Below are 56039 nucleotides of genomic sequence, written 5' to 3'. Positions count from 1 at the left end.
CACATCGTCCCGGCGGTCACCGCCGCGGCGGAGGCCGCGGGGCGCCCCGCGCCCCGGATCGTCGCCCTGGTGTACGGAGTCGTCACCGACGACGCCGACGCCGTACGGGAGAAGGCCACCGAACAGCTCGCCTTCTACGAACAGTTCCCGTCCTACGCGCGGGTCGTCGAACTCTCCGGCGGACGGCGGGCCGGAGACGTGGCGGTGATCGGCGACGAGCGGACGGTCGCCGCCGAGGTGCGCCGCTACCGCGACGCCGGGGCGACCGAGGTGGTGTTCTCGGGCACGGGCATCGCCGGGGCCGCCGCACGCCGGCGCACCTGGGCACTCCTCGGAGAACTCGCCGGGTGAGCGCCGCCGCGCCCCGGGTCACCAGCCGGTCAGCAGCAGGTGGTTGAGCAGCAGGGCCAGGGCGGCCTGGGCGGCCAGCCAGGCACGCGGACGGGTGAGGAACGCGCAGGAGGGGAGGAGCCACAGAGCGAAGGGGAGCCAGATGCGTTCCGTCTCGGCCTTGCTCATGCCGGACAGGTCGGCGACGAGCAGGGCGAGCAGGGCGGCGGCCACGAGGACGGCGAGACGGGCGTCCGCGCCGGAGCGGTGCGGGCCGTCGAGCCGCGCGAGGCTCTCGCCGCGGTGGCGGCGGAGCGTCGCGCCGGTCCGCCGCAGGCCGGCCGCCGTCGCCAGGCCCGTGATCAGGACCGTGCAGGCGAGGTTGGCCCACACCCAGTAGCCGTAGGGGCGGACACCGCCCGCGCCCTGCCGGTAGCGCGTGACCAGCAGCCGGTACGCCTCCCACCAGTCGAATCCGGCGAACGTGAACGCCGTCGGCACGACGGCCGCCCCGGCGAGCAGAAGGACGAGCAGCTCCGGACGCTCCCGCACGCGCCCCCGGCCGAGCAGCAGCACCGCCGCGCCGATGACCGCGAACAGCGTGAGGCCGTAGGAGAGGTAGCAGCTCAGGCCGAGGAGCAGGCCCGAGCCCAGTGCCCCGCTCCTGACCCGCCGTCCCGTGACCGCCAGGGCCAGCAGCGCCACGGACCACGCGGCGACCGCGGCGAAGTACGCGTCCGCCGACGTCCCCATCCACACCGCGGCCGGAGCCAGCGCCAGGAAGGGCGCCGCCCGCCGCGCGAGCCCCTCGTCTGCCAGCGCCCGCACCGCCACCAGGACGGCCACACAGGCCGTCGCGCCGACGACGACGCACCAGGTTCCGGCCCAGCCCCCGCCCCGCAGCCCGACCCGGTCGAGCAGGACGAACGTCAGCGTGGCCGCCGGGGGATGACCGGCGACATGCGCGGGCCAGTTGTCGGGGGACTCCAGCAGGATGTGGTGGGTGAAGTCGCGCAGTGCCGCCGGGACGTCGTGGAAACGGCCGACGACCTGGAGGTACTCGTGGCGGGAGGTGAGCCGGCCGGCGACGCCCCGCTGCCAGCCGTCGATCAGGGCGAGGGAGAAGATCCAGGCCGTGGCCGTGCCCCAGGCCGCCGCGAGCAGGCCGCGCCAGGGCAGGCGGGCGGCCAGGGCGGGACCGTACCCCACGGCGGCGACCGCCACCACGACGGCCAGCGGCGTGCCCGGTCCCAGATGGGGCCCCCAACTTCCCAGCAATGGAGGCCAGTTGACGCGCAGGGTGTGATGGGTGTGCTGGATGTGGTGGCCGATCAGCACGGCCGCCGTCACGAGCAGGACGGCGGAGCCCACCGCGTACAGGTCGCGGCGGACGTCACGGGTGATGCCGCCGGAGCGTCGGACGCGTGGCTCGGCGGAGCGCAGGGTGCTGTTCACACCGGCACGCTAGGCCGGGCGGCGGGTCGCGGGCCGCAGTCCGGGCCGGACGTCAGCGTTTCGTCATGGGTCGCGCACCCGTTTCCGGGGGTGCCGCGGCCTACGGTCGGATCATGCGAGACGACTCACGGCTCCCCACCTCCCCCGGCTTCTGGCGCAGCCCGCTGCGCGGCCCCTGGTTCACCTCGGTTCTCGGCCTGGTGCTGCTCATCGGCATCACGGTGCTGTTCGTGACGGGCCTGGTCTCGTACGCCGCCTACAACCCGGACCTCTCCCCGGTGAACGACAAGACCCCGGACAAGGGGATCCTCGGCTTCTACCTCTTCTCCTGGCCGACCGACCCGCACTGGCTGTACCGGGTCGACCAGGGCGTGCACGTCACTCTCGGCATCACCCTGATCCCCGTCCTGCTGGCCAAGCTGTGGTCGGTCGTGCCGAAGCTGTTCACGCTGCCGCCGGCCCGCTCGCTCGCCCACGCGCTCGAACGGATCTCCCTGCTGCTGCTGGTCGGCGGCGCGCTGTTCGAGTTCACGACCGGCGTGCTCAACGTGCAGCTCGACTACGTCTTCCCCGGCTCCTTCTACCCCCTGCACTTCTACGGCGCATGGGTCTTCTTCGCCGCGTTCGTCGCCCACGCCGTGCTGAAGGTCCCGGCGGCCGTACGCAATCTGCGCCGCTTGCGGGCCGAGGAGCCGGTCTCGTCACAGGAGCCCGCGCCCGAGCAGGAGCTCGTCTCCCCGCGCCCGGACCCCGCGACCGTCTCCCGGCGCGGAGCACTGTGGTTCGTCGGAGGCGGTTCGCTGCTGCTGTTCGCCACGACGGCCGGCCAGAGCTTCGACGGACCGCTGCGGCGCACCGCCCTGCTCGCTCCGCACGGTGGACCCGATCCGGGCAGCGGCCCGAACGGCTTCCAGATCAACAAGACGGCCGCGTACGCCGGGATCACCGCGCCGGAGACGGACGAGGACGCCTGGCGCCTCGTCGTCACGGGGCGCACCGGCACTCTCCGCCTCAGCCGCGCCCAGCTCCGTGAACTCCCTTTGCACAGTGCCGCGTTGCCCATCGCCTGCGTCGAGGGCTGGTCGACCTCGGACCAGTGGTGGCGGGGCGTACGGCTACGGGACCTGGCCGCGCTCGTCGGCCACGACGACCCGCCGGACGTGTTCGTCGAGTCCCTCCAGCGGCACGGCGCCTTCCGCCACGCCGCCCTGCGCGCCAACCAGGTCGCCGACCCGCGCTCCCTGCTCGCCCTGTACGTCAACGGCGAGTCCCTGACCCCCGACCACGGCTACCCGGCGCGCGTCATCGTGCCCGCCGCGCCCGGTGTGCTCAACACCAAGTGGGTGGCCCGGATGACCTTCGGAGAGACGCGATGACGACCGCGCGACGCCGGACGCTGATCGGCAGCCCCTTCCAGATCCTCCTGCTCGGCTGCTCGTTCGCGCTCGCCGCCTACGCGGGCGTACGTCTCCTCGCCGACGACTGGTTCGGCGTGGCGCTGTGGTGGGTGGGGGCGGCACTGCTGCACGACCTCGTGCTGCTGCCCCTGTACGCCGTGGCCGACCGGGCCGTCGTACAGGGGCTCGACGCGACCGGTCACCGGCGCCGGACGATGTACGTCCGGGTGCCGGCCGCGCTCTCCGCGCTGCTGCTGCTCGTGTGGTTCCCGCTGATCAGCGGGAGGGTGGAGCTCCGTTACCGGTCGGCCACCGGCCGCTCGACGGACGGGTTCCTCGCCCACTGGCTGCTGATCACCGCGCTGCTCTTCGGCGGCTCGGCGCTGCTCCTCGCGCTGCGACTGCGCAGGGCGAGGAAGCAGCGGCCGCCGGCCGTCCACTGACCGGCCGTCCGCCAGTCCTCGCGGCCCGCGTACCGCAGCAGGGCCGGTGCGCCGAGCCGCGCCCAGGGGAACGCCCGGCCGGTGCCGCGCGCCTCGGGCAGGCCGACGACCTCGACCTCGGCCCGCTCGTCCACGTCCACCGGCGCGGTCTCGACGATCAGCAGGCCACCCGGGGCGAGCAGAGCGGCTGCCCGCCGCAGCAGGGCGAGAGGGTCGCCGCCGATGCCGACATTGCCGTCGATGAGCAGCACGGTCGCCCAGCGTCCCTCACCCGGCAGCGGGTCGAAGACCGACCGCCGCAGCGCCCGGCCGCCCCGCTCCAGCGTGTGGGCGACGGCGGCCTCGCTGACGTCGATGCCCAGTACGGGCCGTCCCCGGGCGGCGAGTTCGGCCACCAGCCGGCCGGGCCCGCAGCCCACGTCCAGTACGGCTCCCTCGCACCGGTCCAGGATCGCCAGATCGGCCGGGTCGGCGCTGGCGCACCACCGTTCCACCTCCAGCGGCAGCAGCCAGCCGTCGGCGCGGCGCAGGAACAACGGGCCCCGGCCGGTGCGCAGGGCGGCGCTGTACGGGTCGGCCGCGGCCCAGTCGGTGGCGACCCCCGCGGCCTCGGCCACCCCGCCGCCGTCGGCGGCGGGGCCGGCCCCGGTCAGGTCGTACGCGGTGCTCATCGGCTCACCGCCGCCATGCACCCGGCGAGAGTGGCGGCGAAGCGGCTGTGCGGGGCCAGCGCGGCGACGGCCGTCGCGTCCGCGGCGGTGTCCACGTCCCGCAGACACGGCAGGTCGCGCACCCGCAGCCCCGCGCCGACGAGCCGCGCCCGCTGCGTGGCCCCCGTCGAAGGCGTCGACATGGGCACGCCCCGCAGCAGAGCGGGATCGGGCTCGGCGAGCCCCAGCGCCCAGAAGCCGCCGTCCCGCGCCGGGCCGAAGTAGGCGTCACAGCCGTCGAAGTCGGCGGTCAGCAGCTCGGGCGTCACCTGCGGAGTGTCCATCCCGATGAGAAGGGCCGGGCCGTCGCACCGGGCGAAGGCGTCCGCGAGCCGTTCGTCGAGCCCGCCCGCGCACTGCGGTACGACGTCGAAGCCGGACGGCAGCCAGGGCCCGGGGGCGCCGTCCAGCACCAGGACGCGGCGGGAAGCGGGCGTGGCCGCCACCACCCGCAGGGTGTCGGACAGCGCCGCCTCCGCCAGCGCGGCCGCCTCGCGTGGGGTGAACGGCGGGGTGAGCCGGGTCTTCACCCGGCCCGGCAGCGGCTCCTTGGCGATGACGAGCAGTGTGGTCACCGTGCGACTCCTTCGCGCGCCGCAACGCCGCCCAGGAAGCGGCTCATGTCCCGGACCGCCTGCCAGGTGCCACGCCAGGTGCCCGTCACCTTCGAAACGCCCGTACGGGGCAGGTAGGGGACGTCGTGCTCGGTGATCCGCCAGCCCGCGTCGGCCGCGCGCACCACCATCTCCAGCGGATAGCCGCTGCGCCGGTCGGTGAGCCCAAGGGCGAGCAGCGGCTCACGGCGGGCGGCCCGCAGCGGACCGAGGTCGTGCAGGCGCAGCCCGGTGCGGCGGCGCAGCAGCCCGGCGAGCGCGAGGTTGCCCGCCCGGGCGTGCGCGGGCCACGCGCCCCGGCCCACCGGCCGTCGGCGGCCGAGCACCAGATCGGCCGTGCCGGCGTGGACCTCGTGGACGAACGGCGCGAGCAGCGCCGGGTCGAGGGAGGCATCGCAGTCACAGAAGCAGACGACGTCGGCGGTGGCCGCGGTCAGTCCGGCGTGGCAGGCGGCGCCGAAGCCCCGGCGCGGCTCGTGGACGACTCTCGCGCCGAGTGCGCGGGCGATCTCCGGCGAGCCGTCGGTGGAGCCGTTGTCGACGACTACGGCGCGCCAGCCCTCGGGAATGCGGGCGAGTACCCAGGGGAGGGCCTCGGCCTCGTTCAGACAGGGGAGTACGACATCTACTTCTGCGTCCGTTACTTCTACGTCCGTGGTCACGGTCTCACCCTACGAACGCGAATCGGGCAAACCGGACCTCGGCTCCTTACGAAACGCGGACGTCATGCCGCCTGGGTGTCCCTGGGCGCCGCGCGGAGCCGGGCGCGGTGCGAGGCTGGGCGCATGCAGCTGCCGCACGAGTCCCCGCCCCCTCCACCGGGATCGGCCCGGGTCCTGGTCGTCGACGACGACCCCACGGTCTCGGAGGTCGTCGCCGGGTACCTGGACCGGGCCGGCTACGTCGTCGACCGGGCCGACGACGGGCCCACCGCGCTGACCCGCGCCGCCGCGCACTGGCCCGACCTGGTGGTGCTGGACCTGATGCTGCCCGGCATGGACGGTCTAGAGGTGTGCCGCCGGATGCGCGGGCACGGGCCCGTGCCGGTCATCATGCTGACCGCGCGCGGCGACGAGGACGACCGCATCCTGGGCCTGGAGGTCGGCGCCGACGACTACGTCACCAAGCCCTTCAGCCCCCGCGAACTCGTGCTGCGGGTGGAGTCGGTGCTGCGCCGCAGCCGGCCCGCCACCGGCGCCCGGGTGCTGAGCGCGGCCGGCCTGACCCTCGATCCCGGCGCCCGCCGCGCCACCAAGGACGGCGTCGAACTCGCCCTCACCCTGCGTGAGTTCGACCTGCTCGCGTTCTTCCTGCGGCACCCCGGGCGGGCGTTCGGCCGGGAGGACCTGATGCACGAGGTGTGGGGCTGGGAGTTCGGTGACCTGTCCACCGTGACCGTCCATGTGCGCCGGCTGCGTGGCAAGGTCGAGGACGACCCGGCGCGGCCGCATCTGATCCGGACGGTGTGGGGCGTGGGCTACCGCTTCGAACCCGAACCCGAACCCGAATCCGACCGCCCCGACCGAGAGGGGGAGTGACCGTGCGCGACACCCTGCTCATCGCCCTGTTCGCCTTCCTCGGCGCCCTGCTCGCCGGGCTGCTCGGCGCGGGCGCGCTGTGGCTGCTGCGCCGCCGTTCGCTCACCGCGTCGCTCACCGTGGTGGCCGCCGTCGCCGTGACCGCGATGCTGGCGGGCACACTGGCCGTGGCACAGGCGATGTTCCTGTCCGGGCACGACCTGAGCGTCGTGACGACGGTCGTGGCGATGGCCGCGGTCGTCTCCCTGGCCACCGCCCATCTCCTCGGCCGCTGGATGGTCGCCCGCAGCCGTGAACTCACCCGCGCCGCCCGCTCGTTCGGCGACGGCGGAGCCTTCACCGCCCCCGAGGGCCCGACCACCGCCGAACTGGACGCGCTGAGCCGTGAGCTGGCGGCGACCAGCGGGAAGCTCGCCGAGTCCCGGGACCGCGAACGCGCGCTGGAGGCGTCCAGACGCGAACTCGTCGCCTGGATATCGCACGACCTGCGCACTCCGCTGGCCGGACTGCGCGCGATGTCGGAGGCGCTGGAGGACGGTGTCGCGGCCGACCCCGACCGCTATCTGCGCCAGATCCGCACCGAGGTGGAGCGGCTCAACGACATGGTGGGCGACCTGTTCGAGCTCTCCCGCATACACGCCGGCGCGCTCGCGCTCTCCACCTCCCGCATGTCCGTGTACGACCTGGTCGGCGACGCCCTCGCCGGCGCCGACCCGCTCGCCCGCGAACACGGCGTACGGCTCGTCGGCGGCCGGGTCGAGCCCCTGCCGGTCGAGGTGGACGGCAAGGAGATGAGCCGGGTGCTGGGCAACCTGCTCGTCAACGCCATCCGGCGCACGCCCGCCGACGGCACGGTCGCCGTCGCCGCCGAACGCTCGCCCGCCGGGGTCGTCGTCTCCGTTACCGACGGCTGCGGCGGCATTCCGGAGGAGGATCTGCCGCGTGTCTTCGACACCGGGTGGCGCGGCACGCACGCCCGGACGCCGCCGGCCGGCGCGGGGCTCGGCCTGGCCATCGTGCGGGGGATCGTGGAGGCCCACCAGGGGTGGGCCACGGTACGCAACATCCCGGGCGGCTGCCGCTTCGAGGTGACCCTGCCGACGGCACTTTGACGGACGCGCGGCCGGGGCGGCTTCCGCCCCGGCCGCGGTCGTTCACTCCCCGCGCAGTCCGGCCCGGGCGAACTCCCGCATTCCCTCCTGGAACCCGACCTGGGGCTTCCAGCCCAGCTCGGCCCGCAGTCGGGCGGAGTCCGCCGTGATGTGGCGGACGTCGCCCAGCCGGTACTCGCCGGTGACGACCGGTTGGGGCCCGCCGTACGCGGCGGCCAGGGTCCGGGCCATCTCGCCCACCGTGTGCGGTTCCCCGCTGCCGGTGTTGTACGCCGTCAGTGCGCCGTTCGGCGTGTCGGCGTCCAGGGCGGCCAGGTTGGCAGCGGCCACGTCCCGTACGTGGACGAAGTCCCGTCGCTGCAGCCCGTCCTCGAAGACGCGCGGGGCCTCGCCCCGGGCCAGCGCGGAGCGGAAGAAGGAGGCGACTCCGGCGTACGGGGTGTCACGGGGCATCCGGGGCCCGTACACGTTGTGGTAGCGCAGCGACACCGCCGTCCCGCCCGTCGACCTGGCCCAGGCGGCGGCCAGATGCTCCTGGGCGAGCTTGGTCGTGGCGTACACGTTGCGCGGGTCGGCGGGAGCGTCCTCGGCGACGAGCCCGGAGGCGAGAGCCCTGCCGCACGCCGGGCACGGCGGCTCGAACCGTCCCGCGTCCAGATCGGCGACGACCCGTGGCCGCGGTCGCACCACGCCGTGCTCCGGGCACTCGTAGCGCCCCTCCCCGTAGACGACCATCGACCCGGCGAGCACGAGCCGCCCGACGCCGGCCGCGGCCATGGCGGCCAGCAGGACGGCCGTCCCCAGGTCGTTGCGTGAGACGTACTCCGCCGCGTCGGTGACCCCGTCGCCGAGCCCCACCATCGCGGCCTGGTGACAGACGGCGTCGACGCCGTCGAGGGCGCGGGCGACGGCGACGGGGTCGCGCACGTCGGCGGCGGGATCCTGCCGGACGTCGTACACGAGCGCCTCGTGCCCGCGCGCACGCAGGGCGTCGACGACATGGGACCCGATGAATCCGGCACCGCCGGTGACCAGTACACGCATACGGCCACGCTAGGGCCGCGGCCGGGCCGGGCCCCGCATCCCGCCCGGCACGTCATCACTCCGTAAGACGCGGCACGCGCGTCGGACCGGGACGGAACGCACTCTCCGCGAGACGCTTCCCAGGCCTTCAGCAAGGGAGACCGTCATGGCAGCCTCGCCCTCCTCCGGCGACACGTACCGCTTCACCGACCTCAGCGCCCTGTTCGTCAACTGCACCCTCAAACCGTCTCCGCAGCTCAGCCACACCCAGGGCCTGGTCGACAAGAGCCGGTCCGTCATGGAAGCGCACGGGGTGACCACCGACGAGATCCGGGCCGTCGACCACGACATCGCCCCCGGCGTCTACCCGGACATGACCGCCCACGGCTTCGCCACCGACGCCTGGCCGGCCCTGTACGAGCGGGTGATGGCGGCCGACATCCTGGTGCTGGCCGGACCGATCTGGCTCGGCGACAACAGCTCCGTGACGAAGAAGGTCGTCGAGCGCCTCTACAGCTGCTCCAGCCTGCTCAACCCGCAGGGCCAGTACGCCTTCTACGGCCGGGTCGGCGGCTGTCTGATCACCGGTAACGAGGACGGCGTGAAGCACTGCGCGATGAACCTCCTGTACAGCCTCCAGCACCTCGGCTACACGATCCCGCCGCAGGCGGACGCCGGCTGGATCGGTCCGGCGGGTCCCGGACCCTCGTACCTGGATCCCGGCTCGGGCGGTCCGGAGAACGACTTCACCAACCGCAACACGACCTTCATGACGTGGAACCTGATGCACCTCGCGGCCCTGCTCAAGCGCAACGGCGGCGTCCCCGCGCAGGGCAACCAGCGTTCGGAGTGGGACGCGGGCTGCCGCTTCGACGCACCCAACCCCGAGCACCGCTGACGTCCGGCGGGAGTGGCGCACCGGCATCGAGACCCCGCGCAGAACTGCCGGAACCCGGCAGGGCGCGGGCCCGGGCCTGTCGCGCACCATGGAACGTCCCCGCCCGCCTCCAGCGGGTCCCGTCCCTGATCCCGGTCGCGGTCGAGGAGTTCCCGCGTCACGTTCGGCAAGGGCAGCCCGCACCTGGGCCTGGGCGATCTGCCGGTCCGGACCGAGATCCGCATCATGTTCGAGGAGCTGATCCCGCGCCTCGCGGACATCCGGCCGGCCGGCGAGGTCCCGCGCGTGCGGTCCGGCTTCGTCAACGGCATCAAGAAGCTGCCGGTCGAGGTGACCCTGGCCTGACCACGCCGAGCGCGCCAGTGCATCCGTGCCTGCGTATCCACGCCCGGTACGACGGCGCTCGCGCCGCCGGCCGGGGGCGGACCCCCGGTCGGCGGGCGCTGAATGCCACGGTCAGAGCTGGCCGGACTCCGCGATGGTGATCTTCGCCTTGGTCTTGCCGTTGCCCGAGCCGAGGGACTCGATCTTCCTGACGAGGGCCATGCTCTCCTCGTCGGCGACCTCGCCGAACACCACGTGCTTGCCGTCGAGCCAGCCGGTGACGACGGTGGTGACGAAGAACTGCGAGCCGTTGGTGTTGCGGCCGGCGTTGGCCATGGAGAGCAGGCCCGGACGGTCGTGCTTGAGCGTGAAGTTCTCGTCGGCGAACTTCTCGCCGTAGATGCTCTTGCCGCCCGTACCGTCGCCGCGGGTGAAGTCACCGCCCTGGAGCATGAAGTCCGGGATGACCCGGTGGAAGGAAGAGCCGGCGTAACCGAAGCCCTTCTCGCCGGTGGCCAGCGCGCGGAAGTTCTCCGCCGTCTTCGGGACGACGTCGTCGAACAGGTTGAAGTTGATCCGCCCGGCGGGCTTGTCGTCGATGGTGATGTCGAAGTAGATCTTGATGGTCATGGTTACATCCTGCACGGTTCGGGGAGCGCTGCCGAATCGAGGGGTCGTGTCGACCCTCACAGTCCCCGACCGGGGCGGTCGGCGAGGGCCGTCGCTCAGTCGACAGGCCAGGTGTGAGCAGGGGCGTTGAGGTGCATGTAGTCGATGTAGAGCTGTGTCATCCGCCGCAGCGCCTCGTGGCGGCCGGCCTGGGCGGAGGCGGTGATGCGATGGAACATCTCCTTCTGCCAGACGGCGCCGTTACGGCCGGTGACGCACCGCTGTTCGATGATTCCGAGCAGTGGCTCCCGCCAGGCCGCGTCCATCCCGGAGAGCTCCAGCCCCCGGTGGGCCAGCGGCAGCAGGCGCCGCAGAACGAGCTCGGCCACCGGCGCCTCGCCCATGCCGGGCCAGTACAGCCGGGCGTCGATGCCGTCCCGCGCCGCCGTGTGCAGATTGTCCTCGGCGGCCCGGAAGGACATCCGCGACCACACCGGTCGCTCGTCCTCCACCAGGGCCCGGGTGAGGCCGTAGTAGAAGGCGCCGTTGGCCAGGGTGTCGGCGACGGTCGGACCGGCCGGCAGACAGCGGTTCTCCACCCGCACATGCGGCTGGTCGTTGGCGACGGCGTAGACCGGACGGTTCCAGCGGTAGATGGTGCCGTTGTGCAGGGTCAGCTCGCCCAGCTCCGGCACGTCCCCTCCGGACAGCGTCTCGCGCGGATCCTGCTCGTCGCACAGGGGCAGCAGCGCGGGAAAGTAGCGCAGGTTCTCCTCGAAGAGGTCGAAGACGCTGGTGATCCACCGCTCCCCGAACCACACCCGGGGCCGTACCCCCTGCACCTTGATCTCCTGCGGGCGGGTGTCGGTGGCCTGCTCGAACAGCGGGATACGGGTCTCGTGCCACAACTCCTTCCCGAACAGGAACGGTGAATTGGCCGCCAGCGCCACCTGGACGCCGGCGACCGCCTGCGCCGCGTTCCAGTAGGCGGCGAACTCGTCGGGGGAGACCTGGAGATGGAACTGCGTACTGGTGCACGCGGCCTCCGGGGTGATCGTGTCCGCGTAGGTCCGCAGCCGGTCGACACCGTCCATCTCGATGTGCAGATCCTCGCCCCGCGCGGCGAACACCTGGTCGTTGAGCAGCCGGTAGCGGGCGTTCTCCGACAGCGCCGACTCGCCGACGTCCTCCTGCCGCAGCGTCGGGAGGATACCGATCATGATCAGATGCGTGCCGACCGTCCGGGCACGCTGCTCGGCGTGGTTGAGCGCGGCACGGATCTCCGCCTCCCAGGCGTCGGGACCGCCCTGCGTCAGACGGCGCGGCGGCACGTTGATCTCGAGGTTGAAGCGGCCCAGCTCGGTGGACCAGGCGGGATCCGCGATCGCGTCGAGCACGTCGCTGTTGCGCATCGTCGGCTCGGCCTCGTCGTCGACCAGGTTCAGCTCGATCTCGAGACCCACCTGGGGCCGCTCGGACTCGAACCGTGACTCGCGCAGCATCTGCGCGAACACATCGAGACACTCCTGCATCTTGATCCGGTACCGGCGGCGATCCTCGCGGGTGAAGACCAGCGCCGGGACATCACGTCCCATCGGCCCTCCCGGCTTGCCCTGTGTCGGACGCCCTTGCTCCAGCGTCGCACCACCGGACGCCCTTCACCAGGCGGGAAGCGCGAGGTCCGGCCACCGGCCGACAGCGCCGCCGAAGGGACCTGGCCCAGATCCTCGGAGAGCGGTGACGGGCCAGGAGAGCGGTGACGGGCCGCCGATCCTGAGGGGTGTGGCACCCGCCGGTCCCACCACCGGACCGAGTCCGGCGCGCCCGGTCCGGCGCCCGGACCCCAGGAGGCCTACGTGATCGGTTCGGCCAGCCGGGCCACCTCCTGCGCGGCGTCCCGGGCTGCCCGCTCGGCCCGTTCCACCGCCTGAGCGGCGGTCCGCAGCCGTTCCTCGGCCTCCTTCTGCTCCAGCTCGGCCTGCCGGAGGTCCTGGCGCGCCTGACGCAGCCGCTCCTCCGCCGCGGCCTCGTGCTCACGGGCCCGGTCGTGCCGGTCGCGGGCCTGCTGGAGCGACGCGTCGGCATCGGCCCGTCCGGCGCTCAGCGCCCGCAGCCGGCGATCGGCGGCTTCCGCCGACCGGCGGGCCCGGCCGAGCTGCCCCTGCCGGAGGCGGCGCCGCTCGGCGAGTTCGTCCTTCGCCCGGGACCGTGTCTCCGGTGCCGCGGGCGCAGGTCGGGCCGGCCTGGGCGAAGGGCTCGCGGCCGCCGCGCCACGCGACGGGAAGTCGGCCGGCGGGGTGAGGGCGCTCTCCAGGCGCCCGGTGGCCCACCGCCGCGCCGCGTCCTCGTCGGCGAGCACCGCGCGCAGGGTGGACTCGATGTCCTGGCGAGCCGCGGCCGACAACTGGTGCCCGGCCTCACGAGCCAGCTCGGCGGCCTGCCGGGACAGCGCGGAGACGATGCTCCGGCGTTGCTCCGACAGTTCCCTGATCCCGTCGGAGTCCAGGGACCGGTACGCCTCGCGCAGCGCCCGCCCCAGCTCCAGGAACCGTTCGCTCTCCCGCGGCTGCGAGCGCAGCAGGAGGTTCGCCGCCCAGGCCGCGAGCGTGGGGCGCCGGGAGGCATGGATCCGACGGGCGTCGTCCCCGCGCCCGTCGCGCTTGGCTTCGGCGGCCAGCTGCTCCCGTCGGGAGACGAAGTCGGACGGCGGTGTGGCGTAGAGCTCGTCGAGCATCCGCTCCACGTCCTGCCCCGCGGCGGGTCGAGCGGGTCGTACACCCTTTCGCGCCATGATCAGCAGCGTCTACCCGACCGGGCCCCCGCGCATCCCGACGGCGGGGAAGCCGGGGCAGGGCTGGGTTCCGGCCGGCCAGATCGACCCTGAGCACGGGAGCGGACATGAGCCGCGGCGCCCTGCTCGTGGCCCGACGTCGGGCTGCCACGACCGGTCGGGTACGAACGGTCAGGTGTCGATGGCGGGCGCGCCTGCCCCATGCGCTGTCGCCTTCCCGACGGAGATGCGCACCGGATGCGTCGTCAGCTGGGCGGGTTCAGACTGAGGGCGTGACTGGCATGTACACCAAACAGCGGGCGGGGAGTGCGCAGGAGGGCCCGCGCGGGCCTTCGCAGTCGGTGGCGCTCGCGGCCATGATGTTCGCGGTGTCGATGACGTTCATCGACCAGACCATCGTGTCGATCGCCACGCCTGACATCGTCAAGGAACTCGGCCTGTCCGCCTCCGGCATGCAGTGGGTCGTCAACGCCTATCTGCTGGCGTTGGCCGCGTTCTTCGCCCTCGGCGGACGTCTGGCGGACCTGCTCGGCCCCCGGCGCGTGGTCGTGGCGGGCACCCTGGTGTTCGTGGTCTCGTCGGTCCTGTGCGGCTGCGTACCCAGCGGCGACTTCGCGCTGACGTGGCTCGTCGTCTTCCGGGCGACTCAGGGGCTGGGCGCGGCCCTGCTCTTCCCCGCGGCCCTGGCGGTGGTCGTGGCGGTCTTCCCGGTGGAGCGGCGCGGCCGCGCCCTGGCCCTGTTCTTCGGGGTCACCGGTGCCCTGACCGCCATCGGACCGCTCCTCGGCGGCTGGCTCACCAACTGGACCTGGCGGGCGATCTTCTGGGTCAACGTGCCCGTGGCCCTCGTCGCGTTGATCCTGACCGCGCTCGCGCATGTGTCCGATCGCCGCCGTGACGAGCCCCTGGACGTGCGGGGCGCCGCGCTGATCGCGGTCGGAATGGGCGCGAGCGTGCTCGGCTTCCAGCAGGCGTCGGCGTGGGGCTGGGACAGCGTCCTCACCTGGGTCTGCATCGTGGGTGGACTGGCCGTGCTGTGGCTGTTCTGCCGCTACGAACTGCGTACGGCCCACCCGTTGGTGCAGCTCGCGGTCTTCCGGGACCGCGCCTTCGTGGTCGACGGACTCGTGCTGTTCTTCTCCATGCTCGCCTTCGTGCCGCTGTTCTTCTTCGCCTCCGTCTACGCGCAGGTCTCCCTGAGCGCCTCGCCCAACCAGGCGGCCCTGTACCTGCTGTACGTCTTCGCGGGCTTCGCGCTCGCCTCGCAGTGGGGTGGGCGGATCCTGGACAAGCGCGGCGCGCGGCCGACCATGAAGATCGGCTGTGTGGTCGGAGCGGTGGGCTTCGCGCTCTGGGCGGGGAAGCTGACCGATCTGTCGATGCACGATCAGTGGCCCTACGCGGCCCTCGCGGGGGCCGGTATCGGCTTCATCCTCGCGCCCGCCTCCACCGACGCCGTGAACCGGGCGATCGACGCCTCCTACGGTGAGGTCACCGGCATCACCCAGACGATCCGCAACTACGCCGCGAGCGTCGGCCTGGCACTCTTCGGCACCCTGCTGACCCATCGCATGACCGAGAACGTCGACGACACGCTCCGGTCGGGTGGAATGCCGTCCGGGACCGCGGAGAGCGCGGCGAGGAACGTCGCCGAGGCGATCACCGGCAGCGCCGACGGCGGACAGCTCAGCGGTGGCGGCTCGGCGGTCGCGCGGACGGTACAGAAGTCGATGCCGGAGATCCGGATGGACTTCGCCGAGGCCAATCAGTGGGTGTTCTACGGGATGGCGATCGCGCTGGGCGTCGGATACCTGTGCGCGCTTCGGCACCCCGGCGGCACGAGCGGCACGGAACGGGCCGACGTGCCGCCGGACGACCACTCGCACACCCGTGACCGGGCTTCCTGACGACGGGCGACGCGCGACCGACAACGGGCGACGGGCGACGTGGACAGGGGCGTGGCAGGGGCGGGACGACGGGCGACTACGCGCCGGCAGCCGGGAAAGCCGTGCGGCTTCCCCGGCCACCGGGTCTCAGGTCTCAGCGGCTGCGAACCGCGCTGGTGGTGAAGAATCCCATGGCCGCGGCGCTGAGCAGGGCGCAGACGGCGAGGAAGGCGGTACGTCGCATCGAGGGGCCTTTCCGGTGATTGACGGATGGGTTCTGCACAACGCCGGTCGCCCCCGTGTCGCTTCGCCCCGGGACCGACCCCACCCGTACGGATGCGGCCAAGCGTGTATGCGTGCCGCCCCGGCCCTCGACGCCGGTGCCGTAACCCGTGCGCGATACGCCGCGTCCGGGGACTCAGGCCTTCACGTCCTCCACCCGTACCGGCCGCCGGAGCAGATAGGCCCCCGCCGTCGAGACGAGGACGGCCATGCACCCGATGAACACCAGCCCGGCACCCTCCAGGCCGAGGGGACCCACCAGCACGCCGACGCCGATCACCGGCACCGAGATGCCCGCGTAGGCCACCACGAAGAGCGTCGAGATCACCGCCGCGCGCCGGTCCTCGGGAGACGCCCCGGCCACCGCGGACAGCGCCCCACGGAACGCCAGCCCCTGCCCGACCCCGCCGACGATCGCGCTCAGCACCACCAGCGCCAGCACCTCCCAGCGCAACGCGCCCGCGAGCAGCGCCAGCCCGGCCAGCAGCGCGGCGCAGCCCAGCGGCAGTGACCGCCCGACCCCGACCCGGCCGACGACCAGCTGCCCGGCGGTCGAGGCGAAGAAGGCCAGCGCGACGATGAGACCGCTCACGGCGTGGTTGCGCACGTCGAGGGAGTCGGCGAGGAACGCCGGACTGACCGAGGTGAACACGCCGAACAGCGCGAACCCCACGAACGAGGCGATCGCCGCCGGCCCGAACACCGCCCGCACCTCGGGGGGCAGGCCCGGCCGCTGCGGCCGTACGGTGCTCAGCGCCCTGCGGTGCCGCACGGTCTCCGGGAGCCACGCCACGACGCCGACCGAACAGGCCACCAGGGCGAGATGCACGGCGAACGGCAGGTACAGCGGCCAGTCGGCGTACTGCGCGAGCACTCCGGCGAGCAGCGGCCCGCAGCCCAGCCCGCCCATGTTGGCGGCCGTCGCGACGAACGTGGCCCGGGAGGCGCCGCCGGGCGGTGCCAGGTCCATCACATACGCCGTGGCGGCCCCGGTGAACAGCCCGGCGGACAGCCCCGACAGCAGCCGTCCCGCGTACAGCCAGCCCAGGCCGGTGGCGGCCAGGAAACAGACGGCGCTCGCCGCCGCGCAGCCCAGGCCCGCCATCAGCACCGGGCGTCTGCCCACGGTGTCCGAGGCGTTGCCGGCCAGCAGCAGCACACCGATGACCCCGAAGGCGTACACCGCGTACACGACGGTCACCGTCAGCTCGGAGAAGCCGAACTTCTCCTGGTAGAGGCCGTAGAGGGGGGTCGGCAGCGTGGTGCCGGCCATGCACACGGCGAAGACGGCTCCGCCGAGCAGACAGGGGAGCCATCCTCGGTGATCACGGTCCATGGCGGCGACAGTAACCCCGTGCGGGGCGCTGCCGAGGCCCGACGTGCCCGACGTGCCCGACTCCCGCGAGTCGCCGCGCCGTCCCGGCGTCCCTGCCGAAGCCCGTCCCGGGGCGCCGGATCGCCCGGGATCCGACGGCGACGGGGGCCGCCGACGGCGGAACGAATCGTCAGTCCACCGCTATATGAGATGGCCTTGCACGCCAAGGAGCGTGGGCACCGGCTCCTCGCCATCACCTCCCTCGCCCACACCGCGGCCGTGCCGGCCGTCCACCCCAGCGGCAGGAAGCTCGCCGACCTCGCCCTCGACAACGCGGCCCCGCCCGGCGACGCCCTTCTCCCGCTGCCCGGCGGCGGCGCGGTCTGCGCCTTGTCCACGCTCACCGGCGCCCTGTTGGTGCAGATGACGGACGCCGAGGCCGCCGCCCAGCTCCTCGCCTCCGGCGACCGCCCCCCGGTCTACGTCTCCGCCGATGTGCCCGGCGGCTTCGAGGGCAACCTGGAGCCGGAGCGGCAGTACGCCGGACGGATCCGGCCCACCGCCAGTTGGTGCCGGAGCGGCACGGGTCGGGTCGGGCGTGCGCCTACGCCTCGGTTGGTGCGGCCGGCCAGGGGAGACCGACGGGCCGGGGGCGGGCGTGAGGGAAACGGATGTGATGCCGCGTCAGGCGTTCGGGAGCCGCGCCCGGCCGAACCACTCCCTGGTCGCCGTACCGCTGGAGAGCGCCACCAGCAGCGCACCCGCGCCGGCGCCGGCGCTCCAGGCGACGTGCTGCGTCAGGGCGGCGGCCAGACTGCCCAGGGCGATCAGCCAGCCGACGGCGACCGCGCCCCCGCGCACCGCGCCACCACCGTCGGCGAACCTCGCCGAGATGACCAGCGACGCCACGGCGAGCGCCGCGCACCCCGCCGCCGCGAGCAGCAGCATCCCGACGACCAGTCCGCCCAGCGCGCCGGACTCGAAGACGGCCGCAGCCGCGGCCAGCCGTACCGAGCCGGCGATGCCCGACAGGCCCAGTACGACGAGCAGCGTGCGGGCATATCTGGCCGTAACAGGCATTCGAGTCATAGGGGTTCCTTGTGCCGGGCGGATTTCGGTCGCCGGGGGCGTGGGACACGGCGGGCCGGCCGGGCCACCGTAGTCGGCGCGGCCACCAGGCCGACACCCCTGTGACGAGGGCGTCGACGAGCCTTCGGGCACCCCCGAGAAGGCGCCACCGCGGCCGGCGCCCCGCGCCCGGTGTGACGGATCTCCTTGCACTCATGGCCCCCAACCGGTGAACCTCTCCTGGCACGAATTTCCGAGGAACTGTTATCCGTCGCTTCCGCAGAGATCCCCCATACGACGGACAGCATCGTTCGGCGTCGAGGACAGGGAAGTCGCAATGAGTACACGGCACACGGTGGAGGCGGTGGGACTGGTCACCGCCGCCCGAGCGGGCGATCAGGCGGCCCAGGACGCGCTCGTCGGCGCGTACCTGCCGCTCGTCTACAACATCGTGGGCCGCGCGTTGAACGGTTCGGTGGACGTCGACGACGTCGTGCAGGACACCATGTTGCGCGCCCTCGACTCGCTGGACTCGCTGCGGGATCCCGCGAGCTTCCGCTCCTGGCTGGTGGCCATCGCGATGAACCAGGTCCGTGCGCACTGGAACCGGCAGCAGCCCGTCCAGGGCGCCATGGAGGAGGCCGACGACGTCGCCGACCCGGGGGCCGACTTCGTCGACCTGACCATCATGCAACTCCAGATGTCCGGCCAGCGGCAGGAGACCGCGCGGGCGACGCGCTGGCTGGAGCCCGACGACCGGGGACTGCTGTCCCTGTGGTGGCTGGAGTGCGCCGGTGAACTGACCCGGGCCGAGATCGCCGCGGCCCTGGACCTGACGCCGGAGCACACAGCGGTCCGCGTACAGCGGATGAAGGCGCAGCTGGAGGCGGCCCGGGTCGTCGTGCGGGCGCTGGACTCGCGGCCGCAGTGCCCCGAACTGCGCGGCGCGCTCGCGGGCTGGGACGGCCGGCCCTCGGCGTTGTGGCGCAAGCGCACCGCCCGGCACGCACGCGGCTGCGCACACTGCTCGGGCCTGTGGAACGGGCTGATGCCCGCCGAGGGCCTGCTGGCCGGGCTGGCGCTGGTCGCGGCGTCGTCCGCGTTGCTGGCGAGGACGAACGCCGCCACCGACACCCTTGCCATGGTCGGCTCGGCGTCCCCGCTCGCCGGTGGCGAGGAACCGGGCAGATCGCTCCCGACGGTGGACCGCCGTGCCACGAAGGACCGGACCACCTCCCGCACCGACGCCCGTCGCAGGCGGCGTACCCGCCGACGGGCGGTCGGCGGCGCGGTCGTGGCCGCCTGCGTGGCGGGCGGCGGCCTCTACTACTTCGGCACCCAGCCGGACGGAGGCACGGGGGAGAGCACCGCCGTACAGCCCGTTGACGACGCACTCGCCTCGGACCGCCCCACGCCGGACAGCGCCGGCAGCGGCTCGCCGTCCCCGTCCCCGTCCCCGACGGCCTCCGCGTCGAAGTCGCCGAGTGCGAGCGCCTCGCCGTCTCCCCGCCCCAGCAGGACCGTGGTCGCGGCGGCCCCGGCGAAGTCGCCCGAGCCGAAGCGGATCGCCTCCGAGAAGCCGACCGCGCAGGCGGGTTCGTCCGATCTCGCGACCCAGGTGATCACCCTGGTCAACAAGGAGCGGGCGACAGCCGGCTGCGGCCCCCTCACCGACGACAGCCTGCTGCGTGCCGCCGCCCAGGGCCACTCCGACGACATGGCGGCCCGCGACTTCTTCGACCACACCAACCCCGACGGCGCCGACCCCGGTCAGCGCATCACGGCCGCAGGGTACCGCTGGTCCACCTACGGCGAGAACATAGCCAAGGGCCAGCAGACGGCCTCGTCGGTGATGACGTCCTGGATGAACAGCGAAGGCCACCGGGCCAACATCCTGAACTGCTCCTTCAAGAACATCGGCGTGGGAATCCACGACGGCGCCGGCGGCCCGTGGTGGACACAGAACTTCGGCGCCAAACTCTGACCCGACCACCGGCCGTCGAGGGACCGGCTGCCCTCGGCGCCGGAGCCCGCGCGGGGAGCGGCCGCCGCCGGGACGCGGATGCCGACGCACCGGGCCGCGCTCGCGGAAGGCGGCAGGCCCGTCGTCCCCGCCGGCGGCGACACCCCGGCCCGGCAGGACGGCACCGCCGCGGCCGAGGCGTCAGGCCAGGTGGCCCCCCGGATCCCGCAGACGCCCGGCGTTCGCCGCGTCGGCCAGCATCCGCCGCACCGCGGGCGCGGGCATCCGGATGACCAGCGGTTCCGGCAGCGTGACCTCCTGTACGGCCGTCCCACGGCGACCCGAACGCACCCGGTCGCTCACCTCCGCCACCGCCCGCACGTCCAGCGTGAACTGCACCAGCACCGACTCGGCCTTGGGCTTGTGCAGCGGTATCGACCCGGCGGCGTTGGCGGCGGTCGCGGTGCCACTGCCGGAGCCGTCCACGGTGCCGAGGAGCTGGTTCAGCCGGAACTCGTCCGCGTTCAGCACCCCCGCGCCCAGCAGGCCGCGCGCCGACCGGCCGTGCTCGTTTGCCTGCTGGCCGTCCGTACCCGCCGGACGCGGCGCGTCCAGACCGCTCTGCGCGACCGTCTCGAACGTCATCTTGTCGCCCACGCCCAGCACCCGGCCGCCGCGCAGCCGGGCGTGCAGCGAGGCGCGCAGGTCCTGGCCCGACGCGCCGGTCGCGTGTACCGGCGGAAGGTCGACGCCCGCTGCGGTCAGCAGCGGCAGCGCCGCGATCAGCCACTCCGTGGAGACGGCCTCGCGCAGCAGGTGAGAGGCCGCCTCGCCGCCGGTGCGGAACCGCGCGCCGCCCCCCGCCCGCCGGACCGCGTCGTCGACCGCCTGCTGCACCCTGGGCGTTCCCCGGAACCCGTTGACCTGCGCCTCCATCGGCAGCCGTACCCCCGAGTCACGCCAGGGGCCGAGCCGGTCGGCACCCGCGTCCTCGGCGTCCACCGCGTGCACACCGACCTGCTGGGGCGGCACCGGGGCCAGTTGCGACAGCGCCCGCAGATCCGCGGCCAGTACCCGGTGGGTCAGGCTCAGGTTCTTCAACGGCGCGAGGGCCACCCGGCGGTTGCCGGAGAACACCTCCAGAGTCGCCTCGATCGGCACGTTCATCCGGGCCGACGGAGCGGACGCCGCCTCGGCGACGGTCTTCACGCCCAGCTGGGCACGCCCGACACCCACGGAGCGGCGCGAGTCGCTGGTGCCGACACCGAGTCCCGCGGCGGCGCCGACGCTCTTCAACTGGCCCGCGCCCCCGTCGGGCTTCCCCGAACCGGCCAGGACCGCCTCGACGCCCCGGCTGTCGCTCTCGTCGTGCGCACCGGCCCGCTGAGCGGCGGCGGAGGTGATGTACTCCATGTCCCGGCCGTCGGACGCGGTCTCCACATAACTGCCGCGCCCGGTCCTGCGGATACGGAACAGCGCCTGGTAGGGCCGTTTGCGCCCGTCGAGCAGCTCGACGCCCACCCCGCCGTCCATCGCGCTCGACAACAGGCCCGCCGAGCCGTCCCGGTCGAGCACCCGCAGCAGCCGCTGCACATTGTCGTTGCGGTCCGTCAGACGGGTACGCGGCAGGAGTTCGTCCGCGAGGGAGGCGCCGAGGCGGCCCCGGGTCCCCTCCAGCAGCGGCACGAAGTCGGGCAGGTCCTCGATCATGCCGAAGCCGAGCGGCAGCGACTCGGCCAGGGCGGGAACCGGGGCCGGGGGAACCAGGGGCGCGCTCTTCGGTGCACCGCCGGGGGCCGACGTCGTCGCCTCCGAGGTCTCCGCCTCCTGGCCGGTCCGTACCGTCCCGGCGGGCCGCGCGGACCGGCCCGATTCCCCCGTCGTCCCGGACCGGCCGGACGTCCCGGCCGACGTCGTGCCCGAACCTGAGGCCGCGTCCTCACGCCCCTGTTCGCCCGGTACCTTCAGCCCCGCCGCCCGCAGCTGACGTTCGGTCAGCCACACCGATACCGCCCCCGGCACCGTACGGCCACCGCGCGCCACATACGGGCCGCCGCCCGTCACCGCGACCTCGGCGACCATACGCACCACCAGATCGCACTGCACGAGATAGAGCGGGCTCTTGCGGGAGGTGTGCGCGTTGCGTTCGACGGTGCCGACCAGCGTGGACGCCGTCGTGTCGCCGCTGCCCAGGGTCCGGCCGGCCGCCACGCCCTCGGCGAGTCGCCACTCGGCGCCGTTCTCCGCGCCCGTCAGGCCGCCCTGCACCGAGACGTGGTGACTCGTGCCCTCCTGTCCGGTGACCTGATGCCCGCCCAGGACGAAGGTCTCGGTGCCCGCCCCCGTGCCCTGGTGGACGACCCGCCCACCGGTCAGCGCGAACCGGGTGCCGACCGCGCCGTTCAGCCCGGCCAGGCGCCGCGCGTGCCGCAGGTTCTGCACCACCCAGCCCGCCGAGACGGCCTGCCGCAGCGCCGCCGTCACCGCCTGCGGGCTGAACCGGTCCTCGATCGCGAGCCGCGGCGCGAGCCCCTCCGTCTCCAGCGCCCGGTCCTCCCGTGCCTCCTTGTTGCGGGCGGCGGCCCGCGCCAGCAGCTCGAAGGCCAGGTCCCGCACCGGCTGCCCGTCGCCCACGGTCTCCACCAGCGTCCAGTCCCGCACGCCCCGCCTGCCGCCCAGCTGGCGCGAGGCCAGACCGGCCAGGTCACCGATGCCCGCCGCCGCGAACTCCGTCCGCGTATCACGATGGCCCGCCCGGCGGGCGGCGGTCGACTCGTCCAAGTGCCGCTTGGCATCGCCGTCCAGGGTGAACGCGGTCGGGGTGAGCAGCCGCACGTCCTGCGCGTCGAGGGGCAGCGTCCCGACCCGCTCGGCGGCCGGCGCGTCCCGGCCCGGCGCGCCGGGGGTGAGCGCACGGGCCGCCTTGCGCTGCCGGGACGTCATGGTGACGTCGACGTTCAGGCTCAACGCCCCGCCGAACACGCTCGCGTCCTCGGAACCGTTGGTGAGGACGTCGGTGCGCAGGGTCGGTCCGGCCAGGCCGCGCCGGGTCGTCGTACGGCCCTTCTCGGCACGCGCCGACAGGGTCAGGGCGCCGGGGATCAGCCGGAACTGGCCGAGCGCCATCCCGCCGACCGTGCGCGAACTCGCCCGCCCGCTCTGGAGGTTGCTCGTCACGCCCGCGTGGCTGCGGACGAGCCAGTCCTTGGTCTCGCCGAGGTGACCGGTCTCCCGCAGCGAACCGGTGACCTTCAGCTGCACGTCGTGCGCCTGGAAGCGGGACTTGCGCCGCAGCCGCACCCGGACGCCCGTGGACAGCAACTGGTCCTTGTTGACCCGCAGGTTGGTCTCCGACAGCACGGTCACCAGCTCGCGGTAGTTGCGCCGCTGGACCTCGGCCTCCTCAGGGCTGAGATCACGCGGCTGCTCCTCCTCGCCGAAGGCGGGCAGATACCCGGCGAGCCGCGCGTCGGTGGCGAACAGCCGCGTCACGGCCCGCATCATCGGCGCGGTGTCCAGCCGGCTGATCGCCACGCTGGAGCCCATCGCGCCGAACGGCAGGTGCCGTGTGTCGTGCTCGGCGGCCCCGTCCTCGGCCGCCCGCTCGTCGCCTTCCGCCAGGTCCTGGTCGGTCGCGGTGGCCTTCGCCTTGCCCTTGCCCTTGACGTCCGTCCCGGCACGTTCCGGACGCTTGACGAACTCGCCCGCCGTCACCCCCTCGGGCAGCGGCAGCCCAAGCTCCTGGGCCTCGTCGGCCCGCAGCGAGACCCACACCCGCATCGTGTGGTGCGCGGTACGGCCGCCGCCCCGCGCCCTGGTCAGGGGCGAGGTCGGACCGGTGCCCTCGACGGTGAACAGCACGGTGCCCAGATAGAGCACCTTCTCGCCGCGGACCTCCGCGCCCTGCCGGCTGGACACGGTCTGCTCGGCCACGCTGAACCGCGCCTTGCGCGCCCCGGCGACGGGCATGACGGTGCCGCGGACGGCGGCCGCGTTGCCGAGGACACCGAACCCCGCCGCCGGACCGGCGCCGAACGCGCCGCCCCGGCCCTTGCCCGCGGTGTCCGTCACCACGTGCTGCGCCTGCTGATGGGTGCGCAACTGCGTCTTTCCGGTGCTCCACCCGGGGGCCAGCTCGGTGAACGCGGCCCGCATCCGGTACGTGCCCGTGGTGCTGCCGTCCCTGCTGGTCAGATCCTCGCCGACGACCCCGTCCCGCAGCAGCCGGGGCAGGTCCTCCAGCACGGTCGCGGTGGCGGTGGCCTCGTACAGCCGAGCCCGGCCGGGAGCACCGGGCCAGGTCAGGGACGGATGCAGCGCGGAGGCGACGGCGTCGAAGAGTCCCCCGCCGCCCTGGTGCGGCCCGGCCCGGTCCGAGACGGCGACCGGGGCCATGGAATCGGCCAGCGACACGGCCCGGGCGGTCTCGGGCGCCACCGGACGCGGCCGGGGCACCGGCCCGGCGGTGGTCGGGACCAGATGCTCCACCGGCACCCGCATGGTCAGGGCGCCGGACCCGGCGGCGTTGCGGGCCGAGCGTTCGCCGTCCTTCATGATCCGCACGTGGTAGCGGACCCGGCGCGGCACCTCGACCGACCCCTTGTCGCTGCGCAGCACCCGAGGCTCCGCCATGTTCCGCTGGGTGCGGGAGTCCCGGGACGACTGGAAGGGCTGGGCGTTGACGGTGGCCGCCCCGCCGGCCCAGACGCCGGGAGCGACCGGGGCCAGTCCGAACCCGGTGAACGCCACGCCCTTCGACGCGGACCCGCTCGTACTCTGGGCCACCGTGGCGGCCGTGTTGTGCTGCACGTCGACCTTGGTGGCCGCGCCCTCGCTGTCCGGACCCGCGGCGGAGAAGACGCCGGGGCGGTCGTCGTCGGCGGGCGAGACGCGCACCGTGACGTCGTAACGGTCCGTACCCCGCACCCCGGTGACGGCGAAGGCCCGGCCGCGCCCGAAGAAGGACTCGGGTCGCCCGGCGAGCTCCGCGGCGATCTCGGCGACCACCCCGTCGCGCCGCCCGACGGTGTCGGCCAGCGTGGTGGTGACGAACTCGTGGCCGCTGAGCCCGTACGCCGTGGACAGCCCCGCCGCCTCCATGTCCCGCAGATACGACGGCAGTTCGAGGGCGTCGCTCTCGATCTCCTCGATGGCGGGCGGCACCTGCGGGGGCCTGCGACGGGCGGTGGAGGGGCCGGCCGCGTTCATCGCGGCGACGGTCGCCGCGTTGCCCGCGGTCTGCTGAAGCCCCAGGAGAGGGTTCGGGCCGCTGCTCCGACCGGCCGCGTGGGGCGCCCGCGGGGACCGGGGCGCCCGCGCGGACCGTTCGAGGGCACTGCCTTGACGGTCGTCGCCCGCCTGTCGCTGTTGTCGCACGCGCGTCAGCGTAAGGACGCTCCGACGGCTGGTCAGGCAACACGTCAAGTGTTCAACTGCCGTACGCCAGAAGGTCGTCGGACCCCCCCCCGCACAGGACGGGGACGACCGCCCCCGTGGCAGAGCGTCCCCGCGAGGTCCGGGCGACCCGGGAGGGGCTCCGCACGCCGGACGCACACCGGGCGTACGCGGCAGTACGGAGCCCCCGGGCCTTCCTTCGCGGTCAGTAGGTGTGGAGGGTGAGCCCGTAGCGGCTCAGGATCTCGTTCACCGGCTGGAACCACGTCTCGCCGCCACCCGAGCAGTTGCCCCAGCCGCCGGAGGTGACGCCCTGTGCCTGGTCGCCGCTGATGAACGAGCCTCCGGAGTCGCCGCCTTCGGCGCAGACGCTCGTCTTCGTCATCTGGTGCACCGCGCCCTGGCTGTAGTTGACGGTCTCGTTCTTCGCCAGCACCGTGCCGCAGTGCCAGTGCGTGGTCGATCCGGACCGGCAGACGGAGGCGCCCACCGGCGCCACGGCCGAGCCGCGCACCAACTGGTCGGAGACCGTGCCCCAGCCGAGCACGACCGGCACCGTCCACCAGCCGCTGCCCACGTTGACCCAGGCGTAGTCGTTGTCGGGGAACGAGGAGCCCTGGAAGTTGCCGATGTACGAGCCGTCCCAACCCCGGACACCCGCACCGGCCTGGCCGCAGTGACCGGCGGTGACGAACCCGCCGTGGACCGAGAAGCCGATCGAGCAGCGGACGTTGCCCGTGTAGTAGGGGTCGCCGCCGACGGTGCCCGCCGCGAAGGTGCGCGGGGCCGAGGCGACCGTCTCGACGGTCACGGGACCGGCGTCACGGGCCTGCGCCAGGAAACGCTGGACATCGTTGTCGGAGATCTTGCCGCGGACCACCGTGACCACCACGGTGTTCGCCGCCGGGTCGACGTGCCAACCACCCACCGCCGGAGGGGCGGAGAGCCGGTCGACGCGTGACTTCGCCGCGTCCAGCGTCCGTGCGCTGTGCTCGACGACCCGGACGCCGGCTCCCTGGGCGCGGATCGCCGCGCGCGTGGCCTGCGAACTCTGCGAGGTGACGGCCACCGTGAGGCGGCCGTCGGCGGCGTCGAACCAGGACCCGGCGTACGCCGCCCCCGCCGTGCGGCGCGCCCTCGGCTCGAGCGCGGTGGCGTCGCGCTCGGCCTCGAGCCGGGCCACCGCCTGCTCCTGCGTGAGCCCGAACTCCTGGCGCATGCCGGCGAGCAGTGCGGCGGAGGCGGGGGCGGCGTCGGTGGCCGACGGGGAGGAGGAGGCCGTGGCACCGCCCCCGCTCGCCGCCGCGGGCAGCGTGCCCGCGCCACCGAGCCCGGCCAGCGTGAGGAGCGCGGCCAGGCAGACGTGCTTGAACCTTGTGCGTCTCATGGGAGTTGCCCTTCGTCGTTCCAGGAAGTGGGGTGGAACAGCGGTTGGGTGAGAGCGCTCTCAGATGTGGCGCGGCAGAGCCTAGCCGGGTCAGGTTGTCAGGTCTAGGCCAATGCGAGCCCTGTTTCCGCCCGCCTTCGGCCGACGAGCAGGCCGCCCGGAGCCTGCACGGGGCCTCGGTGGCGCCTCGGCGGGGTCTCGGTGGGGTCTCCGTGGGGCCGATGGAGTGGTGGGAGCCGTGTCCGGCTGGGCCAGGCGGGTGCGGGACGTGCGGACGCGATTGAATCCCACCGGCCTGAGAGTCAAGGGCCCGAGGGTCCAGGCCCCGAGAGTCAAGGGCCCCGAGAGTCAATGAGGAGGACAACCGCTATGACCGGCGAGGACATCCTCCTGGGTATCGCCCTGACCGTCGCCCTCGCCACCGGCTCGCAGATCCTGGCGAACAAGCTGCGAGTCCCCGCGCTGATCGTCCTGTTGCCGGTCGGCTTCGCGGCGGGTGCCCTGACCGACGTCATTCACCCCGGGCAGCTGGTGGGCCCGGACTTCCCCGCGCTGGTCTCGCTGTCCGTCGCCGTGATCCTCTACGACGCCGGCCTCGGACTGAACCTGCGCAACCTCACCGGCCGCACCCGCGGCACCGTCGTGCGGCTGCTGATCATCGGCATCCTGGTCACCTTCTTCGCCGTCGCGGGCATCGGACCGGCCCTGTTCGGCATCCCGCTGCGGGTGGCGGCGATGATCGGCGTGATCCTCGTGGTGTCCGGCCCCACCGTCGTCGGCCCCCTGCTCGAATACGTCAGACCGACGGACAAGCTGCGGCGCATCCTGATCTGGGAAGGAACGCTGACCGACCCGATCGGCGGCATTCTCGGCGCCATCGTGTTCCACGCGGTCGCGACCAGCCATCAGATCGACATCGGCCGGGGCTACCAGATCGGGCAGTTCCTCCTCAGCATGGGCGTGGGCCTCGCGGGCGGCGCGGTGGCCACCGTCGTCCTGTGGCTGGCCCTGCACAAGCTGAGGCTCGGCGAGACGCTCGGCACCCTCGCCCAGCTGGCGACGGTCATCCTCGTCTCCGCGCTCTGCGACATCGTCCGCGACGACACCGGCCTCATCGCCGCCATCGTCACCGGACTCGCCATCACCAACCTGCCGGGGATGGACATGCCGGCCCGCAGACCGTTCCTCGAGACGCTCGTCCAGATGATCATCGGTCTGCTGTTCATCTCCATCTCCTCCGCCGTCACTCCCGCGTCCGTGGTGCCCGTGCTCGTCCCCTCGCTGATCCTGATCGCCGTGCTCGTCCTCCTGATCCGGCCCCTCGTCGCGTACGCGGCGGCCCGGGGATCCGATCTCACCGTGGGCGAATGGGGCTTCATCGGGTGGATGGCGCCGCGCGGCATCGTCGCCGCCTCGACCGCGTCCGCCTTCTCCGCCACCCTGGTGGAGAAGGGGCTGCCCGGCGCGGCCAAGATCCTTCCGATCACCTTCCTCGTGATCGTGGGGACGGTCCTGCTCTACGCGCTGACCGCCGCGCCGGTGGCCCGGAAGCTGGAGGTCGTCCGGTCGGCGCGGACGCGCCCTCTTCTGGTCGGCGGGGCCCCGTGGGTGATCGGCCTGGGACAGGCCCTGAAGACCGCGGGACTCGACGTGCTGATGTGGGCCGGACTCGACGAGGAACGCGAGCGGATCACCTCGGCCGGGATCGACCTCGCCCAAGGCGAGATGCTGGCGACCGCGACCAACCCCCGGGCCCGCCTGGAGGGCGTGACGGCGGTGTTCCTGCTCACCGACGACGACGATTTCAACGCCCTCGCCTCGGTCGTCATCAAGGACAACGTGCAGGGGCCCGTCTACCGGGTGGGGCCGCCGCGGGACAGCCACGGGGTGGTCGCCCCCTACACCGGCGGCGACATCCTCTTCGGTCGCGCACTCGTCCGGCAGCGCCTCGCGTCCCGCTACGAGCGGGGCGCCCGCTTCCACGTGCACCCCGGATCCACGCCGGTCCCCCCGGACCACGACATCCTGTTCGTCGTCCGCGCCGACGGCCGGCTGGCCCCGGTCACCGGGACCCAGACCGTCACACCGCTGCCGGGCGACACCGCCGTTCTGATGGGTTCCGTATGACCTCCTGGGCCGCCCGCTTCCGACTGCGGCAGTACGTCAAGGCCAGTCTCTGGATCGTCCCGTTGTTCGGGCTCGTGCTCGGCGTCGCCCTCGCCGAGGCGGCCGCCTCCGTGGACGGGGTGTCCTGGCTGCCGACGACGTGGGACTACTCCGCGTCGACCGCGACCAGTGTCCTCAGCTCCGTGGTCGGATCGATGATCGCGCTGCTCGGGTTCGTCGTCACCATCGGCGTCCTCGTCATCCAGCAGGCCACCGGCACCCTCTCACCGCGGTACATGCGGCTCTGGTATCGCGACCGGTTGCAGAAGGCGGTGCTGGGCACGTTCACCGGCACTTTCGCGTTCGCGTACACGCTGCTGCGGAGCATCGAGACGGACTCCGTGCCCAACCTCGGTGTGTCCATGGCCGGTATCGCCGTCTCCGCAAGCCTCCTGCTCCTGCTGATCTACCTCAACCGCTTCACCCACAACCTGCGGCCGGTGGCGATCGCGGACATCGTGGGACGCTCGGGCGAACAGGTCATCCAGCACGTGGCGGCACACCTGCGGAGCACTGCCGCGCCCGACAAGGCGCCGCCGACGACCGGCTCGGTGACCCGCATCCGGTCGGAACGCGGCGGTGTCGTCCAGGCGTTGAACGCACCCGGCATGGTCTCGCTCGCGGCCCGGCACGACTGCGTGTTCGTGCTGGCCGCCTCCGTCGGCGACTTCGTGCCGCCCGGCGGCACCGTCGTCGAGGTCCATGGCGCCGCGTCCCCGCCCGACCCGCAACGGGTGACGGACCTTCTCGCCCTCGGGGCGGAGCGGACGATCGAGCAGGACCCGGCCTTCGCCCTGCGCATTCTGGTCGACATCGCCATCCGCGCCCTCTCGCCCGCCGTCAACGACCCGACCACCGCCGTTCAGGTGCTGAACCACATCGAGGCGTTCCTGCACACCGTCGGCCGCGCCGGACCCCGCGGCCACTACGAGCTCGCCGACGACCGTGGCCGGCTGCGCCTCGTGCTGTCCGGCCGGCCCTGGGAGGACTACCTGGAGCTCGCGATCACCGAGGTCCGCGACTACGGCGCGACCTCCGTCCAGGTCTGCCGACGGCTCCGGGCCCTGCTCGAAGGTCTTCTCGCGAGCCTGCCGGACGAGTGCGGGCCCGCGCTGCACGTCGAACTCCGCCTCCTCGACGACGCTGTCGAAAGGGAGTTCGGAGACGATCTCCGCCGCGCCGAGGCGCGGACGGCCGACTCCCAAGGCATCGGGGGACGGCGCACCCGGGACGCCGCCCGCGGTGCCTCACCGCCCGACGAGCCCGGCCCCTAGAACCTCTCCCGGGCCGGCCGCCGTCCCCACCCGGCGGGCGGGCGGACGGACGGGCACGGTCACCGCGGCCCGTGGGGCTGAAAGTCCGCCGGCGTGGACTCGCCGACTCCGGCTCAGTCGAGCTTCCGCTGCCGGTCGATGGCCTCGTCCAGGGTCGATGCCGCCATGATGAGCGAGAGGTGGGTGAACGCCTGCGGGAAGTTGCCGAGTTGCTCGCCACTCGGGCCGATCTCCTCGGCGAACAGGCCGACATGGTTGGCGTAGGTGTGCATCTTCTCGAAGGTGTAGCGCGCCGGACGGACGCGCCCGGCCCGGGCCATGGCGTCGACGTAGAGGTAGGTGCAGAGGCTGAAGGTGCCCTCCGAGCCGCGCAGGCCGTCCGGGGAAGCGGCCGGGTCGTACCGGTACACGAGGCTGTCCGAGACCAGCTTGCGCTCCATCGCGTCCAAGGTGGAGAGCCAGCCGGGGCTCTTGGCGGCGAGAAAACCCACGCGCGGGATCAGCAGGAGGGAGGCGTCGAGGACGTCACCGCCGTAGTGCTGCACCAGGGCCTGCTCGGCCTGGCTCCAGCCCTTGTCCATCACCTGTTCGAGGATGCTGTCACGGGCGTTGCGCCAGCGCGGGATGTCGGCGGGACGGCTCAGCTCGGTCGCCATGCGCATGCCCCGGTCGAAGGCGACCCAGCACATCACCCGGCTGAACGTGAAGTCGTTACGGCCTCCGCGGGTCTCCCAGACGCCCTCGTCGGGCCGGTCCCAGTTGTCGCACAGCCAGTCCAGCGTCCGGGCCAGCCCCTTCCAGCCGTGGTAGCCCAGCTCCACGCCGATGTCCATGCCCTCGGCCATCGCGTAGAGGGACTCGCCGTAGATGTCGAGCTGCAACTGGTCGGCGGCCGCGTTGCCGGCCCGGACCGGCCTCGATCCCCGGTAGCCCTCCCAGTGGTCGAGGGTCTCCTCGGTCAGGTACGGGTCCCCGTCGACCCGGTACATGATCTGGAGGCGTTCGCCGGGCAGCTCCGCCCGGTCGTGCATCCGGTCGCCCAGCCACTTGGTGAACGCCGACGCCTCCTCGGTGAACCCCAGGTCGAGCAGCGCCCGTACCGAGAGCGACCCGTCCCTCACCCACGAGTACCGGTAGTCCCAGTTGCGCTCACCGCCGACCTGCTCCGGCAGGCCCATGGTGGCGGCGGCGACCGGCGCACCGGTCGGGTGGTAGGTGAGGAGCTTGATCGTGATGGCGGAGCGGTTCACCATCTCGCCCCAGCGCCCCCGGTAGTGGGAGGTGCGCAGCCACTTCTGCCAGAAGTCCACCTCGCGCCACAACCCCGACGTCACGCCGTCGACCGAGAGCGGCGGCGGTGCCTCACCGTCCACCGCGCACGTGGTGAACACGGCGACAGCCGACTCGCCGCTGCCGAGCGTGACCGCACCCCGCACGTCCTGCCCGTCCCGCGCGAGCGGGAAGCTGGCCTGCAGGTGACCGGCGATCCCGGGGCCCCGGAACACCGCCTCCTGGGGCCGCAGCTCGACCTCGTGCTCAGCCCGGCCGTAGTCGAAGCGGGGCCTGCATTCCAGCACGAACCGCACGGTGCCGCGTACCACGCGAATCACCCGCATCAGGCAGTGGCGGTCGGTGGGGACACGGCTGGTGTTCGCCGGCATCCAGTCGATGACCTCGCCGACGCCCTCCGGTGACATGAACCTCGTGACCAGCACGCCTGTGTCCGGGTAGTAGAGCTGCTTGCACGTCATGTCGGCATGCTCCGGTGCCAGCCGGAAGTACCCGCCACGGTCGTGGTCCAGCAGTGCGGCGAAGACACTGGGCGAGTCGAACCTCGGCGAGCAGAACCAGTTCACCACGCCCTGGGAGGACACCAGGGCGGCGGTCTGCAGGTCGCCGACCAGACCGTGGTCGGCGATCGGAGGATAGCGGTCCATGAGCGTCCAATCCCCAGGGTGCCGTCGCCGTCCACTATCCGGCAGGCCATGCGGGGGCGCCTGTCGGAGCCGCGCCGGCAAGGCCTGTCGGCCCGTGGCCGGCTGCCGCCGGCGTCCACGAGCCCGGCGCCCGAGGGCACCGTCGGCCGCGCAACCCCGACGGGCCACCACCGATTGCGACCTGCCGTGGTGCTGCGTCTCATGGATCCCATGCAGCGACAAGCCTCTCTCCCAGACGACGCCGTACCCCCGATGGAGCGCTCGCACTGGGTGGCCTTCGCCGGGATCCTGCTGCTGGTCAGCGCTCTCTTCAACCTGCTCAACGGATTCGTGGCGATCTTCAACCACGGCTACTACTCGAAGGCCTACTCCGAGGGCAACCGGCTGCTCATCTTCAACTACACGGCCTGGGGCTGGATCTGGGTCGTCATCGGCATCGTGATGGCCCTGGCGGGTATCGGCGTGCTCGTGGGCTCCAGGGCGGCACGGCTGACGGGCCTCTGTCTGGCGGTGTTCTGCCTGGTCGGGCAGATGATCTTCCTGCCGGTCTACCCGTTCTGGTCGCTGGCCACCATGGTCGTGTCCGCGCTGGTCATCTACGGGCTGATCGCCGAGCCGCGGCACGTGACCGGGGCGCGCGTATAGCGCGGGGCGCCGCGGGACGCCGCCGCATCGGGGATCCGCCCGCCCCCCCGACCCCCCGACCACCCGGTGCCGCGGGGCGCGGGCGGTGCCGCCGGTACCGCGGCCCGTACCCCCGTACCCTGTTCCGCGTGTCGTCCTCCTCCCGCCTGCAACGTGTCGCCGTCCTTGTGCTCGAGGGGGCCAAGCCGCTCGACGTCGGCATTCCCGCACAGGTGTTCACCACCCGCGCGAGCATGCCCTACGAGGTGCGGGTGTGCGGCGCGGCGCCCGGGCTGGTGACCGGCGGGGACGGGCTGTCGTACCACGTGGCCCACGGCCTGGACGCGCTCGAATGGGCCGACGTCGTCTTTCTTCCCGGCTACCGTTTTCCGGACCTCGACGACCCGCCCCGGGCGGTCCTGCGCGCGCTGCTGGCCGCCCACGCCCGGGGCGCCCGGCTGGCCGCCATCTCGACGGGGGCCTTCGCACTCGCCGCCACGGGGCTGCTCGACGGCAGACGCGCCACGACCCACTGGCACTACACCCGGGCGCTGGCGGCGAAGCATCCGCTCGTCCAGGTCGACGAGAACGTCCTGTTCGTCGACGAGGGCAGCGTGCTGACGTCGGCCGGCGCCGCCTCCGGGATCGACCTGTGCCTGCACGTCCTGCGCCGCGACCTCGGGGTGGCCGCCTCGAACCACGCGGCCCGGCGCCTGGTCGCCGCGCCCTACCGCAGCGGGGGTCAGGCACAGTACGTGCCGCGCAGCGTGCCCGAGCCGCTGGGCGAGCGGTTCGCCGCCACCCGCGAGTGGGCGCTGCACCGACTGGACGAGCCCCTCACCCTCGAAACGATGGCCCGGCACGCCGCCGTCTCGGAACGGACCTTCTCGCGGCGCTTCGTCGAGGACACCGGTTACACGCCCATGCAGTGGGTCATGCGCGCCCGTATCGACAGGGCCCGTGAGCTGCTCGAACGCTCCGAGCGCGGCGTCGAGCAGATCGCCGGCGACGTCGGACTCGGTACGGGGGCGAACCTGCGGACGCACTTCCAGCAGATCCTCGGCACCACACCGAGCGAATACCGGCGCACCTTCGCGAAGGGCGAGTAGCCGGTCGGCCGGTGGGGCGGGGCACGCCCGGCCAGGCCGGGGACCGCAGGGTGGCGAGATCCTTTCGAACCATGGCGCTCACGCCCAGGTCGCCGATGGCCGCCACGCGCGAGGCTGGTGGCGAACCGAAGGACCGAAGGGACACCACTCATGACTCGCATCGCCGTCAACGGATTCGGCCGCATCGGACGCAACGTGCTGCGCGCGCTCCTCCAGCGCGACAGCGACCTCGAGGTCGTCGCCGTCAACGACCTCACGGAACCCGCCACGCTCGCGCGACTGCTCGCCTTCGACTCGACGGCCGGCCGACTCGGTCGCCCGGTGAGCGTCGACGGCGACGTCCTCGTCGTCGACGGCCGTCGCATCAAGGTGCTCGCCGAGCGCGAGCCGGCGCGACTGCCCTGGGCCGAGCTCGAGGTCGACATCGTGCTGGAGGCGACCGGCCGGTTCACCTCGGCCAAGGACGCCCGCGCACACCTCGAAGCGGGCGCGAAGAAGGTCCTGGTCAGCGCACCTTCGGACGGGGCGGACGTCACGCTCGCGTACGGCGTCAACAGCGACGCCTACGACCCGGAGCTGCACACGATCGTCTCGAACGCCTCGTGCACGACCAACGCGCTCGCCCCGCTGGCCGCCGTACTCGACGACCTCGCCGGCATCGAGCACGGCTTCATGACGACGGTGCACGCCTACACGCAGGAGCAGAACCTCCAGGACGGTCCGCACCGCGACCCGCGCCGCGCCCGTGCCGCCGGCGTCAACATCGTGCCGACCACGACGGGCGCCGCCAAGGCGATCGGCCTCGTGCTGCCGAACCTCGACGGCAAGCTGTCGGGGGACTCGATCCGGGTGCCGATCCCGGTGGGTTCGATCGTCGAGCTCAACACGACCGTCGCCCGCGACGTGACGCGCGCGGACGTGCTGGCGGCGTACCGCACCGCGGCCGAGGGCCCGCTCGCCGGCGTCCTCGAGTACTCGGAGGACGCGCTGGTGTCGTCCGACATCGTCGGCAACCCGGCCTCGTCGATCTTCGACTCGGCCCTCACCCGTGTCGAGGGCCGCCACGTCAAGGTGGTCGCCTGGTACGACAACGAGTGGGGCTTCTCCCACCGTGTGATCGACACCCTCGAACTCCTCGCCGCGCGCTGACGGCAGGCTCTCCCGGCTCCTCCGGCCGTTCGCGGATCGCTCCGCGGACGGCCGGAGGCATGTCCTCGGACGGCTTCCTGACGGGACCGGGGACAGACAGGCCGGGCGGACCCGCCCGACCCGCGGGACCTGCGGGATTCACGGGAGTACGTCCGTGGGCGGTCAGCCGGTGCGCGTGGGTGCGGTGTCGAGGTCGGCAGCCAACGCGAGCCGCAACCTGGCCGCGTGCGCACTGCCGGGCAGCGCGCTCAGGATCACGATCTTGAGGTCCGAGTCGCCGTCGGTCAGGACGTCGCAGTCCACTTCGACGGGACCGACCTCGGGATGCTCGATCGTCTTGCGGTCCTCGCGGTGCGCCCCCACCGCGCCGCTCGCCCACAGCCGGGCGAACGTCGGATTGCCGACGGTGAGGGCACGTATCAGCTCGGCCAGGCCCGCGTCGTCGGGGAAGCGGCCGGTGGCGCGGCGCAGGTCGGACACGATGGCGAGATCCGAGTCGGCGCTGTTGCGCACGACCACCGGCCAGGCGGCGATGCGCACGGCATCGGAACCGACCGGGAACCGCTCACGGGCGAAGTTGCGCCGTTCCGGCGGCGTGGTCGACGGGTCACCGAGCAGCGCCGCCCACCCGCGGTTCCACCAGATCATCCGCCAGTCCGCGGCGAACACGGCGACCGCGACGTCTCCGAGCCGGCTCAGCACGCGGTGCACGCCCGGCGGGAGGTCATCGGGGATCACGTCGTCGTGCGGAGGGACCACCCCGGCCATGCGGTACAGGTGGTCCCGCTCGGGGACGGTCAGTCGCAGGGCGCGTGCGAGGGAGGCGACGACCTGGGCCGAAGGGGCCGTGGCCCGCCCCTGCTCCAGACGCACCACGTAGTCGACCGACACACCGGCGCGGTCGGCGAGTTCCTCGCGCCGCAGCCCGACCGCGCGGCGGGTCCGGGCCGACGGCAGCCCCACGGTCGACGGGGACAGCCGCTCTCGCCAGGCGCGGATCGTCGCGCCCAGATCAGCTCCCGCTCTCGTCGCCATGGCGTCCATCCTGCCCCAATCCGTCGCCGGCCGTGATCGTGGTACTGCCGTTCCTACGGTCGAAGCGTCCCTGGCCCGGGCCCGCCTCGGCAGGCACGATCGGCGCATGACCACCACGTTCATCACCGGAGCCAACAAGGGCCTCGGCCACGAGACCGCCCGCCGCCTCATCGAACTCGGTCACACCGTGATCATGGGAGCCCGGGACCCGGAGCGGGGCGCCGCGGCCGCGGCCGCACTGGGCGCGCGATACGTCCGGATCGACGTCACCGACGACGCCTCCGTCGCCGCCGCGGCGGCCGATGTCGCCGCCCACGGAGGCGTGCTCGACGTTCTGATCAACAACGCCGGCGTGCACGGTCCGCACGGCGATCCCGACGACCTGACCGGCGCGGACGCGCTGGGCGTCTTCGACGTCAACGTCTTCGGCGTGGTCCGGACGACCACCGCCTTCCTCCCGCTGCTGCGCCGGTCGTCCGACCCGGTCGTCGTCAACGTCAGCAGCGGCATGGGGTCGCTCGCCCTCACACACGACCCCTCGCGGGTCGAGTCCTCCGCTGTCGCCCCTCTCTACGCCGCCTCGAAGGCGGCCCTCACCATGTTGACCACCCAGTACGCGAAGGGGCTGAAGGACATCCGCGTCAACGCCGCCGATCCCGGCTACACCGCCACCGATCTCAACGGCCACAGCGGCCCGCAGTCCGTCACCGAGGGCACCGACGCGATCGTCCGCCTCGCGACCGAGGGGCCCGGCGCCGGCTCGGGACGCTTCATCGACCGCACCGGCCCGATCGACCATTCCTGAGCAGAGCGGCGGTGCGAGGTCGGTGGGAACCCTTCCCCGGTGGTCAAGGCCCGGGGCCCAGCCCCCGACCGTGCGGCCGACGTCCGTAGGGCGTCACATCGGGAGGGAGAACAGGCGTACCGGACCCGAAGGCCAGCGCGCGTCGTCGTGCAGGGGCGTCACCATGGTGGGCAACGGCATGGTCACCAAGCGGGCTTCGGGTTGCTCGACGAGTACGTCCTCGTCGAGCGGATGCCACCCGAGGCGCTGGTACAGCGGCACGAGCGGAGGCCGGCAGAACAGGAGCGCGTGCGAAGGACCCAACGTGCGAGCGTGCTCGAGTGCCGCCGCGATCACCAGCCGAGCCAGCCCCCGGCCCCGCACGTCGGGTGCGACGGCCACTCCGCCGACCCCCACGACCTCCGTCTCGGTGTCGCCGACCGCGACCGACAGCCGTAGCAGGCCGGTGTGTGCCACCAGCCGGTCGCCGTGGCTGACGCCGAAGTGGTCTTCCTTGGGCAGCCAGCTCAGACCGGTCGCGGCGACACCGAAGGGGTCGTCGCCACCGCCGAGGATCTCGTCCTGCTCCGCCCTGGTGTACCGGGGGAGCCGAACTGCGCACGGAGCCGCGGAGGATGAGTTCTGAAGCATCCTCACATGATGAGCTCCCCGTCCACGGGCCTGCCAGGTGGGTTCCCGGCCGAGCTGGCCTCCGGCCCGGACCCGCGATCCGCGTGACGGGCCAGAGGGGGCCGGTGTGTGAGCCGGCCCCCTCCGGCCGTTCGTCAGCTCTTGCCGAGGAGCTTGTTCATCTCGGCGATCTCGGCCGTCTGCGCGGTGATGATGTCGTCGGCCAGGGACGTGGCGGGGCCGTGGACGCCCTTGTTCTTCTCGGTGGTGGCCATGGCCACGGCGCCCTCGTGGTGGTCGATCATCATGGTCAGGAACATGGTGTCGAAGTCCGTGCCGGACGCCTTGTCCAGTTCCTCCATGTCCGCGCCGTCCATCATGCCGGGCATCCCGGACCCGGCCGAGTGGTCCATGCCGGGCATGGACTCCGTGGTGCTGTCGGACGACGTCGGGACGTCCTCGCCCCAGGACGTCAGCCAGCCGCCGATGGTCCTGATCTCCGGGGCCTGCGCCTTCTCGATGCGCGAGGCGAGGCTCTTGACCCCGGCGGACGAGGCCCGGTCGGCGGCGAGTTCGGCCATCTCGAGGGCCTGCCGGTGGTGGAGGATCATGCCCTGCGCGAAGGACACGTCCTGGGCGTTGTGCGTTCCGGCCGTGGCGGCGGCGCTCGTCGACGACGACGCGGAGCCGTGACCGCCCGAGTGCCCGCTGCCGCCGTCGTTGCCGCATGCGGCGAGGACGAGCGCGGCGGTGACAGTGGCGGCCGCGAGAGCGGCGCGGCGGGTCAGGGTACGGGTGTGGCGCATGCTGAAACTCCTGCTGTGCTGTGCGAAACGGGATCTGGACCTGTCGAGGCGCACCGCGTCGCCGTGGTGGTGACGTGGTGCCGCGCGGTGCCTAGATCCGCAGGAGTTGGAGTTCCGCCAGGGAGGGTGGCGCGCGTGCGCTGTCCGGTGCCTCGGTCGCGTACGAGCGGACGGCGTCGGCGCGTACGGGGACGGTCACCGGGTCGGGGACGAGCGCGGGCAGGGCCGGCGCACCGCTCACCGCGGCAGCCAGGCAGGTCGGGTCGGCGTGATGGAGGTGTCCACCACCGCAGTCCCCACCGCCACCCGCGCAGTCGTCATGAGCGCTGCCCGAGACAGGGCCGGCCGTGACAGCGCCGGCCGTGACACTGCCGGCGGAGACGGCCGCCATGTGCTGGGGCGCGGCGTGTTCGTGGACGGTGCCGCCGGGGGCCAGGGCGTGCATGGCGAGCAGCCCGGCGAGAAGTCCGAGCACGACCAGTGCCCGCCACCGCGACACGGGCGGTCGCGCTAGGTGCTGCTGCTCGCGACTCCTCATCGGGGTCATCCTAGGCGGAACCTGCCCAACCCCTCCGCGCCGTCCTGGCATTGTGGTGCGCCGGGCACGAGGCGGAGCCGCGAGCGGCGGTCTCGGGGCGGCTTCGGCGCGCTGTCACCGAAGGTGTCCGATCCCGTACAGTCCGCTCAGCGCAAGTGCTCCGTCGCAGCCCAGCACGGCGGTCGACCAGGAGAAGAATCATGGAATCCGAAGCCGGTCACGGCTCAGTCCCGCTCGATTCCGGAACGGGGCGGCCGGTGCCCGAAGTCGAGCCCGGGCTCGTGGAACGGTGGCGCTCGGAGAGAGGCGAGCTGGTCGAGTTGCTGGCCCGGGTGCGTGAGCGGTGCGGCGGTGTGGCCGCGTTCCGGCTCGGGCCGTCCCGCACCGTGCTCGTCACCGACCCGTCGGCGGTCCAGCACGTCCTCGCCCGGTACCCGGAGCGGTACGTCAAGCGCTCCCACCGCGCCCGTCTGCTGATCGGCGACGGGGTCCTCGCCGCCACCGGTACGGCGTGGAAGCGTCAACGCCGCTTGTTGCAGTCCCAGTTCACCGGCATCGGGATGCGCCGCTACGAACAGCGGATCACCGAGGCCGCCCGGACCACCGCCGAGCGCTGGGCCGGGTACGCCCGTACCGGGCAGAGCCTCGATGTCGGGCGGGAGATGCGCCGCTTCGCCCTGGACGCCATCTGGCGCTCCCTCACCGGGCACCCCCTCGATGACGATACCGAGCGTGAACTGGACGCCGTGGCAGCCGTGGCGACCGCCCTGCCGACCCTGCCCGCGGACGCCTCCGCCGCACGGGACGCCGTCGCCGCCGATCTCGCCCGGATCGACGCGGTCGCCGGGCACGCCATCGAGGCCGCCCGCAACGGGGCGCCCGGCCCGGAAGGCCCGGGCCTGCTGCGTGTCCTGACCGACGCCGGCGCCGAACACCCCGAATACACCGACCAGTTGATCCGCGACGAACTGGTCACGCTGCTCACGGCCGGGCACGAGACCACCGCGACCACTCTGACCTGGCTGTATCTTCTCCTCGACCGGTACCCGGCCGCCCGCGAACAGGCGCTCGGCGCCGGCGGCGAAGGCTCGCCGGAGCGCCGCCAGGCCCTCCAGGCCCTGATCCACGAGACACTCCGGCTCTACCCGTCCGCGTGGATCCTGCCCCGCCACGCCGCCGAGGACGACGTCCTCGCCGGCTACACCGTCGAGGCGGGCACCGACCTCCTGGTCTGCCCGTACCTCACCCACCGCGATCCCGAACTGTGGCCTGACCCGGAGCACTTCGCCCCCCGGCGGTTCGTCACCCCGGGCGGTCGGCCCGAGCACCTGGGGGCCTACTTCCCCTTCGGTATCGGTCCCCGTGCCTGCCTCGGTGTGCAGTTCGCGCTGCGCGAGTCGACCGTCCTGCTCGAACACCTGCTGCCGGCCCATACGGTGGCCTTCTCCGCCACCCCCACCAAGGCGGTGTACGGCATCACCGTCCGGCCCGACGGGCCCACCGTCGCGACCCTGGTGGGTTAGGGCGCCCGGGTCACGACCGGTGTGCCGGTGCCGGTGCCGGTGTTGGTGCTGGTGCGGAGGTCCGCTGCGAGCGCGTCGAGCCATACCTCGATGTCGGTCAGGAGGGACCGGACCCGTGGCGGCACCTCGGAGGGCAGGGAGGGCGGCGGGGTAAGCCGGACATGGATGCCGCCCGGGGGGAAGTCGGCAGCCCGGACGATCGCTGTCTCCGCCTCCTCGCTGATGAGCCGGGCCCAGTGCAGGGCCGCGGGAGGCAGCTCGAGCGCGGGGTCCGTCCGGGGCAGCCAGTAGGCGCCGACCAGGACACGGGAGCCGAAGTTGAGGGCGGCGAGGTAGTCGGCTTCGGGCTCGCGGGCAGGGGAGGCGGGCTCGGTGCGGTACTGCGCGTACGAGCTCTCCGCGATGCGAAGCCGGTGCAGCGTCAGCCGGACGGCCCGGCGGGCGGCGTCGCCACGGCCCGCCGGGCCGTCGCCGGTCACGGTGGCGGTGGTCGCCCGCACGACGGGGGCAGCGGACCGGAGCAGCGCCGCCATGCTGCGCCGCGTCTCGGCGCGGGCCCCGAACGGCCAGGCGAGCACACCGCACAGCAGCCCGACCGCGCTCCCGGTCAGCACGTCCACGACCCGCATCTCCGCGAGCCGCCACGTCACGGGTGCGATCTGCGCGAACGCCGTGGAGACGACCAGGGTGAACAGTCCCTGCGCCCAGGCCGGACCCTCCAGCGGCCCCACCGCGAAGGCGATCAGCATCATCGGTACGAGCAGGTACGCGTACACGTCGGTGGCCTGGCCCGCCCCGATGAGGAGCAGACCGGCGGCGAGCGCGCCGGCCAGTGTGCCCATGACGGCCGCGCGGACGGCGGACCAGGTGGCGCCCGCCGTGGTCCGCCCCAGGGTCAGCACGGTCAGCAGCACCCAGAAGCCGTGCGACAGGTCGAGCGAGCCCGCCACCAGGCGGGCGAGCGCGAGACCGCACGCGCTGCGCAGCGCGTTCTGGAAGACGACGGAACGCCGCGTCAGATTGCCGGTGAGGCGGATGGTGAACAGGCGGACCGCCGGCATCCGCGCGTACCAGAACTGCTCCCGGGGCAGGCCGTACACCGGCCGACGGCCGTCCAGCGCCAGGGCGACCGCCGTGCGCACGGTCACGGCGGAGACCGCGGTCGTCAGCACCGTCGACTGCCGCACCAGCACCTGGTGCGGGCGGGAGCCCCGCCCGCCGGGGTCGCCGTCGCGTGCGGCCAGGAACTGGGCGATCATCTCCTCGATCAGCTCGGGCCCCACCGCGGGACGGGACCGGCGCAGCGCGCCTGCCGTCTCGGCGCAGGCCGCCGCGGTGCCGTGCAGGAGGTTCCGCGAGGCCGTGTCCGTGGCCGAGGGCGTGCAGTGCATCTCGGCGAGGGCGGCCAGCTGGTCGACAAGCCGCCGGGTCGCGGAACCCGCCTGGGCGAGCGCGCGGTCCGTCCGTCCCGCTCCGGTCGGGCGGGCCCCGGCAGGCTGCTGCGAGAAGCGCAGGCCCCGGCCCGCCGCACGCAGCCGTCCGGCCAGACCGGGCTCCGGGCCTTCGGTACGGATCAGGGAGCGGGCGGCTCGGGCCGCGAGATCCAGGGTGTCGGCGATCCGGTCGCCGTACGAAGGATCCGGCGGGTCGGGGAGCACCGCCACCTCGCACAGGACGAGGGCCGCCCCGCCGACGGCGACCCCGGTCAACCGCTGGGGCAGCGTCTCCGGGGCGAAGGGCGGGAAACAGGCGAGGATGTAGAACAGCTGAAGCCCGGGGACGGTGCCGGCCAGGCGCGGGCCGCACACCGAGCCGAACATCAGCACGAACCCGACGAGCAGCATGCCCACGACGGCCGACCAGGTCTGCACGGCGAGGGCCGTGCCGGCGGCGGTGAGGACGGCGGCGGGCGGCAAGGCCCGCAGCACGGTCACGGCACGGCGGCGACCGGACCCCGGCACCGGCGAGAGAACGCCGAACGCGATGGGCGTGAACAGGGCGTAGACCGCGGTCACGGGCTGATCGAGGAGATACGCGGCCGGATAGAACCCCGCCGCCGCGGCGACCGAGACACGCGTCGCACGCCGGCCTGCCCGGACGGATTCGGCGAGCGACGGCCGCTTGGGCATCAGCGCTCCCTTCCGCGCGCCACCGAGGATCATCCGCGGCTTTCAGTGTCGCGCGGGTCGGGTGGTCACGCAGTCGGGCGCGGAGGCCCGGGCCGTGCTCGGCCGGTCCCGAGGAGGCAGGGGGGCGGGCCGACTGGGCCGCCCGGAGGAGAGCGGAGATCGATCGCCCCGCTCCGGGGTATCCGGGAGGGAACCCGGGGACCTGAGGACCTGGGGACCCGAGGACCCGAGGAAAGGAACAGAAACACCATGACGACGTACGTGATCACCGTGCCGGGCACCTTCACCGCCGGAGTCGAGGACGAGACGCGGACGCGGCTGAGTCAGGCCCTGCGCCCGGCCGATCCGCACCACACGCGGATGGGCAACGCGCAGGACCTCGACCCGCTCACCGTGAACGAGGACGACACGTTCACCATCCGGCTCGCCGTCGAAGCGGACAGCGGTCCGCACGCGGAGGAGGACGCCCGCAGGCTCGCGGACTCCGCCCTGCACGCCGCGGGGCTCGACGACACCAGCGCGCCGCTCGGACCGGCGGTGGTCACCGGCATCGACTCCGACGTGTGAGCCGGCCGCGCGAGCCGGGGCCGCGAGGGGCCCCGGCTGGGCGGACCGACGCTAGGTCGGACGGCAACGGACGCCGCCGTCCGCCTTCGGCCCTCCGCTGTCGGGCCTTCGACGTCGGCCGTCCGCCGGTCAGTGACCGCCTCGGCCGTGCGTCAGGCGCTGCCACACGGCCCCCGCCATGGCTGCCTCACCCTTGGCGTTGGGGTGCGCGGGAGCCGCGGGGGACGTGGGCTGCAACGGCTCGATCCACCGCTCCGCCGGGGGCTTGCACATGTCGTGGCCGATGGTCGGGCCGTAGGTGTCTACGTACTCGGCGTGGTTCCAGCGCGCCACCAGACGGAGCATCAGGTTGAGCCGCTTGCCGGTGTCCCGCAGGTAGGGGAAGTCCTGCGTGGCGAAGGGCACCGAGGGCGCGCAGCCGCTGCCGTCGTCGGGCAGCAGGTCCGGGTACCCGACGACGAGGATCCGGGCGTGCGGGGCGCGGTCGTGCACGGCCTGGAGCACCCGGGCGACCTTGGGGCCGGTTCTGGCTATCGCCACGGTGAGCTGGTCGACGCCCGAGGCGTTGTAGTGGCGCTGGCACGGGTTGCCGGTCGGGTCCTGCGCGGACAGCTGGGCGCAGGTGCCGATGATGGAGCCGAAGCCCATGTCGTTGCCGCCGATCTGGACGGTCACGAGGTCGGTGTTGCGGCCCACCGCGTCGAGCTGGGGGCCGTTGGTGCCCTGTGGCTTCCACATCTGCTCGGTGGTCGCCCCGCCGCAACTGACGTCCTTGAACGTGGTCGTACGCAGCCGCGCGGCCACGATCGAGGGGTAATTGTGGTCGGAGCGCGCGCAGTTGGCGTCCACCTGCTGGGGGATGAGAGGGCCGGAGGTGTAGGAGTCGCCGAGCGCCACATATCGATCGCCGCCGCCTCCGCCCCCACCCCCGCCGTGCGCCGCTGCCGGTGCCGCGGAAGCGGCGACCAGCGCACAACTGCCCAGTGCGGCCATGAAGGTGACGCCCTTTCGGCGGTGGCCGCCCGGTCCTCCCGTGCGAACGTCGCGCTGCATCGAGTTCCTCCCCCTTGAAGCCCACGCCCCGTCGACGACGCCGTCCCGTACGGTCGGCGTACCGTTCGACTGGGCTTGTATACCGTCCAGTAGGTCACCGGGGCCAGAGCCGGGAGCGAACCCGTTGCCGCAAGAAGCGGGGGGACCGCGTCCGGTGCGGGGAGCCGCGCCCGTCTCCTTTGTCCCTCGTCAGGCGCGGACGCCGCGCAGCAGGTTGGCGATCAGGTTCGTCGCGAACTCCTCGGTGATGGGCAGGCTGGGCATCAGCAGACGGTGGTAACAGGCGCCCCACAACTGGTCCACGAGGATCTCGGGATCGATATCGGAGCGCAGCTGACCTTCTGTCTGTGCCCGCCGCATCCGCCGGACCGCCAGTTCCCGCCGCGGGCCCGAGTAGCGTTCCAGCAGGGCGGCGGACAGCTCGGGATCGGTCTGTGCCTGGCCGATGAGCTCGGCGATGACCCGCCCGGCGGGCGTCTCGGTGAGTATCCGTACGAACGCGCGGAGCTGTGCCGTGAGGTCGGCCTCGACGTCGTCGCTCTCCGGGAAGGCCAGTACGGACTCCACGGCGTGGAAGTAGCCGTCGAGGGCGAGCGCGCCCTTGGACGGCCACCATTTGTAGATCGTCGTCTTGCTGACCCCGGCCCGCTCGGCGACCGCCTCGATGGTGAACGTGCCCATGCCCCGGTCGAGGAGCAGGGCGCCGGCCGCGTCGAGAACGTCCGCCCGCACCTCGGCGGCAGGCCGCCGACCCCGACCGCGCCGTGGTCGGGGGGCGGCTTCGGGTTCCGACCGTTCCTGCATCGCGCCGACCTCCAGGCATCGTCCGACAGGCCCACAGCCTTGCATATGGACGCAGCGTTCACAACGTGGTTATATGGACTCAACGTTCATAAAGGAACTGGAGGCCAGATCATGTCCGAGACCACACGCGTCGCCCTCGTCACCGGCGCATCCGGAGGGATCGGCCGGGCCGTGGCCCGGCGGCTCGCGGCCGAGGGCATGGCCGTCGGCGTGCACTACGCGGGCAACAAGGTGGCGGCGGAGGAGACCGTCGCCGCCGTCGAGGCGGCCGGCGGCCGGGCGATCGCGGTCACCGGAGACGTGGCCGACGAGGAAGCCATGGCCGACGCCTTCTCGGCGGTGGAAGGGGCGTTCGGCGGGATCGACGTCGTGGTCCACACCGCCGGTGTGATGACCCTGGCGCCGATCGCCGAATTCGATCTCGACGCGTTCGACCGGCTGATGCGGACCAACGTCCGGGGTGCTTTCGTCGTGGCCCGGGAGGCGGCGCGCCGTGTCCGCGACGGCGGGGCGGTGGTCACCTTCTCCACCTCGGTGACCCGGCTGGCCTTCCCCGGGTACGCGCCCTACGCGGCGAGCAAGGGGGCCGTCGAGGCCATGACGCTGGTGCTGGCCCGCGAGATGCGCGGCCGGGACGTCACCGTCAACGCCGTCGCGCCCGGCCCGACCGCGACCCCGCTCTTCCTCGAGGGCAAAGACCAGGAGATGATCGACCGCCTCGCCGCGCAGCCCCCGCTGGAGCGTCTCGGGACACCCGACGACATCGCCGAGACCGTGGCCTTCCTGGCGGGCCCGGGGCGTTGGGTCAACGGGCAGGTCCTCTTCGTGAACGGCGGCGTCGCCTGATACCTCGACCCGCCCTGCCCGGCTGGCACTTCGCACCCCGGTAGCGATCGGGAACGCGTCGTCCTGTATAAAAATACCAAACGCGCGGTTTACTTGTAGATCGCCGGGTGGGATGCTCTCCACGTTCCGGGTCGGCGGGCCCGGTCCCGCGTCGTCCTGTACGGGCTGAGGAGGGGGAGACCTGATGGGCATGCAGGCGCGAGCGGTGCGCACACGTCAGTCTCTGGTCCGAGCGGCTGCCGAGCTGTTCGCCGCCGAGGGGTACGCGCGGGCGTCCCTTCCCGTCATCAGTGAGCGGGCGGGTGTCAGTACCGGCGCCCTGCACTTCCACTTCGCGAGCAAGAGCGATCTCGCCGAGGAGGTGGAGAGGGCGGCGGCGGACTCCGTGGAGGAACTGGCGAACCGATGTCGCAGCACGGCGGACACGCTGTTGCAGTCCCTGGTCCACACGGCGTGCAGCCTGCTCCTGGCCGTGGTCACCGATCCCGTGATCAGGGCGGGGTTCCGGCTCAGCGATGATCCGTCCCGCAAGAACGGGGCGCAGATGCTGCAATGGTGGCGGGCGTGGGTGCACGATCTCATCGTCCAGGCGCAGCAGGAGGGGGAGCTCGCCCAGGACGTCTCGGTCGACGCCGCGACGACCGTGATCGTGGCGGCGACGGCGGGGTTCGAGGTGTTGGGTGCCACCGACCGCGACTGGCTCTCGGCGGAGCGCGTGACACAGCTGTGGACCTTCCTCCTGCCTTGGCTGGCGGGCTCACCGGACCACGCCCCGTTGCTGTCGGGGATCGGGGAGGCCCTGGAGGACCTGTCCGAATAGCCGAAGACCGGTGTTCTGCGGGACGGGTGCGCCGGGAACGTCACCGCTTGGACTCGCCTTCGTTTGACGAGAGACCGGGAAGCGGCGGGCGGAACGACGGAGGGTTCTGACCGCCAAGCACCGAGGGCAGGGGCGGTAGGCGGTGGTAGTACGTCAAGACGCCCCGCCGAGCCGTGCGGGGCACTCACCGGCAAGCCCAGATCAGGCCGTTTGCCGGTGAATGGAGAGCACGGCACTGAGTGCGGCGGCGCCGTCGAGGAGGGCTTTGGATCGAGCGGTGATGCTCGCGTCCCTGTCAGCCAGCGCCGAAACGACATCCTCTGATCGGCGGGTGCGCCGCAGCTCCGGCATGAGGGCCCGAAGGGGCGTGATGCGGTACCCGGCCTTGCGCAGTTGATGAACGATCCGCGCATCCCGCACCTGAGTCGGTGTGTAGCGTCGCGTTCCGCGCACGGGGTCGCGGTCCGGGATGACGAGAGCCTCCGCATCCCAGTGCCGCAACGTCGAAGGGCGCACTCCCAGGGTGGAGGCGAGTGCGGAGACGCTCATCGAGTCCGACGCGCGCACGTCTTCGATCGGCTCGCTGGAGATCGCGTGGGCGGCCTCCTCGGCCTGCCTCAGTTCCGCGCGTTCTGTGTCGAGCCGGGCGTGCGCGGTGTCGAGAAGGGCAAGCGCCCGCGAGGTGGGGAACCGGTGGAAGGCCCGCACGATCTTCTTGGCCTCGATCGGCCCCACGCCCGCGGCCAGGGCTCGGTAGGCCAGTGCGGACTGCAGATGTACCTCCCCATAGATCCGGTAGCCCGTGGCCGTGCGTGTCGCGGGCGGAAGCACACCGTCGCGCTCCAGATTGCGAACTTGCTGAGCGGAGTACCCGACGCGCCGCGCGACATCAGCGGTACGCATATCCCCTGATTTGAGACTTGGCATCCCGGCATCCCTCTATCTCGGCCTCAAAGTCTCCAAGAGCACTTGAATGCAACGCTAGAGCACATGACCATCGACGAGATCATCGACTTCGTGGGCGGCCTCGACGGCGTCCTGACCATCAGGCCCGCACCCGGTGACGGCACGCCGGAAATCAGCTGGGGGGACACGTTCTTTTACTACGCGCCTGACGGCACCGTTCCGACGACGGCCCAACCGTTCGCTACGGTCGTGACCAAGGACTACCCCGGTGATGAGGCATCGCGTCTGGACCGGCCGGACGCCTTCCGCGTGAATATCGCCGCCGGGAAGGAAGCGTTCATCCAGTGGACCGGTCACGCACCACGCGAACCGGCCTCCGCCGAGGTCGACCCCGGCGCCACCGACACCGTGATCGCGCACCCCGTCTACGGCACCGTCGGCTGGCTCGCAGTGGTGAGCCCGGGCGAGCGCACTGAAGCGCCAACACGTGAGCTGCTGCGTGCGGCCCATCACCTCGCACGCTCACGCCATGAGCGACGCGCTGAATCAACAACGCGATGAAGGATCTACGGTCGCGGCGGGAGCGGGCCGAGAGGGCGAAGACGGAGCCGACCCCTCCCGCGCAGCTGAAGTACCTCGCACTCTCGTGGAGAAGGTCCGGCTCGGGAGCGTCCGGGTCACGCAGCGGGCGCAAAGCGCCGGCCGCGGGGGCGGAGGCATGCATCTGGCGGCGGCTGGCGGCGGTAGGTGTCGTCGACCGGGTCGACCACGGCGAGCAGGTGCAGGGTCTTTTGCTTCCGATGGGGCCCGGAAAACGGTCCGGTGGACGTGGTCGTTCCCGCCCTTGACCTTTCCGTCGACGTCCGCTCAACAGGCCTGGTGGCATGCGCTGTTGGGATTTGCTTTTCCGGCTCGGTGTGGGCAACGAGAATCCCCCTCTTCGTGCGAGCGCCGTCCCGCCGCAGGGGCCTTGACCTCCGGTGGGCGCTCACCCATGCTCGTTGCGACACGCGAGATACGTGTCGTAATGAGCAACATCAGTCGAGGTCTCGTACCAGCCGAGGAGTGGCCATGACGCACCAGGTCCGTGCTGTTGTCGCGCGGGGCAAGGGCGCCCCCGTCAGCCTGGAGACGATCATCGTGCCGGATCCCGGGCCAGGCGAGGCGCTGGTGAAGATCGAAGCCTGCGGGGTCTGTCACACCGATCTGCACTACCGCGAGGGCGGCATCAACGACGACTTCCCCTTCCTGCTGGGGCACGAGGCCGCGGGTGTCGTGGAGTCGGTGGGGGAGGGTGTCACCGACGTGGCGCCAGGCGACTTCGTCATCCTCAACTGGCGTGCGGTGTGCGGCCGGTGCCGCGCCTGTCGGCGTGGACGGCCCTGGTACTGCTTCGCCACCCACAACGCCGAGCGGAAGATGACCCTCGCCTCGACCGGGCAGGAGCTGTCCCCGGCGCTCGGTATCGGCGCGTTCGCGGAGAAGACGCTGGTGGCGGCCGGCCAGTGCACCAAGGTCGACCGGGCCGCGTCGGCGGCCGCCGCGGGACTGCTCGGCTGCGGGGTGATGGCGGGCATCGGCGCCGCCATCAACACCGGGAACGTCGGACGCGGTGACAGCGTGGCCGTCATCGGGTGCGGCGGCGTCGGGGACGCGGCGGTCGTCGGGTCGCGGCTGGCGGGCGCCGCGAAGATCATCGCGCTGGACATCGACGACCGGAAGCTGGCCACGGCCAGGAAGCTGGGCGCGACCCACACCGTCAACTCCAGGGAGTCCGACCCGGTCGACGCGATCCGCGAGCTGACCGGCGGTTTCGGCGCCGACGTGGTCATCGAGGCGGTGGGCCGCCCGGAGACGTACCGGCAGGCCTTCTACGCCCGCGACCTCGCCGGCACGGTCGTCCTGGTCGGTGTGCCGAACCCGGAGATGAAGCTCGAGCTGCCGCTGCTGGACGTCTTCGGGCGCGGCGGCACGCTGAAGTCGTCCTGGTACGGAGACTGTCTGCCCTCGCGCGACTTCCCCGTGCTCATCGACCTCTATCTACAGGGGCGGCTGGAGCTGGACGCCTTCGTCACGGAGACCATCGGGCTGGACGAGGTCGAGAAGGCCTTCGACCGTATGCACGGTGGCGAGGTCCTGCGCTCGGTGGTGGTCCTCTGATGACCGGCGCGCGCATCGCACCCCTGGCCACCTCGGGGACGTTCTCGCTGGACGGCGGCACCTGCGACAGCCAGTGACTCGACCGGGGCTTCTGAACCCCCGGTGGGCAGAGGGCGAAGCGCCCGTTTCCTCCCCCGCCACGGGGAGGAGACGGGCCGCCCTCATGGTCCCCGGCGGGATGGCGGCAGCCACTCGCCGTGTTGCCTATGGCGCACGGTATTGCGTCAGAAGCAACGTCAGGTGCCGAGTTGTACGGCTCGTGAATGCCTTGACAAGGATTCGGGCCGACTTCAGACTGATGTTGCGCTTACCGCAATCCGTTTCGTTATACGCACCGAGGTGTCATGAAGATTCCCGCGTGCCGTCTCGCGGATCTCCCGCGAGGTGAGGCCTTCCGGCTCGACATCGATCCGCCGGTCTCGGTGTTCCATACCGACGACGGCGAGCTCTTCGCCATCGACGACACCTGCACCCATCAGGACGCCTCGCTCGCCGACGGCTGGCTGGAGGGATGCGAGGTGGAATGCCCGTTGCATGCCTCGAAGTTCGACCTGCGCACCGGCGCCGTCGATGCCCCGCCGGCCAAGCTCCCGGTGCGCACGCACGAGGTCGTCGTCGAGGACGGCATGATCCACGTCCGGGTCTCGACGGACGCCCCCAACCTGCCGCCCTGCGTCGCGTCCCGGCTCGCCGGGGGTACCGCGTGAGGACCGTGGCCGTGGTGGGCGCCTCGCTCGCCGGACTGTCGGCGGCGCGCTCGCTGCGGAAGCAGGGCTACGACGGGCGGCTCGTCGTCATCGGTGACGAGCTCCATCGCCCGTACGACCGGCCGCCGCTGTCCAAGGAGTTCCTGGCCGGCACCCTCGGCGAGGCCGATCTCGCGCTGGAGGCGCAGGACGAGGACCTGGGCGCGGAGTGGCTGCTCGGCACCCGCGCCACCGGCCTGGACCGCACCGACCGTGCCGTGCGGCTGGCCGACGGGCGGGAGGTCCGCGTCGACGGCCTCGTCATCGCCACCGGCGCCGCCGCGCGCCGGCTCCCCGGCTCCGACGGCCTGGCCGGCGTGCACGTCCTGCGCACCCTGGACGACGCCCGCGCCCTGCGCGACGAACTGGCCCGGGGTGGGCGGCTGGTGGTGATCGGCGGCGGCTTCATCGGCGCCGAGGTGGCCTCCACCGCCTACGCCCTGGGGCTCGACGTGACGGTCGTGGAGGTGGCCCCGACGCCACTGGCCGGGCCGCTCGGCGCGGCCATGGGCGGCATCGTCTCCGGCCTGCACGCGGACCACGGTGTACGGCTGCTGTGCGGTGTGGGTGTCAAGGGGCTGAGCGGGGAGCGGAGTGTGGACGCCGTGCTGCTCGAGGACGGCCGCAGCATCCCGGCCGACATCGTCGTCGTCGGCGTGGGTGCCCGCCCGTGCGTGGAGTGGCTCGAGGGGTCCGGTGTCGAGCTCGACAACGGCGTCAAGTGCGGCGCCGACGGCCGCACCGCCCTGGCCGGGGTGGTCGCGGTCGGCGACTGCGCCAACTGGTACGACCCCCGCGCCGCCGCCCACCGCCGCGTCGAGCACTGGACCGGCGCGCGGGAGCGCCCCGACGCCGCCGTCGCCACGCTGCTGGCGGGGGGCGCGGTGCCGCCCGGCGTGCCCCGGCCGCCGTACTTCTGGTCCGACCAGTACGGCGTCAGGATCCAGTTCGCCGGTCACGCGGCCGGCGCCGACAGCGTGACCGTCGAGGAAGGCGCCGTGGGCGACCGCAACGTCCTGGCCGTCTACCGGCGTGCCGGAGATCCGGTCGCGGTGCTCGGCATGAACCAGCCGCGGCTGTTCACGCGCTGGCGCAAGCAGCTCGCCGCCGCCACGTCTTGACACCGCCCCTGTGGCATCCCATGCTGCCGTTGCCTATGGCACGCAGCGTTGCTTCATGCACAACGCCGTCCGGAGTCGCTCTTCCCGGCGCGTGAATGTCCCCTCCACGACGTTTCCCGAGGAGTGCCCTGTGACCTCGACCAGTCTGCCGGACAGCCTGATCGCCACCCTCCCCGGCTCCTCCTACACGGATCCGGCGATCTTCGCCCAGGAGCAGGAGCGCATATTCGAGACCATGTGGTTCTGCGTCGCGCGCGCCTCGGAGCTGGCGAAGCCCGGCGCCTTCCGTACCGTCGACGTGGGCCGCGAGAGCATCCTCGTGACCCGCGCGCGGGACAACGCCGTTCGTGCCTACTTCAATGTGTGCCGGCATCGCGGAGCCAAGCTCTGCACCGAGGAGACGGGCGAGGTCAAGCGGGCCTTCCAATGCCCGTACCACGCCTGGACGTACGACCTGAACGGCAAGCTCGTCGCGGCGCCCAACCTCACCAAGATGCCCGACGTCGGGCGCACCGAGTACGGTCTGGTCGCCGTGGCGGTGCGCGAATGGCTCGGCTATGTCTGGGTGTGCCTCGCGGAGGACCCGCCGTCCTTCGAGGAGGCCGTCATCGGTGATGTCGTCGCCCGCCTCGGCGATGTGGAGTCGATCGAGCGCTACGACATCGACAACCTGTCGGTCGGCCGGCGCATCGTCTACGACGTGAAGGCGAACTGGAAGCTCATCATCGAGAACTTCATGGAGTGCTACCACTGCGCCACGATCCACCCCGAACTCACCGAGGTGCTGCCCGAGTTCGCCGACGGGTACGCCGCGCAGTACTACGTCGGGCACGGTGCGGAGTTCGGTGAGGAGGTGCAGGGGTTCACGGTCGACGGTTCCGAGGGGCTGGACCGCATCCCCGGGGTGGCGGACGACCAGGACCGCCGCTACTACGCGATCACCGTCAGGCCTCAGGTCTTCGTCAACCTCGTCCCCGACCATGTCATCTTCCACCGGATGTACCCGGTGGCCGTCGACCGCACGATCGTCGAGTGCGACTGGCTCTATCTTCCGCACGTCGTCGAGAGCGGCAAGGACGTCAGCCGGTCCGTGGAGCTCTTCGACCGGGTCAACCGGCAGGACTTCGACGCGTGCGAGCGCACACAGCCCGGGATGAGCTCCCGTATGTACGCCAAGGGCGGGGTGCTGGTGCCCAGTGAGCACCACATCGGCGCGTTCCACGACTGGGTGAACGAGCGCCTGGGCGGCCGTCCACGGTAGTCGGGCAGGTCAGCCCAGGTAGCCCATCCGGTGGCTGATCTCCTCGGCGCCCTTGAGCAGCACCGGGGAGAGCTCGTGCAGACGCTCCTCGGTGAAGCGGTAGGCGGGACCCGAGGCGCTGAGCGCCGCGATGACCTCTCCGTCGCGGTTGCGGACCGGCGCGGCCATGGCGTGCAGGCCGATCTCCAGCTCCTCCAGGGTCCAGGCGTAGCCGCGCTCCCGGGCCTCGGCGAGGTTCTTCTCGATCTTGGTCTTCGCGGTGATGGTGCGCGGGGTGACCTTCTTCATCCCGGTCTCGGCCAGCAGTGCGGCGCGCTCCTTGGCGGGAAGGTGGGCCAGCAGGATCTTGCCGCTGGAGGTGGCGTGCAACGGGGTCAGCTGGCCGACCCAGTTGTGCGCGGTGATGGCCCCGGGGCCGCGCACCTGGTAGAGGTTGATCGCGTAGTGCTCCTGCATGACGGCGATGTTGACCGTCTCACCGATCTCCTCGGCGAGGCGCTCACAGACGGGGCGGCCCTGCTGGGTGATGTCGATGCGGCCGGTCACGGCACCGGCCAGGCGAACGATGCCGAAGCCGAGGCGGTACTTGCCGCGCTCGCCCGCCTGCTCCACCAGACCGCGCGCCTCCAGGGCGCCGAGCAGACGAAACGCGGTGGACTTGTGCACGTCGATTTCGCCGGCCACCTCGCTGACGCCCGCCTCGCCGCGCTGGGCGAGGATTTCGAGGACGCTGATGGCGCGGTCCACCGACTGCACTCCGCCGGCCTGCGAACCTGTCGTTTCGGTGTCTTGGCTGTGGTTGCTCACAGCACAACTATACGCGCAGTAAACAACTCGACCGCAAGCAACGAAGCCGAAACAAAGACCTTGCAAGTTGCGTCGTTCGCAACCTGGTGCGCATGACGCTACCGCTATTAGCATGCCTCGCGTATCTACGGCGCGAGCGAGACGAGGCACCATGGCTCCCCTGCAATACGACTTCGTCATCGTCGGCGGCGGATCGGCCGGCAGCGCACTGGCGAACAGACTCTCCGCGGACCCGGCGAACCGGGTGCTGGTGCTGGAGGCCGGGCGTTCCGACTACCCATGGGATGTCTTCATCCATATGCCCGCGGCGTTGACCTACCCGATCGGCAGCCGGTTCTACGACTGGAAGTACGAGTCCGAGCCCGAGCCCCACATGGGGGGCAGGCGGGTCTACCACGCGCGCGGCAAGGTGCTCGGCGGTTCCAGCAGCATCAACGGCATGATCTTCCAGCGCGGCAACCCGATGGACTACGAGCGCTGGGCGGCCGACCCCGGCATGGAAACCTGGGACTACGCGCACTGTCTGCCGTACTTCCGGCGCATGGAGAACTGTCTCGCCGCCGACCCGGACGACGAGTTCCGCGGCCACGACGGCCCCCTCGTCCTCGAACGCGGTCCCGCGACCAACCCGCTCTTCGGCGCCTTCCTCGAGGCCACCCGGGAAGCCGGCTACGCGCCCACCGACGACGTCAACGGCTTCCGGCAGGAGGGGTTCGCCAAGTTCGACCGCAACGTCCACCGCGGACGCCGCCTGTCGGCCTCGAAGGCGTACCTCAAGCCCGTCAGGAAACGGCCCAACCTCACGGTCAGGACCCGCACCCTCGTCACGCGGGTGCTCTTCGAGGGCAAGCGGGCCGTCGGTGTCGAGTACCGGCGCGGCAAGGGCGCACCCCAGCGGGTCCGGGCCGCCGAGGTCATCCTGTGCGGCGGCGCGATCAACTCCCCGCAGCTGCTCCAGCTCTCCGGCGTCGGCAACGCGCAGGAGCTGAGCGCCCTCGGCATCGACGTCGTGCACGACCTTCCGGGCGTCGGCGAGAACATGCAGGACCACCTGGAGGTCTACGTCCAGTACGCCTGTAAGCAACCGGTCTCCATGCAGCCGTACATGGCCAAGTGGCGTGCCCCCTTCATCGGGCTCCAGTGGCTCTTCCGCAAGGGACCCGCCGCGACCAACCACTTCGAGGCGGGCGGCTTCGCGCGCAGCAACGAGGACGTCGACTACCCCAACCTGATGTTCCACTTCCTGCCGATCGCGGTCCGCTACGACGGTTCCTCGCCGGCCGGCGGCCACGGCTACCAGGTGCACGTGGGCCCCATGTACTCAGACGCCATCGGCTCGGTGAAGATCAAGAGCAAGGACCCGCACGAGCACCCGGCCCTGCGCTTCAACTACCTCTCCACCGAGCAGGACCGCCGCGAGTGGGTCGAGGCGATCCGGGTGGCCCGCAGGATCCTCGACCAGCCCGCGCTCGCCCCCTACAACGACGGGGAGGTCTCGCCCGGCCGGACGGTGGAGTCGGACGAGGAGATCCTCGCCTGGGTCGCGAAGGAGGGCGAGACGGCCCTGCACCCGTCCTGTACGTGCAAGATGGGCACCGACGAGATGTCCGTCGTCGACCCCACCAGCATGCGGGTGCACGGCATGGAGGGGCTGCGCGTGGTGGACGCCTCGGTGATGCCGTACGTCACCAACGGCAACATCTACGCGCCGGTGATGATGATCGCCGAGAAGGCCGCCGACCTGATCCTCGGCAAGGAGCCGCAGCCGCCGTCGAAGGCCGTGTACTACCGTCACCGCGATGCCCAGCAGGCCGGGTAGACGTTGGCCGGTCCAGGGCTGAGGGCGCTGCTGGAGGGCGTCCGCTACGAGGTGCTGCCCGCGAAGGCGACCGAGGACAAGGTCCTCGCCCATGTCCCGCGCGAGGTCGTCGTCACCGTGACGGCGTCGCCGGTCAAGGGCCTGGAGCCGACCCTCGACCTCGCCACCCGGCTCGCGGCGCGCGGTTACCGCGTCGTCCCGCACGTACCCGCGCGGCTGCTGCGCGACGAGGTGCACCTGAAGGAGGTCGCCGATCGGCTGCGCGAGGCGGGCGTGGACGACGTGTTCGTCCCGGCGGGCGACGCCGACCCGCCGGCCGGGACCTACGACGGGTCGCTGCCGGTGCTGCGCCGGCTCGGTGAACTGGGCAGGCCCTTCGCGCACATCGGGATCGCCGGCTATCCCGAGAGCCATCCGCTCCTCCACGACGACATCACCGTGCAGGCCATGTGGGACAAGCGCGAGCACGCCACCTACCTCGTGAGCAACCTCTGCTTCGACCCTCGGGTGCTGGGGGACTGGCTCGTCCGGATCCGGCGCCGGGACATCACCCTGCCCGTCCACCTGGGCGTCGCGGGGCCGGTGCAACGGGCGAAGCTGCTGTCCATGGCGGCGAAGATCGGCGTGGGGGAGTCGACCCGTTTCCTGACCGGGCACGCCTCGTGGTTCCTGCGGTTCGCGGCCCCCGGCGGGTACTCACCCGACAGGCTGCTGGCGCGTACCGAGAAGGCGCTCACCGCGCCGTCGGCGGGCGTGGCGGGGCTGCACCTGTTCACGTTCAACCAGATCGCGGAGACGGAACGGTGGCGCCGCGCCGTGCTGGAGCGGCTGGAAAGCTGAACGCCCTTCGTATACGGAAAGGGGGGCGGGGCCGGAAGTCCGGCCC

The 56039-nt window shown here is 72.4% G+C and carries 46 protein-coding genes and 2 pseudogenes (1 of these 48 running past the window's edge); 26 read left to right on the top strand and 22 right to left on the bottom strand.

Going from position 1 to position 56039, the window contains the following annotated elements:
* A protein-coding gene (locus ACFVYS_RS19860; protein ID WP_389503653.1) for an LLM class F420-dependent oxidoreductase crosses the window boundary here: on the top strand, positions 1-351 show its final stretch. 573 nt of this gene lie to the left of the window's left edge; 351 of the gene's 924 nt are visible here — the last part of the coding sequence; its start codon lies beyond the left edge, outside the window; its stop codon occupies positions 349-351.
* A gap of 18 nt (positions 352-369) precedes the next feature.
* Here the strand turns inward: ACFVYS_RS19860 and ACFVYS_RS19855 are convergent, their stop codons facing one another.
* Positions 370-1734, bottom strand: a complete 1365-nt coding sequence (locus ACFVYS_RS19855) for a hypothetical protein (protein WP_389503847.1) — start codon at positions 1732-1734, stop codon at positions 370-372.
* A gap of 164 nt (positions 1735-1898) precedes the next feature.
* Here ACFVYS_RS19855 and ACFVYS_RS19850 point away from each other — a divergent pair, with 164 nt between their 5' ends.
* Positions 1899-3161 carry a molybdopterin-dependent oxidoreductase gene (locus ACFVYS_RS19850; RefSeq protein WP_389503651.1) on the top strand — a complete coding sequence of 421 codons (1263 nt, stop codon included), beginning with the start codon at positions 1899-1901 and terminating at the stop codon, positions 3159-3161.
* A 319-nt stretch (positions 3162-3480) separates the two neighbouring features.
* Here the strand turns inward: ACFVYS_RS19850 and ACFVYS_RS19845 are convergent, their stop codons facing one another.
* Genes ACFVYS_RS19845 through ACFVYS_RS19835 form a run of 3 tightly spaced genes read right to left on the bottom strand, consistent with a single transcriptional unit; the run spans position 3481 to position 5611 of the window.
* Positions 3481-4296: a class I SAM-dependent methyltransferase gene (locus ACFVYS_RS19845; protein ID WP_389503649.1), complete on the bottom strand. Its 816-nt coding sequence runs from the start codon at positions 4294-4296 to the stop codon at positions 3481-3483.
* Positions 4293-4910: a DUF2064 domain-containing protein gene (locus ACFVYS_RS19840; RefSeq protein WP_389503647.1), complete on the bottom strand. Its 618-nt coding sequence runs from the start codon at positions 4908-4910 to the stop codon at positions 4293-4295. The genes ACFVYS_RS19845 and ACFVYS_RS19840 overlap by 4 nt, the downstream gene beginning before the upstream one ends.
* Positions 4907-5611, bottom strand: a complete 705-nt coding sequence (locus ACFVYS_RS19835) for a glycosyltransferase family 2 protein (protein WP_389503645.1) — start codon at positions 5609-5611, stop codon at positions 4907-4909. Before ACFVYS_RS19835 ends, ACFVYS_RS19840 begins: the two co-directional genes overlap by 4 nt.
* Before the next feature lie 123 nt (positions 5612-5734).
* On the opposite strand from ACFVYS_RS19835, the gene ACFVYS_RS19830 reads away from it, so the two are divergent.
* Positions 5735-6487, top strand: coding sequence for a response regulator transcription factor (locus ACFVYS_RS19830; protein ID WP_389503643.1), 753 nt, complete (start codon positions 5735-5737; stop codon positions 6485-6487).
* Positions 6488-6489: 2 nt separating this feature from the next.
* A complete protein-coding gene (locus ACFVYS_RS19825) occupies positions 6490-7599 on the top strand; it encodes a sensor histidine kinase (protein WP_389503641.1) in 1110 nt (369 codons plus the stop codon).
* 42 nt (positions 7600-7641) lie between these two features.
* Here the strand turns inward: ACFVYS_RS19825 and ACFVYS_RS19820 are convergent, their stop codons facing one another.
* Entirely contained in the window at positions 7642-8643 is a 1002-nt protein-coding gene (locus ACFVYS_RS19820) for an NAD-dependent epimerase/dehydratase family protein (RefSeq protein ID WP_389503639.1), read from the bottom strand.
* A 145-nt stretch (positions 8644-8788) separates the two neighbouring features.
* Here ACFVYS_RS19820 and ACFVYS_RS19815 point away from each other — a divergent pair, with 145 nt between their 5' ends.
* Both ACFVYS_RS19815 and ACFVYS_RS19810 read left to right on the top strand, forming a co-directional pair.
* On the top strand, positions 8789-9520 hold the full coding sequence (locus ACFVYS_RS19815) for a flavodoxin family protein (RefSeq protein WP_389503637.1): 732 nt from the start codon (positions 8789-8791) through the stop codon (positions 9518-9520).
* Positions 9521-9673: 153 nt separating this feature from the next.
* Positions 9674-9865 (top strand): annotated as a pseudogene (locus tag ACFVYS_RS19810) (cytochrome P450); the annotation flags it as partial.
* A 111-nt stretch (positions 9866-9976) separates the two neighbouring features.
* Here ACFVYS_RS19810 and ACFVYS_RS19805 read toward each other — a convergent pair.
* The 3 genes from ACFVYS_RS19805 to ACFVYS_RS19795 form a co-directional block, all read right to left on the bottom strand.
* Positions 9977-10474: a peptidylprolyl isomerase gene (locus ACFVYS_RS19805; protein ID WP_389503635.1), complete on the bottom strand. Its 498-nt coding sequence runs from the start codon at positions 10472-10474 to the stop codon at positions 9977-9979.
* A gap of 95 nt (positions 10475-10569) precedes the next feature.
* Positions 10570-12048: a glutamate-cysteine ligase family protein gene (locus ACFVYS_RS19800; protein ID WP_389503634.1), complete on the bottom strand. Its 1479-nt coding sequence runs from the start codon at positions 12046-12048 to the stop codon at positions 10570-10572.
* 257 nt (positions 12049-12305) lie between these two features.
* Positions 12306-13244 (bottom strand): hypothetical protein, encoded by a 939-nt coding sequence (locus ACFVYS_RS19795; protein WP_389503632.1) that lies wholly within the window; start codon positions 13242-13244, stop codon positions 12306-12308.
* A 281-nt stretch (positions 13245-13525) separates the two neighbouring features.
* Between ACFVYS_RS19795 and ACFVYS_RS19790 the strand changes: the two genes are divergently transcribed.
* Positions 13526-15151 (top strand): MFS transporter, encoded by a 1626-nt coding sequence (locus ACFVYS_RS19790; protein WP_389503845.1) that lies wholly within the window; start codon positions 13526-13528, stop codon positions 15149-15151.
* A 397-nt stretch (positions 15152-15548) separates the two neighbouring features.
* On the opposite strand, the gene ACFVYS_RS19785 is transcribed toward ACFVYS_RS19790, so the two are convergent.
* Positions 15549-16748, bottom strand: coding sequence for an MFS transporter (locus ACFVYS_RS19785; protein ID WP_389503630.1), 1200 nt, complete (start codon positions 16746-16748; stop codon positions 15549-15551).
* A 183-nt stretch (positions 16749-16931) separates the two neighbouring features.
* Here ACFVYS_RS19785 and ACFVYS_RS19780 point away from each other — a divergent pair.
* Positions 16932-17294, top strand: a pseudogene (locus tag ACFVYS_RS19780) (sugar isomerase); the annotation flags it as partial.
* A 117-nt stretch (positions 17295-17411) separates the two neighbouring features.
* Here the strand turns inward: ACFVYS_RS19780 and ACFVYS_RS19775 are convergent.
* Positions 17412-17816 (bottom strand): hypothetical protein, encoded by a 405-nt coding sequence (locus ACFVYS_RS19775; RefSeq protein ID WP_389503860.1) that lies wholly within the window; start codon positions 17814-17816, stop codon positions 17412-17414.
* A 316-nt stretch (positions 17817-18132) separates the two neighbouring features.
* Here ACFVYS_RS19775 and ACFVYS_RS19770 point away from each other — a divergent pair, with 316 nt between their 5' ends.
* Positions 18133-19779, top strand: coding sequence for a sigma-70 family RNA polymerase sigma factor (locus ACFVYS_RS19770; protein ID WP_389503628.1), 1647 nt, complete (start codon positions 18133-18135; stop codon positions 19777-19779).
* Positions 19780-19959: 180 nt separating this feature from the next.
* Here the strand turns inward: ACFVYS_RS19770 and ACFVYS_RS19765 are convergent, their stop codons facing one another.
* Together ACFVYS_RS19765 and ACFVYS_RS19760 are read right to left on the bottom strand one after the other, a co-directional pair.
* Positions 19960-25134, bottom strand: a complete 5175-nt coding sequence (locus tag ACFVYS_RS19765) for a hypothetical protein (RefSeq protein ID WP_389503626.1) — start codon at positions 25132-25134, stop codon at positions 19960-19962.
* Positions 25135-25357: 223 nt separating this feature from the next.
* The gene (locus tag ACFVYS_RS19760) at positions 25358-26539 is read right to left on the bottom strand and encodes a S1 family peptidase (protein ID WP_389503624.1); all 1182 of its coding nucleotides are present in this window, start codon (positions 26537-26539) and stop codon (positions 25358-25360) included.
* A gap of 369 nt (positions 26540-26908) precedes the next feature.
* Here ACFVYS_RS19760 and ACFVYS_RS19755 point away from each other — a divergent pair, with 369 nt between their 5' ends.
* Positions 26909-28666 carry a cation:proton antiporter gene (locus ACFVYS_RS19755; RefSeq protein ID WP_389503622.1) on the top strand — a complete coding sequence of 586 codons (1758 nt, stop codon included), beginning with the start codon at positions 26909-26911 and terminating at the stop codon, positions 28664-28666.
* On the top strand, positions 28663-29979 hold the full coding sequence (locus ACFVYS_RS19750; RefSeq protein ID WP_389503620.1) for a DUF2254 domain-containing protein: 1317 nt from the start codon (positions 28663-28665) through the stop codon (positions 29977-29979). The genes ACFVYS_RS19755 and ACFVYS_RS19750 overlap by 4 nt, the downstream gene beginning before the upstream one ends.
* A 113-nt stretch (positions 29980-30092) precedes the next feature.
* Here the strand turns inward: ACFVYS_RS19750 and ACFVYS_RS19745 are convergent, their stop codons facing one another.
* Positions 30093-31916 carry a glycoside hydrolase family 15 protein gene (locus tag ACFVYS_RS19745; RefSeq protein ID WP_389503618.1) on the bottom strand — a complete coding sequence of 608 codons (1824 nt, stop codon included), beginning with the start codon at positions 31914-31916 and terminating at the stop codon, positions 30093-30095.
* 252 nt (positions 31917-32168) lie between these two features.
* On the opposite strand from ACFVYS_RS19745, the gene ACFVYS_RS19740 reads away from it, so the two are divergent.
* The 3 genes from ACFVYS_RS19740 (at position 32169) to gap (ending at position 34798) form a co-directional block, all read left to right on the top strand.
* A complete protein-coding gene (locus tag ACFVYS_RS19740; protein ID WP_389503616.1) occupies positions 32169-32561 on the top strand; it encodes a hypothetical protein in 393 nt (130 codons plus the stop codon).
* Positions 32562-32689: 128 nt separating this feature from the next.
* A complete protein-coding gene (locus ACFVYS_RS19735; protein ID WP_389503615.1) occupies positions 32690-33649 on the top strand; it encodes a GlxA family transcriptional regulator in 960 nt (319 codons plus the stop codon).
* A 150-nt stretch (positions 33650-33799) separates the two neighbouring features.
* Positions 33800-34798 (top strand): type I glyceraldehyde-3-phosphate dehydrogenase, encoded by a 999-nt coding sequence (gap, locus tag ACFVYS_RS19730; RefSeq protein ID WP_389503613.1) that lies wholly within the window; start codon positions 33800-33802, stop codon positions 34796-34798.
* Positions 34799-34960: 162 nt separating this feature from the next.
* On the opposite strand, the gene ACFVYS_RS19725 is transcribed toward gap, so the two are convergent.
* Positions 34961-35842: a helix-turn-helix domain-containing protein gene (locus ACFVYS_RS19725; protein ID WP_389503612.1), complete on the bottom strand. Its 882-nt coding sequence runs from the start codon at positions 35840-35842 to the stop codon at positions 34961-34963.
* 97 nt (positions 35843-35939) lie between these two features.
* Between ACFVYS_RS19725 and ACFVYS_RS19720 the strand changes: the two genes are divergently transcribed.
* Positions 35940-36638: an SDR family NAD(P)-dependent oxidoreductase gene (locus ACFVYS_RS19720; RefSeq protein WP_389503610.1), complete on the top strand. Its 699-nt coding sequence runs from the start codon at positions 35940-35942 to the stop codon at positions 36636-36638.
* A gap of 93 nt (positions 36639-36731) precedes the next feature.
* Here ACFVYS_RS19720 and ACFVYS_RS19715 read toward each other — a convergent pair whose 3' ends face one another.
* The 3 genes from ACFVYS_RS19715 to ACFVYS_RS19705 form a co-directional block, all read right to left on the bottom strand.
* The gene (locus ACFVYS_RS19715; protein WP_389503608.1) at positions 36732-37268 is read right to left on the bottom strand and encodes a GNAT family N-acetyltransferase; all 537 of its coding nucleotides are present in this window, start codon (positions 37266-37268) and stop codon (positions 36732-36734) included.
* A gap of 134 nt (positions 37269-37402) precedes the next feature.
* Positions 37403-38053: a DUF305 domain-containing protein gene (locus tag ACFVYS_RS19710; RefSeq protein ID WP_389503606.1), complete on the bottom strand. Its 651-nt coding sequence runs from the start codon at positions 38051-38053 to the stop codon at positions 37403-37405.
* 91 nt (positions 38054-38144) lie between these two features.
* Entirely contained in the window at positions 38145-38591 is a 447-nt protein-coding gene (locus ACFVYS_RS19705; RefSeq protein WP_389503604.1) for a DUF6153 family protein, read from the bottom strand.
* Between the two features lie 200 nt (positions 38592-38791).
* On the opposite strand from ACFVYS_RS19705, the gene ACFVYS_RS19700 reads away from it, so the two are divergent.
* Complete coding sequence (locus ACFVYS_RS19700; RefSeq protein ID WP_389503602.1) at positions 38792-40114, top strand: cytochrome P450; 1323 nt, start codon at positions 38792-38794, stop codon at positions 40112-40114.
* Here ACFVYS_RS19700 and ACFVYS_RS19695 read toward each other — a convergent pair.
* Positions 40111-42243 (bottom strand): FUSC family protein, encoded by a 2133-nt coding sequence (locus ACFVYS_RS19695; protein ID WP_389503600.1) that lies wholly within the window; start codon positions 42241-42243, stop codon positions 40111-40113. The two genes, ACFVYS_RS19700 and ACFVYS_RS19695, sit on opposite strands and share 4 nt — an antisense overlap.
* Positions 42244-42492: 249 nt before the next feature.
* Here ACFVYS_RS19695 and ACFVYS_RS19690 point away from each other — a divergent pair, with 249 nt between their 5' ends.
* On the top strand, positions 42493-42810 hold the full coding sequence (locus tag ACFVYS_RS19690; protein ID WP_365120487.1) for a hypothetical protein: 318 nt from the start codon (positions 42493-42495) through the stop codon (positions 42808-42810).
* 129 nt (positions 42811-42939) lie between these two features.
* Here ACFVYS_RS19690 and ACFVYS_RS19685 read toward each other — a convergent pair whose 3' ends face one another.
* Positions 42940-43863 (bottom strand): SGNH/GDSL hydrolase family protein, encoded by a 924-nt coding sequence (locus tag ACFVYS_RS19685; protein ID WP_389503598.1) that lies wholly within the window; start codon positions 43861-43863, stop codon positions 42940-42942.
* Between the two features lie 189 nt (positions 43864-44052).
* A complete protein-coding gene (locus ACFVYS_RS19680) occupies positions 44053-44667 on the bottom strand; it encodes a TetR/AcrR family transcriptional regulator (protein WP_389503596.1) in 615 nt (204 codons plus the stop codon).
* A 111-nt stretch (positions 44668-44778) separates the two neighbouring features.
* Here ACFVYS_RS19680 and ACFVYS_RS19675 point away from each other — a divergent pair, with 111 nt between their 5' ends.
* Together ACFVYS_RS19675 and ACFVYS_RS19670 are read left to right on the top strand one after the other, a co-directional pair.
* On the top strand, positions 44779-45513 hold the full coding sequence (locus ACFVYS_RS19675) for an SDR family oxidoreductase (RefSeq protein ID WP_389503594.1): 735 nt from the start codon (positions 44779-44781) through the stop codon (positions 45511-45513).
* 184 nt (positions 45514-45697) lie between these two features.
* Positions 45698-46333, top strand: coding sequence for a ScbR family autoregulator-binding transcription factor (locus tag ACFVYS_RS19670; RefSeq protein WP_389503592.1), 636 nt, complete (start codon positions 45698-45700; stop codon positions 46331-46333).
* Between the two features lie 201 nt (positions 46334-46534).
* Here ACFVYS_RS19670 and ACFVYS_RS19665 read toward each other — a convergent pair whose 3' ends face one another.
* Positions 46535-47236, bottom strand: a complete 702-nt coding sequence (locus ACFVYS_RS19665) for a MerR family transcriptional regulator (RefSeq protein ID WP_389503590.1) — start codon at positions 47234-47236, stop codon at positions 46535-46537.
* Positions 47237-47323: 87 nt separating this feature from the next.
* Here ACFVYS_RS19665 and ACFVYS_RS19660 point away from each other — a divergent pair, with 87 nt between their 5' ends.
* From ACFVYS_RS19660 to ACFVYS_RS19640, 5 genes are all read left to right on the top strand, one after another.
* Positions 47324-47800: a DUF6194 family protein gene (locus ACFVYS_RS19660; protein ID WP_389503588.1), complete on the top strand. Its 477-nt coding sequence runs from the start codon at positions 47324-47326 to the stop codon at positions 47798-47800.
* 510 nt (positions 47801-48310) lie between these two features.
* On the top strand, positions 48311-49399 hold the full coding sequence (locus tag ACFVYS_RS19655; protein WP_389503586.1) for an S-(hydroxymethyl)mycothiol dehydrogenase: 1089 nt from the start codon (positions 48311-48313) through the stop codon (positions 49397-49399).
* 344 nt (positions 49400-49743) lie between these two features.
* Entirely contained in the window at positions 49744-50106 is a 363-nt protein-coding gene (locus tag ACFVYS_RS19650; protein WP_054245245.1) for a bifunctional 3-phenylpropionate/cinnamic acid dioxygenase ferredoxin subunit, read from the top strand.
* A complete protein-coding gene (locus ACFVYS_RS19645) occupies positions 50103-51266 on the top strand; it encodes an NAD(P)/FAD-dependent oxidoreductase (protein ID WP_389503584.1) in 1164 nt (387 codons plus the stop codon). Before ACFVYS_RS19650 ends, ACFVYS_RS19645 begins: the two co-directional genes overlap by 4 nt.
* A 130-nt stretch (positions 51267-51396) precedes the next feature.
* Positions 51397-52527, top strand: a complete 1131-nt coding sequence (locus ACFVYS_RS19640) for an aromatic ring-hydroxylating dioxygenase subunit alpha (RefSeq protein WP_389503582.1) — start codon at positions 51397-51399, stop codon at positions 52525-52527.
* Positions 52528-52536: 9 nt separating this feature from the next.
* Here the strand turns inward: ACFVYS_RS19640 and ACFVYS_RS19635 are convergent, their stop codons facing one another.
* Complete coding sequence (locus ACFVYS_RS19635) at positions 52537-53283, bottom strand: IclR family transcriptional regulator (RefSeq protein ID WP_389503843.1); 747 nt, start codon at positions 53281-53283, stop codon at positions 52537-52539.
* Positions 53284-53485: 202 nt separating this feature from the next.
* On the opposite strand from ACFVYS_RS19635, the gene betA reads away from it, so the two are divergent.
* Both betA and ACFVYS_RS19625 read left to right on the top strand, forming a co-directional pair.
* The gene (betA, locus tag ACFVYS_RS19630) at positions 53486-55153 is read left to right on the top strand and encodes a choline dehydrogenase (RefSeq protein ID WP_389503580.1); all 1668 of its coding nucleotides are present in this window, start codon (positions 53486-53488) and stop codon (positions 55151-55153) included.
* A 3-nt stretch (positions 55154-55156) separates the two neighbouring features.
* Positions 55157-55993: a 5,10-methylenetetrahydrofolate reductase gene (locus ACFVYS_RS19625; RefSeq protein WP_389503578.1), complete on the top strand. Its 837-nt coding sequence runs from the start codon at positions 55157-55159 to the stop codon at positions 55991-55993.
* Positions 55994-56039 lie beyond the last annotated feature (46 nt).

The sequence above is a fragment of the Streptomyces sp. NPDC058295 genome (genome assembly GCF_042880655.1).
Taxonomy (GTDB): Bacteria; Actinomycetota; Actinomycetes; order Streptomycetales; family Streptomycetaceae; genus Streptomyces; species Streptomyces coriariae.
This window is presented reverse-complemented; position numbering and strand designations above follow the sequence as displayed.

What these genes read in the sequence shown, in the direction of transcription:
- ACFVYS_RS19845 (WP_389503649.1), bottom strand. Translation starts at nt 4,296, where the DNA reads ATGAGCACCGCGTACGACCTGACCGGGGCCGGCCCCGCCGCCGACGGC.
- ACFVYS_RS19750 (WP_389503620.1), top strand. Translation starts at nt 28,663, where the DNA reads ATGACCTCCTGGGCCGCCCGCTTCCGACTGCGGCAGTACGTCAAGGCC.
- ACFVYS_RS19720 (WP_389503610.1), top strand. Translation starts at nt 35,940, where the DNA reads ATGACCACCACGTTCATCACCGGAGCCAACAAGGGCCTCGGCCACGAG.
- ACFVYS_RS19850 (WP_389503651.1), top strand. Translation starts at nt 1,899, where the DNA reads ATGCGAGACGACTCACGGCTCCCCACCTCCCCCGGCTTCTGGCGCAGC.
- ACFVYS_RS19685 (WP_389503598.1), bottom strand. Translation starts at nt 43,863, where the DNA reads ATGCAGCGCGACGTTCGCACGGGAGGACCGGGCGGCCACCGCCGAAAG.
- ACFVYS_RS19800 (WP_389503634.1), bottom strand. Translation starts at nt 12,048, where the DNA reads ATGGGACGTGATGTCCCGGCGCTGGTCTTCACCCGCGAGGATCGCCGC.
- ACFVYS_RS19770 (WP_389503628.1), top strand. Translation starts at nt 18,133, where the DNA reads ATGAGTACACGGCACACGGTGGAGGCGGTGGGACTGGTCACCGCCGCC.
- ACFVYS_RS19795 (WP_389503632.1), bottom strand. Translation starts at nt 13,244, where the DNA reads ATGGCGCGAAAGGGTGTACGACCCGCTCGACCCGCCGCGGGGCAGGAC.
- ACFVYS_RS19695 (WP_389503600.1), bottom strand. Translation starts at nt 42,243, where the DNA reads ATGCCCAAGCGGCCGTCGCTCGCCGAATCCGTCCGGGCAGGCCGGCGT.
- ACFVYS_RS19655 (WP_389503586.1), top strand. Translation starts at nt 48,311, where the DNA reads ATGACGCACCAGGTCCGTGCTGTTGTCGCGCGGGGCAAGGGCGCCCCC.
- ACFVYS_RS19715 (WP_389503608.1), bottom strand. Translation starts at nt 37,268, where the DNA reads ATGCTTCAGAACTCATCCTCCGCGGCTCCGTGCGCAGTTCGGCTCCCC.
- ACFVYS_RS19675 (WP_389503594.1), top strand. Translation starts at nt 44,779, where the DNA reads ATGTCCGAGACCACACGCGTCGCCCTCGTCACCGGCGCATCCGGAGGG.
- ACFVYS_RS19690 (WP_365120487.1), top strand. Translation starts at nt 42,493, where the DNA reads ATGACGACGTACGTGATCACCGTGCCGGGCACCTTCACCGCCGGAGTC.
- ACFVYS_RS19820 (WP_389503639.1), bottom strand. Translation starts at nt 8,643, where the DNA reads ATGCGTGTACTGGTCACCGGCGGTGCCGGATTCATCGGGTCCCATGTC.
- ACFVYS_RS19785 (WP_389503630.1), bottom strand. Translation starts at nt 16,748, where the DNA reads ATGGACCGTGATCACCGAGGATGGCTCCCCTGTCTGCTCGGCGGAGCC.
- ACFVYS_RS19745 (WP_389503618.1), bottom strand. Translation starts at nt 31,916, where the DNA reads ATGGACCGCTATCCTCCGATCGCCGACCACGGTCTGGTCGGCGACCTG.
- ACFVYS_RS19725 (WP_389503612.1), bottom strand. Translation starts at nt 35,842, where the DNA reads ATGGACGCCATGGCGACGAGAGCGGGAGCTGATCTGGGCGCGACGATC.
- betA (WP_389503580.1), top strand. Translation starts at nt 53,486, where the DNA reads ATGGCTCCCCTGCAATACGACTTCGTCATCGTCGGCGGCGGATCGGCC.
- ACFVYS_RS19680 (WP_389503596.1), bottom strand. Translation starts at nt 44,667, where the DNA reads ATGCAGGAACGGTCGGAACCCGAAGCCGCCCCCCGACCACGGCGCGGT.
- ACFVYS_RS19700 (WP_389503602.1), top strand. Translation starts at nt 38,792, where the DNA reads ATGGAATCCGAAGCCGGTCACGGCTCAGTCCCGCTCGATTCCGGAACG.
- ACFVYS_RS19760 (WP_389503624.1), bottom strand. Translation starts at nt 26,539, where the DNA reads ATGAGACGCACAAGGTTCAAGCACGTCTGCCTGGCCGCGCTCCTCACG.
- ACFVYS_RS19650 (WP_054245245.1), top strand. Translation starts at nt 49,744, where the DNA reads ATGAAGATTCCCGCGTGCCGTCTCGCGGATCTCCCGCGAGGTGAGGCC.
- ACFVYS_RS19790 (WP_389503845.1), top strand. Translation starts at nt 13,526, where the DNA reads ATGTACACCAAACAGCGGGCGGGGAGTGCGCAGGAGGGCCCGCGCGGG.
- ACFVYS_RS19665 (WP_389503590.1), bottom strand. Translation starts at nt 47,236, where the DNA reads ATGCGTACCGCTGATGTCGCGCGGCGCGTCGGGTACTCCGCTCAGCAA.
- ACFVYS_RS19830 (WP_389503643.1), top strand. Translation starts at nt 5,735, where the DNA reads ATGCAGCTGCCGCACGAGTCCCCGCCCCCTCCACCGGGATCGGCCCGG.
- ACFVYS_RS19815 (WP_389503637.1), top strand. Translation starts at nt 8,789, where the DNA reads ATGGCAGCCTCGCCCTCCTCCGGCGACACGTACCGCTTCACCGACCTC.
- ACFVYS_RS19710 (WP_389503606.1), bottom strand. Translation starts at nt 38,053, where the DNA reads ATGCGCCACACCCGTACCCTGACCCGCCGCGCCGCTCTCGCGGCCGCC.
- ACFVYS_RS19755 (WP_389503622.1), top strand. Translation starts at nt 26,909, where the DNA reads ATGACCGGCGAGGACATCCTCCTGGGTATCGCCCTGACCGTCGCCCTC.
- ACFVYS_RS19775 (WP_389503860.1), bottom strand. Translation starts at nt 17,816, where the DNA reads ATGACTCGAATGCCTGTTACGGCCAGATATGCCCGCACGCTGCTCGTC.
- gap (WP_389503613.1), top strand. Translation starts at nt 33,800, where the DNA reads ATGACTCGCATCGCCGTCAACGGATTCGGCCGCATCGGACGCAACGTG.
- ACFVYS_RS19740 (WP_389503616.1), top strand. Translation starts at nt 32,169, where the DNA reads ATGGAGCGCTCGCACTGGGTGGCCTTCGCCGGGATCCTGCTGCTGGTC.
- ACFVYS_RS19670 (WP_389503592.1), top strand. Translation starts at nt 45,698, where the DNA reads ATGGGCATGCAGGCGCGAGCGGTGCGCACACGTCAGTCTCTGGTCCGA.
- ACFVYS_RS19805 (WP_389503635.1), bottom strand. Translation starts at nt 10,474, where the DNA reads ATGACCATCAAGATCTACTTCGACATCACCATCGACGACAAGCCCGCC.
- ACFVYS_RS19705 (WP_389503604.1), bottom strand. Translation starts at nt 38,591, where the DNA reads ATGAGGAGTCGCGAGCAGCAGCACCTAGCGCGACCGCCCGTGTCGCGG.
- ACFVYS_RS19660 (WP_389503588.1), top strand. Translation starts at nt 47,324, where the DNA reads ATGACCATCGACGAGATCATCGACTTCGTGGGCGGCCTCGACGGCGTC.